At 43.3% G+C, this 40,907-nt stretch carries 28 protein-coding genes and 1 pseudogene (1 of these 29 cut by a window edge); 7 read left to right on the forward strand and 22 right to left on the reverse strand.

Translation table 11 applies throughout. The features are described 5' to 3' along the window. Positions 1-1,469 carry the 5' end (the start) of a hypothetical protein gene (locus B9N89_RS16675; RefSeq protein WP_132320577.1) on the reverse strand. 2,506 nt of this gene lie to the left of the window's left edge, so 1,469 of the gene's 3,975 nt are visible here — the first part of the coding sequence; its start codon is at positions 1,467-1,469; the stop codon falls past the left edge of the window. 456 nt (positions 1,470-1,925) lie between these two features. Between B9N89_RS16675 and B9N89_RS16680 the strand changes: the two genes are divergently transcribed. After that, a complete protein-coding gene (locus tag B9N89_RS16680; protein ID WP_132320579.1) occupies positions 1,926-5,870 on the forward strand; it encodes an ATP-binding protein in 3,945 nt (1,314 codons plus the stop codon). Between the two features lie 23 nt (positions 5,871-5,893). Here the strand turns inward: B9N89_RS16680 and B9N89_RS16685 are convergent, their stop codons facing one another. Together B9N89_RS16685 and B9N89_RS16690 are read right to left on the reverse strand one after the other, a co-directional pair. Then, on the reverse strand, positions 5,894-7,111 hold the full coding sequence (locus B9N89_RS16685) for a PAN domain-containing protein (protein ID WP_234996121.1): 1,218 nt from the start codon (positions 7,109-7,111) through the stop codon (positions 5,894-5,896). Between the two features lie 50 nt (positions 7,112-7,161). Beyond that, on the reverse strand, positions 7,162-9,279 hold the full coding sequence (locus tag B9N89_RS16690) for a hypothetical protein (protein ID WP_132320583.1): 2,118 nt from the start codon (positions 9,277-9,279) through the stop codon (positions 7,162-7,164). 438 nt (positions 9,280-9,717) lie between these two features. Between B9N89_RS16690 and B9N89_RS16695 the strand changes: the two genes are divergently transcribed. Next, positions 9,718-9,900 carry a hypothetical protein gene (locus B9N89_RS16695; protein WP_132320585.1) on the forward strand — a complete coding sequence of 61 codons (183 nt, stop codon included), beginning with the start codon at positions 9,718-9,720 and terminating at the stop codon, positions 9,898-9,900. 752 nt (positions 9,901-10,652) lie between these two features. Here the strand turns inward: B9N89_RS16695 and B9N89_RS16700 are convergent. The 17 genes from B9N89_RS16700 to B9N89_RS16780 form a co-directional block, all read right to left on the reverse strand. Further along, positions 10,653-11,096, reverse strand: a complete 444-nt coding sequence (locus B9N89_RS16700) for a hypothetical protein (RefSeq protein WP_132320587.1) — start codon at positions 11,094-11,096, stop codon at positions 10,653-10,655. A gap of 234 nt (positions 11,097-11,330) precedes the next feature. Then, positions 11,331-11,771 (reverse strand): hypothetical protein, encoded by a 441-nt coding sequence (locus tag B9N89_RS16705; RefSeq protein WP_132320589.1) that lies wholly within the window; start codon positions 11,769-11,771, stop codon positions 11,331-11,333. A 14-nt stretch (positions 11,772-11,785) separates the two neighbouring features. Continuing rightward, positions 11,786-12,100, reverse strand: coding sequence for a hypothetical protein (locus tag B9N89_RS31390; RefSeq protein WP_159455430.1), 315 nt, complete (start codon positions 12,098-12,100; stop codon positions 11,786-11,788). A gap of 17 nt (positions 12,101-12,117) precedes the next feature. Next, positions 12,118-12,672: a hypothetical protein gene (locus tag B9N89_RS16710; protein ID WP_132320591.1), complete on the reverse strand. Its 555-nt coding sequence runs from the start codon at positions 12,670-12,672 to the stop codon at positions 12,118-12,120. 323 nt (positions 12,673-12,995) lie between these two features. Beyond that, positions 12,996-13,391 (reverse strand): hypothetical protein, encoded by a 396-nt coding sequence (locus tag B9N89_RS16715; RefSeq protein WP_132320593.1) that lies wholly within the window; start codon positions 13,389-13,391, stop codon positions 12,996-12,998. Positions 13,392-13,692: 301 nt separating this feature from the next. After that, complete coding sequence (locus B9N89_RS16720; RefSeq protein WP_143478206.1) at positions 13,693-14,103, reverse strand: DUF6896 domain-containing protein; 411 nt, start codon at positions 14,101-14,103, stop codon at positions 13,693-13,695. A gap of 1 nt (position 14,104) precedes the next feature. After that, on the reverse strand, positions 14,105-14,329 hold the full coding sequence (locus B9N89_RS16725; RefSeq protein WP_132320597.1) for a ParB N-terminal domain-containing protein: 225 nt from the start codon (positions 14,327-14,329) through the stop codon (positions 14,105-14,107). Positions 14,330-15,035: 706 nt separating this feature from the next. Next, a complete protein-coding gene (locus B9N89_RS16730) occupies positions 15,036-15,422 on the reverse strand; it encodes a hypothetical protein (RefSeq protein ID WP_132320599.1) in 387 nt (128 codons plus the stop codon). A gap of 25 nt (positions 15,423-15,447) precedes the next feature. After that, on the reverse strand, positions 15,448-21,708 hold the full coding sequence (locus B9N89_RS16735; protein WP_159455432.1) for a toxin TcdB middle/N-terminal domain-containing protein: 6,261 nt from the start codon (positions 21,706-21,708) through the stop codon (positions 15,448-15,450). A 21-nt stretch (positions 21,709-21,729) separates the two neighbouring features. Then, positions 21,730-22,923 (reverse strand): hypothetical protein, encoded by a 1,194-nt coding sequence (locus B9N89_RS16740; protein ID WP_132320603.1) that lies wholly within the window; start codon positions 22,921-22,923, stop codon positions 21,730-21,732. Then, on the reverse strand, positions 22,920-23,258 hold the full coding sequence (locus tag B9N89_RS16745; protein WP_132320605.1) for a hypothetical protein: 339 nt from the start codon (positions 23,256-23,258) through the stop codon (positions 22,920-22,922). Before B9N89_RS16745 ends, B9N89_RS16740 begins: the two co-directional genes overlap by 4 nt. Further along, complete coding sequence (locus B9N89_RS16750) at positions 23,255-26,983, reverse strand: coiled-coil domain-containing protein (protein WP_132320607.1); 3,729 nt, start codon at positions 26,981-26,983, stop codon at positions 23,255-23,257. The genes B9N89_RS16745 and B9N89_RS16750 overlap by 4 nt, the downstream gene beginning before the upstream one ends. After that, positions 26,983-28,089 carry a hypothetical protein gene (locus B9N89_RS16755; RefSeq protein ID WP_132320609.1) on the reverse strand — a complete coding sequence of 369 codons (1,107 nt, stop codon included), beginning with the start codon at positions 28,087-28,089 and terminating at the stop codon, positions 26,983-26,985. Before B9N89_RS16755 ends, B9N89_RS16750 begins: the two co-directional genes overlap by 1 nt. Then, positions 28,082-29,161, reverse strand: coding sequence for a hypothetical protein (locus B9N89_RS16760; protein WP_132320611.1), 1,080 nt, complete (start codon positions 29,159-29,161; stop codon positions 28,082-28,084). The genes B9N89_RS16755 and B9N89_RS16760 overlap by 8 nt, the downstream gene beginning before the upstream one ends. Further along, complete coding sequence (locus B9N89_RS16765; protein WP_132320613.1) at positions 29,161-31,284, reverse strand: EB domain-containing protein; 2,124 nt, start codon at positions 31,282-31,284, stop codon at positions 29,161-29,163. Before B9N89_RS16765 ends, B9N89_RS16760 begins: the two co-directional genes overlap by 1 nt. A 688-nt stretch (positions 31,285-31,972) precedes the next feature. Next, positions 31,973-34,231 (reverse strand): leucine-rich repeat domain-containing protein, encoded by a 2,259-nt coding sequence (locus B9N89_RS16775; protein WP_132320617.1) that lies wholly within the window; start codon positions 34,229-34,231, stop codon positions 31,973-31,975. A 2-nt stretch (positions 34,232-34,233) separates the two neighbouring features. Further along, positions 34,234-34,983 (reverse strand): hypothetical protein, encoded by a 750-nt coding sequence (locus tag B9N89_RS16780; RefSeq protein WP_132320619.1) that lies wholly within the window; start codon positions 34,981-34,983, stop codon positions 34,234-34,236. Positions 34,984-35,250: 267 nt separating this feature from the next. On the opposite strand from B9N89_RS16780, the gene B9N89_RS16785 reads away from it, so the two are divergent. Then, positions 35,251-35,598 carry a hypothetical protein gene (locus B9N89_RS16785; RefSeq protein ID WP_132320621.1) on the forward strand — a complete coding sequence of 116 codons (348 nt, stop codon included), beginning with the start codon at positions 35,251-35,253 and terminating at the stop codon, positions 35,596-35,598. A gap of 241 nt (positions 35,599-35,839) precedes the next feature. Here B9N89_RS16785 and B9N89_RS16790 read toward each other — a convergent pair whose 3' ends face one another. After that, a complete protein-coding gene (locus B9N89_RS16790) occupies positions 35,840-36,763 on the reverse strand; it encodes a hypothetical protein (protein ID WP_132320623.1) in 924 nt (307 codons plus the stop codon). 450 nt (positions 36,764-37,213) lie between these two features. On the opposite strand from B9N89_RS16790, the gene B9N89_RS16795 reads away from it, so the two are divergent. The 3 genes from B9N89_RS16795 to B9N89_RS16805 all read left to right on the forward strand — a co-directional run bounded on the left by B9N89_RS16795 (position 37,214) and on the right by B9N89_RS16805 (position 39,719). Beyond that, positions 37,214-38,014: a hypothetical protein gene (locus B9N89_RS16795; RefSeq protein WP_132320625.1), complete on the forward strand. Its 801-nt coding sequence runs from the start codon at positions 37,214-37,216 to the stop codon at positions 38,012-38,014. A gap of 723 nt (positions 38,015-38,737) precedes the next feature. Next, positions 38,738-39,241 (forward strand): helix-turn-helix domain-containing protein, encoded by a 504-nt coding sequence (locus B9N89_RS16800; protein ID WP_132320627.1) that lies wholly within the window; start codon positions 38,738-38,740, stop codon positions 39,239-39,241. Beyond that, the gene (locus tag B9N89_RS16805; RefSeq protein ID WP_132320629.1) at positions 39,177-39,719 is read left to right on the forward strand and encodes a hypothetical protein; all 543 of its coding nucleotides are present in this window, start codon (positions 39,177-39,179) and stop codon (positions 39,717-39,719) included. The genes B9N89_RS16800 and B9N89_RS16805 overlap by 65 nt, the downstream gene beginning before the upstream one ends. Before the next feature lie 453 nt (positions 39,720-40,172). Here B9N89_RS16805 and B9N89_RS16810 read toward each other — a convergent pair whose 3' ends face one another. Beyond that, positions 40,173-40,724: a DUF2569 family protein gene (locus B9N89_RS16810; protein ID WP_159455433.1), complete on the reverse strand. Its 552-nt coding sequence runs from the start codon at positions 40,722-40,724 to the stop codon at positions 40,173-40,175. Here B9N89_RS16810 and B9N89_RS31395 point away from each other — a divergent pair. Continuing rightward, positions 40,710-40,907, forward strand: a pseudogene (locus B9N89_RS31395) (hypothetical protein); the annotation flags it as partial. The gene B9N89_RS16810 and the pseudogene B9N89_RS31395 overlap by 15 nt on opposite strands.

Raw genomic sequence — 40,907 nt, forward strand, 5'->3', positions numbered from 1 at the left:
GGCTCTTGTTGGTTGACATCGGGCCTTGCTCTGAACTCACAGATGGCTTCAGTTCCCATCGCAAACTCGTTTGCCAGAGCATGGTCAAATCCTTTGGGGCTAAAGCTAGAGGGCTTTGCTATGGGGTTCTGATTGGGCCAAGGATTATTTGAATCATAAATCGCGTTGCTTACGAAGGGAATCGCCTCCGTCGCTTTAACCTCGAGTAGGGTCTTGGTAGTTTTGGGTAGGTTGCTGAGGTGCACCGATCCCTGAGGAAGATCGGACTCGTCATTGTATTGCGTAAAAAAAGTCGCTTCATTGGTTCGTGGGGTGATTCTGACCCGGCGGCTCTCGACGAGCTGCTTAGGATTCATATTCCCGAAAATTTGCCTCATATCAGGGATCAGTTTGCGGGTTCTAGTGTCTTCCATTTGCTGAACGATCTTTTTTTGCTGGCAAAGAAGGAATCGTTTTTCCTGAAATAGAAGCCCTTGATCGCCTTCAGGCACGGCGTCTTCGTCACAGATATTGCTATCATCAAGACCATCAGCATCTATCCTGACGTCCGCTTCGAGCTGAGCTTTTTCTTGCCGCAGGCGATTGCGCTCTTGATCTAATCGGGCCCGATCCATTTCGGTGTTAAGTTTGTTTCTAATCTGTTCAGTACGGGCAAGAGTCAAACTTTCAACAGATTCTTTGTAGCGGCTAAGGTACTTCTCGACTTGGGTGAAGAGTTGGTCTGGTTCCGCGACAATAGAAACATATGGCACGTCGACAATATCAGACTCGGGACCGAGGCCAAGCATGATGCTTTGCATCCTGTTGTAGGCCTTTTTGCGGTAGGAGAAGATTTTATTGATCAGCTGCTCGCCGACCACATAGAGCTTGTGGCCCTGCATGTAGCCATTATAAAACTCGTCGTCATCGATGATATTGCCTTGGGCATCGAGCCCTTGCTTCATCTTCGAACGGGCAATTTCCATGATTTCGTGGGCTCGATTGACTTCATTACATAAGCCTGTGACCACCCGAGGAACTCGCGATGCCCGGCAGTCTTGGTCCCTGACTAGTTTGCTAATATCATCGATCTGATTGAGGTCTTGGGTGGCCTCACCCGTGTAAAGGTCGAGGATGCTACCATAGCGCAAAAGAGCATCACGGTACTTGTCTGCCGCTGCTTGTGGAATATTGCCTGCATAGTTGCATTCCTCACGATTGTTTAAACAGCGCTCGCGGGTGGTAAATCGCTCCCGGTAGTCCCTATTTTTGACACGGTTAGTGTTCTCACGTTCCATGATTTCTATGGCTTCTTGGCGCGATTTATCAGCTCGGGCCAAAGTCTCGTCGAGGTTCACAAAGATGTTGCCATTGGTCTCGTCGAGCAGAAGGATTTGCAGGATCTCATCAACCTCCATTTCAGGGCTGACAAGCGCGTTGGTAACACCACTGGGCAGTGGCTCGCGGCCTGTGCTGAGCCCTTCACCCATGAAGAGCTCGTTGCTACTCCTTTCGGAGGAAGAGGATGAGGTTTGGCTATGACAGCTGGCCAGGGACAGCAGTCCAAGCAGGACCAGTCCTTTGCGGGTTTTGTGTATCACTAGGTTTCTCCTAAGTATGTCTATATGACATTTGTTTGACTTACCATGGTCCGGGCCTAGGCCTTTCTCGAGGACGGGGCCAAGCTAGCGCTAGACTGAGAAAAGGGGGTAGCCTGCCTGGGCGAAAAATAATCTGCTGGTGCACAAAGAGCTAAGATTCTAAGATAAATAGAAAATTGCCTTCAATAAAACGATCTTTGCCCGTGAGCTGATGGGGCTGCTTGAGCTGGAGCTCGATAGTACAAACTGATTTGGTTTTAAGAATTGTCTAGATTTTGATGATTGGATATGTCATCCAAACAGTCCAATTTTCTGCTGGGTTGAATGACTTAGGATGGACCCACTGTGTTGCAATGCACGTTAAGAATCCGTATTCTGCTACTAGTTGCACTGTTTATTTCCAAGAGCGGCTTTGCTGTTAATAAGCCTATATGGCTTGGTGACCCCGAGCTCGTGTTCTTTGAGGAACCCCGGTACGAACCACACAACAGCTGGTCGGTGTCATTTTGGAATGGTCATATTCTGATTGGTTGCGGCCAAGGCATTGCCACATTTGATGGCCAAAGCTGGGGCTTGATCCCATCTCCGAACAATAGCAAGATCTTCAATACTTTAGTCCACAATGATCGCATCTATGCCGGGATGTTCGGCGACTTTGGTTATTTCGAACGCGATCAAAAGCAGGGTTGGAGGTTTATTTCTCTAGCCCCAAAAGACCTTGATATCGCCAGTATCTACTTTGTCACCAAGATTGGGCCCCGCATCTATTTTAATAGCAATAGAGCTCTTTACCAGATCGACGAGCGCGGTTCAGTTCGGTGGCTCGAAGCCCCACGGGCTCGTCGAATGATGAGCCATAAGAATGGCCTATTTCTTCACATCTCATCCCAAGGACTCAAAAAGTTAGATACTGAAACCTTCAAGTTAGAACTGATCACAGGGCCTCAAAAATTCAATGGACCGGCGGTTGAAGGTATGGTCAGTCTAGCCGATCAGGACCTTATCGTGACTCGCCTTGCGATTTGGCAGTCAGTACGAGGCAGGGCTTATAGCACCCTAGACTGGTGGGTCCCATCGGTCCCTGCTCCTGAAAACATCCAGGTCGCAAAGACTCTAGTCGGACAAGTTTGGGCCTTGGGAGCTGAAAATGGGATCTACGTGTTCGAGGGCACGGATTTAAAAAGATACATCGGCAAGGGACAACTCCCCAGTCCTCTGACTCGTGATCTCGGCTTGAGTCCCGAAGGTTTTCTATGGGCTGTCACCGATGCTGGTATCGCCAGAGTTGACCTCAAGCAAGACCTTGGCTTCTTTCCACCCAAACAGATCAAGCAAAGTATACTCGGTGCTATCGAGTTCCGTGGTGAGGTCTTGGTAGGTACGACCAAGGGTTTATTTGTCATTGATCACAAGCGACCGGAGCGCTACTACAAGCGCATTGCTCCCTCCTTAAGCTTCGTAAATAGTTTCTACCCCACAGCAGCAGGACTCCTGGTTCTCCATAGTCGCGGTGTCAGCCTAATCCGGGAGCTTGGACCCAAACTTAAAATGGATGATATCATCGATTCTGAGGTTTTCTACGAGCGAATCATCAAAGACCCCGGCAATGAGCGCTACTATATAACCAGCAATCTGGGGATGGAAAGGATATCGTACGATCCAGACGGTGCTAGTTTTAAGAACGATGGTATTGCTTCCGCGCTGAAAACCCGCTTCAAAACCATAGCCTTTGACTCAAAAGAGGAGATATGGGCCGAGAATCGCAAAGGTCATATCTTCCGGATCGGCCAACTGGATCTGTGGCCTAGGCCACAGATCACAAAGCTCGCGGTCCCGTCACGTGATTTAAGCCAAAGAATGGCACTTCATAAGATGGGAGATGAGCTTATCTTTACTACCAATAAAGGGGTCTATCGCTTTCGGCCCGAACTGAATGATCCCTGGCAAAGGCATCCAGATTTTAGTCCTAGCCTCAGTCAAAGCAAATTTCCTTTGGAAAACTTTACACCTTACAAAGATAAGTTTCTAGCTAGCTTGGGACCGCAATTAGGCTTTTTTGAAAAGAGAGATGGTAAGTATCAGTGGAACGAAGAAAGCTTCCATCACTTCAAAAATCAGACCGAAGTGGAAGCTATCTTTGTCGGTGGTAACGGCGACATCTTTGTCAGTTCATCGGAAGGACTGATACGGGTTCGGCCGCGCCCCAAGAATCGATTAGCCCCTCTTACCAAGCCTCGCCTGCATAAAATCTCCCGACTCGACCAGGAAGAGAGTTTCTTTGAAACAGGTAGAAAGGAAGCCTGGTTCTTTCCGGCGGAGGTGAACTCCCTTAGGTTCGAGATTCATCATCCTCTTCTCGAACGTGATGGCGTCATGTTTCGTTTTCGAATTTCTAGGCAATGGTCCAAGTGGCAGTCGGTTCGCAGTTTCGAAATTAATAACCATGAGCATGGCAAGTACACCTTACAGGTTCAGGCCAGGGATCGCTATGGCCGTCTATCAGATATAGGTGAGACTCGTTTCTCCATTGCAGCTCCTTGGTACCAGACATCACTTGCATACTTTAGCTACTTGCTGGCTATTGTTGTTTTACTCTCCTTTTTTATGGCTCAGTATTTAAAGCTTCGCACCCTTAAGCTTGAACAAGAAAAACAAAAGCTTGAAACGATCGTCGCGGAGCGTACCGCTACGGTGTCCGCTCAGGCTAAGAAAATCGAGGCCATCCACAAGGCCAAAAATGATCTATTTACCAATATATCCCACGAAATAAAGACGCCTCTTAGTCTGATTCAAGCGCCCTTGGAAGAGCTTCGCTCTCAGCCTATGGACAAAGATGATTCTGGCCACCTCTATCTAGAAACTGCGATCCGAAATGCCAGGCGACTCAGTAACCTTATCAGTCAAATACTAGAGATTCAAAAGCTTGACGACGGTCATCTGCCCTATCAGCCAGAACCATACGACCTGATTGTCCTGGCACGGGATGTGGTTGAGGCGTTTTCTGGGATGGCGTTTCAAAAGGATATCAAGCTTAGCTTTGAGGCTGAGATCGATAGACTGGCATTAAAGCTGGATGGCCGCAAAATTGAGTGGATTCTCTATAATCTCGTCTCTAATGCGATGAAGTTCACCCCTCAAAAGGGGAGGATAGATGTCCGTGTCGAAGTGATGGAAAATAGAGTTCGGCTCACCGTGCAAGACACTGGAAAGGGCATCGACTCTGATCAACAGGATTTGATCTTTGAGCGCTACTACCAAGTGCAACAGAACCAGGACTCGAAGTATGGCGGCACAGGGCTGGGTGTGGGGCTTGCGGTGGTTCGCGAGTTTGTCGAAATGCATCAAGGATCCATCAAGGTCGAGAGTCAGCTAGGTCAAGGCACTCGCTTTTTAATTGATTTGCCATTGATTCCAGCTAGTGAGCATGAAACTCTCAAAAAGCTAGAATGGACTCAATCTCAACATGCCATGACTAGACAAGAAGAAGCGCCCCAAAATACAGATGATGCGGATGTGGACCGTAGAAAGCTCTTAATCATCGATGATAATAGCGAGCTCAGGGCTTTTCTTAAGTTGCAGTTTTCAAGGCAATTCAAAATCCTTGAAGCACAAGACGGACAGGAGGGATTAACTATTGCTCGTGAAGAGATTCCTGACCTCATTCTAAGTGATGTGATGATGCCTGTGATGGATGGCTTTGAGTTTTCTAAACGACTGAGGGCAGATCCTGAAACGGAGTTTATCCCGCTTATTTTGCTGACCGCCAACGATAGCCCTGAAGGCCAAATGGAAGGACTGGGACACGGAGCGGATCATTTTATGACCAAGCCCTTCGCCATGGAAGAGCTTAGGCTCAGGATTCGAAACTTGCTTACCGGTCGCAAACGTTGGCATGACTACTTTCAGAAACATTTTGCCGTTAGCTCTGAAGAGCATGAGCCCCCCGAAGCTGAAAAGCCCTTAAGTGCCATCGCTCAAAAAATCCAGACCGCCATTCTTGAAAACCTGGGTGAGCCGGCTCCAGTCTCAGTGGTGACACTAGCAGAACTTCTAGAGTTGGATCGCACCAAGCTATATCGTCATTGCAAGACCGAATTTGATATGTCGCCAGGGGATCTTATTAAATCGATTCGGTTGGAAAAGTCAAAAGCCCTTTTGAAAGAAACGAGTCTGCCGGTCAACGATGTCTGCTACACGGTCGGCTTTAAAAGCGTGTCGCATTTTATTCGCTTGTTTAAGGCAAGTTATGAGATCACGCCCCTTAAGTTTCGGCAGATTGGGGAAGGGTAGCGCGTGACGCGCTACCATGAGGCTTATCGTGCTCGCAAGCAGATTATTGACATTCCAGCGCAATCTTCCTTGCGGCCATCACGATCTACACACGCGATACGCCAGGTTCTTTTACTAGTCGGTCGACTCTCACGAAGAGAAAACTGCCAGCTTCCTGATGAACCGTATCCACCACCTGATAGGACGGTCTCGTTAGTGTCACAGGAGCAGTCGTAGTGGCTCTTATATCCACTTATCTTACAGTCCTTCCAATAGGTTGATAGGTGTTGTGACTTAACCGTGCCGTCCGAGATCTTGCTGGTCCCGATGGCGTTGGGAGCGATTTGACTCCACCCTACGGCACTGTTAGCGATCTTGCTTGATGTTACCGCGTCATCGGCTATTTTTGACGAGGTAACCGCTCCCGTAGCAATCTCACTTGATCCAACTGCATTGCTTGCGATTTCTGAAGCACGCACAGCATTGGCGGCGATTTCGTTGAATCCCACAGCATTCGTTGCGATCTCCAATGTACCAACCGCTCCAGTGGCAATTTCAGAGGCTCCTACAGCATTTGCGGCAATCTCAGATGAACCGACAGCATTGTCAGCTATTTCGCTCGACCCAACAGCGTTACTTGCTATCTCACTTGATCCAACAGCGTTGCTGGCAATTTCAGAAGAGCCTACAGCATTCACCTGGATTTCATTAGATCCTACAGCGTCATTTGCAATCTCTAGCGCACCTACGGCGCCGGTAGCAATTTCGGAAGCACCTACCGCATTGTCTTTGATCTGAGTCGAACCGATACTGTTGGGAAGGTTTTTCGTATCCTCTAGATTCTTGACCTGCAATTCGAGTTTAGAGAGTTCACTGTCAACGAGAACACCACTCACCACACCCGATTGAGCTCTCTTGCTTCCACGAGAGTTCTGAAGTTCGCATTTTGCTTCGCTCTCAGTGTAGACAAAAATCTGGCAGTTAGTGGCTGCAATACAAATCTTGGCACATTGCTGATAGTTTGCAACGCCGTTTGTTGTGGAGCTGACCATTCCCAAGTACCTATTATTAGGCTCTATCCGGAAGCGGCTCGCCGATAGGCTCGTGTTTTCCTGGTCCTTGATACGGTTTTCAAGAATCTGCACGCGGGCTCTGGTAGTCGCGACTACTGAGTTTGAAGCATCAGTCTGAGCATAGATTCCACTGGTAAATGCAAGGGTTGATCCCAGAAAAATGGGGGCTAATTTAAACATGTTTTTCATTTTGATTTTCATAGTTTTGGGTCCTATATTTTGTGTTAGTTTGTCTGTGTTTAATTTTTCTTATCATTGTAAATCTGACTATCTATGGCTGATTGGATACTGAAGAGTTCGCTCTCTTCACCGGGTGCGGACAGATCAAAATGAACCTGTTGCACCTCGTTTGTCAGGTCATATAACTTATCAGAGACTAAGGTATCCCCGCGGCGAACCAGTCTTGATGCGGTATCATCAAGGGAGCAATCCATGAATCCATTTTCTGCTTGATTCAGTTCAAATGCCCTCTGAAAGCGAGCGTGGACGTCTTCTTCAGCAGCATCAGATGCAAAGCTATCAGCTACAAACAGGCGACTGAAATAGTAGGAACCAAGAGATAAAGTATCCAAACTCGGGGTGTATTCAAGGTCGCCCGAAGAGCCTGTAAACTCCGAATTTAGATAGAAGCAGAGAAGGTTTTGTGGGATAGAGTCCTTAGCACTGATGAAAATATTGTTTTCAAAGTCGTCATATTCTTGGGCCACACCATCAAGCATACCGTTGCTGAAACCGGTAGGGTCAAAGTCTTGGGAATAGTCTTGAGCGCTGACAAAGCGGGCAAGAACTTCCTTAAGCTCGATCCCTTCAATTGTTTGACTGCTAACTAGGTCAAGAGTCGCGCGATCATGAATCACACCCGCGAGACCTTTGTAGGGGCAGAACTCTCCTCCCTGGGACTGACCCTGGATGCAGCTCGATAACTCTGTGCTCGCAGTTTCATCAGCTTGAAGCAACTGGTCGTTTAAAACCTTGAAGCTGCCCATCACAAGGGGTGCTAGTAGCTCTGAAGCTTGTGGACAAGACTGCCACCTGCTCGAGCAGCCATCAAGAAAATCGACCAGAGCTGGGTCACCTTCTTCGGATGGAAGGTAAAACAAGTCACTGAGATCTTGAAAGTTGCGAACTACATTTACCGAGTTTGGATTCCTTTGCGTCCTTTCAAAGGGTCTTGAAGGACCCCCATCATGGTATGTGGGGTGGGAGCTAAGCATAACAGCAAGTTTTAGGCGTTCCTTGGGCGCGTCGGCCACCCAACGCCAAAATCTCAGCCACCGATTGGTAAAGGTTCTAAGAGACTCTCCTCGGTAGGATCCATTTTGCCCCTTGAGCTGATTCAGGTTGGAAACCTGCCACTGATCATAATCGATTTGAAGGTACGCCGCGGCGTTGCATTGCTGGTCATCACAGTCCCACAATCCACCCAAATCCATGGCCATGGCCATGGCATAGAAATCATCTTGACCAATCTGCTCTGAAAGCCACTGTTTTTCTGCATCGGCACCCTCTGACAATAGCGCTAAGACTCTCCATAGCTCCCGGTAGTGACCCTTGAACATGGTGAATATCTCGCTGTCTAGCTGGTCCCCCTCGAGGATTTCGCTGATGAGGTAGTTATGAATCACCCCTAACTCCGCGGTGTTCAAAAGACCTTCCTGAGATGGTGAGAGGGTTCTATTGTTTAGCACGGAGCTCAGTAGCTCGCGGTCGATTTGACCTTGGTCATCCCATAAGAGCTCGGTGTCTCCTACTAAAACCTTGCTAAAGATAATCTCACGATCAAGATCTGTGGCACCTTCTTGCAGAGGAGTGGTCATGGCCGTTTGATAAGAAGCAAACAAGGCTGGCAAGAGCAGCTCGAGGCGATCAAGCTGATCTTGGGTAAGACGTAAAGCTTGGCGTGAGATCACAGCATTAAGGAGCAGCTGGCGCCCTATTGTCTCATCAATGGAAAGCTTAGACCAAGAAAGGGATTGTTGGGCCTGAGGCCAATACTGGGGATAGGTCTCAAAGTATGCCAGGAGTGAAGCGATAAGCTCTTGCCTGGGAGAGCTCTTTTCTAGCTCGTCGCTAAGGCTAGTAATAATCGTATTATAGTCGGTCGTCGGGTCAAGATTGATCGCCCACTGCGCACAGACAAGCTGGTGCTGGCTTTGCTCACAAAAAGGAGTTTCATTCGAATCATTTGATTCTTCTGGTGACTCGATCTCTGTATCTGGGGGTGGCACAAAAATCTCTGGATCGACGAACACGGGTGGCTTGAATCCGCCAAAAACCTGTGCTCTTGATATGCTGCTATAGCATACTAAGCCCAGCCATAGCAGAACCCCTATAGCTCTGCCGTTTACAAATTTCATATCGGTCCCTCTTTCTTTGAAATTGAACATGTGGGCTTCACTGCGGGGGTGTAGTCCCGAGAAAAGCTCCCCGTGTGGGTTGGCAGGAATCTAGTCCAATGTGAGAAAAACGAGGTAGTCTGCGCGTGCGGAAAATATCCTCCTGGCGCATTCTTTAGTAAATATCTAATAGTATTAACTATTATAGTTTAAGATGTGTGAATGAAATGAGCATTGTTGGGGTAAAGCTCGGTTATTTTAGAGACAGAGAATGCTGTAGAGATGGTGTTCCTCCAGTGATAGACCGCCAGGTTGTTTGCTTGGAAATTGGGAAGTAATATTGATGTTAGTATTATTTGTTTTGACGCATTAAGGCCCTACTTCAATGCATGCCGACATTCGGCAGGCTTGTAGCTGGAAGGGAGACACTGTTCTACAATACAAACGTGGAGTATGACAATGTTCCTCTATACTGATGGTAGTGAAACAACAGCTGCAAATCGTCCCCACCTTAGCTCCCCTAGAAATAGAGGGCAAAGCCCCAAGTCTGCCCTGACCTCTGGAATCCATCTTGATTTTCAGAATGCCAGCGCTACATTTTTTTGGGTACTTAATCGCAAGGACTATAGAGCTTTTCTTTGAAGGTGAAGTGGCTTGATGTGGACCACGTGCAATATTGCAGTCTGAATAGTAGCCGACAGAATGAGAGTCTTCGAATTAAAAAGATGCCATCTTTTGGATCGTATGAATTACTCGATACAGAGGAAGGGTCTCCAACTCTTTCTTAAGCAATCGTTATAAATAACTGATATTATTGACTTTTGGTGCCCGGGGCCGGACTTGAACCTTACTGAAGGTATAGGTTATGCCAAGGGTTTGGTCCAGTGGAAAGCTGGGACAGAATTCCCAAGTGTCGTTATCTCAAGACTTGATCCATGTTTTCTGCAATAATTTCAGTGTTGTAAATAAAGGATTTAGCCGTAAGGTGTATTTTACAAAGCACTTAATCGGCTGAAGCTTCAAGTAATAGCTATTGATTCTAGTTGATTAGTGGTTGGTGTCGCTGTAGTTCTACGAATTTCAATGGCGAGAACGGAGAACTCCTAGAAATCTGCGCTGATTTTGATTTCTAATCGCGTTCTAAAACCTAACCTTCTCAAGAAAACCCGGAATAAATCTGAGGTGGCTTCTTGACGAAGCCTAGTTGGGTCAAAGAAGTTGGCTTTGGCTTTAACTGAGAGAGCATGGAGAAAAGTATGACTCTATCTTCGATCATTAGGGATGAGATTTGGACTAATCTTCCCTGACTCTCTGAAATATTCTAGAGCAAGTTTCATCTTGTTTACAATCAACCTGGAACATTGCCCATACTGTCGGAGCAAGCTAGCATTCACTCAAATAGAAACCTTAGAGCAACTTCCGTCTACAATATTGCCCATCAATTCAACACACACGAATTTGTACACTATTTCCGAATACCATAAATCAAAGCTCCAATACTTAAATTCACATTGATTGAAACTGAGTCGCTCTGATGAGACAAATAGATAATTCGCATAGATTCCTTCACCTGCTTCTATAGAACTTGGTATATGAAAAGCCTGTACACCGTTGTTTATCCAGACTCCATTTTTATTCTGACACTTTGGAGTTACTCTAATAGTATCACCAATGAACAAAACAGGTAACTCTTCAACAGTCATTGTACTGTTAAAACGGAAAGAGTTAGGCGATAGAACTGTTAGCGAAAAATCATCTATTTTTAAACCTTCTTCTTGAATAGAAGTGCAAGACATAGCGTTCCAAGCAAGTAGAGCAGTTATAAGGGGTCTTTTCATTAGTCTGTATACCTATTAATGGGTGATATATGTATGCCAAGGAGTGCTTTGCACATCCCCTAGGCTACTTTCGGCGGAAAGCTAGCCTTTAAGCGTGAGAGTTTTCATATCTAAGTGAGCTTAACCTCAAAGGCCTATATGCCCTGTTTTGTTGACTGTTTTGAAATCAACGCTGTTCTTATTTATTTGCCAAGCTAAATCGTCGGCCATTTGCTTCGGTGTCTTTGCGCCAAGTTACTTAATGCCATTTTTTCTAAAATCTGCGATGGTGATAGAGTTAACCTTATCAAATCGCAATTTCCCGAATCTTATTGGTTTTATAGATTCAGCAATATCTCCAGCTAATTTGTCAAGTTTGATAGGCTTATCAGGAACTCCGATCAACCGATAAGGGCCTCCATCTTCATCTGAATCAAAAGAATAGATCCCTCTTTCTGCTAACTCCTTCCAGATATTTGGTAAGCCATCTGATAGCTTAGGTGCAAAAGCAGCTGAACTAGTCACACTTTGAGATTTCAATCTATCAATCATCTCATCATACTTGTCCGTATCCTCAAGAAATGCAGCAGGTGCGAATCCCCCTCCTGCTGTGCTAAAAAGTGCAATATTTCCAATTTCATCACATGCTAGCCAATCATACTCAAAGCCTAGTATTTCATCTGGAGTTTTCTTCATCTAATAATCCTTGTTTATGGGCCACTCTTATATTTGGTCTTTGGATCTGGGAAGGCACCTCGCCCATACGTGGACTCGCAATTATTACAAACCTTTACAGGCTTGCCTGTGCGAGGTCTTACTGCTGTTGTAAATTGAATATCCTTCGGATTTCCCAATGCTGCGGCACAAACTTCTTCTGCACACCCGCGTCCACCTCCACGGTTGGCAGCAGCTGTCACGGTACCTTTCGATGGGGAATACGCCCCTACAACAGTCGCTGGAGGATGTCTAGATTTGGCTAAATCAGCCGATAATGCGTCCCTTGCAGCCTCCGCTTTTCGGTGCAAACCACTATTTGCGCCAACTAATCAACTGAAATCTCTGAAAGTGCTTCAGTCAATTCTCTTTTAAAATCTCTGGATGCTTCTCTGGCAATCGCCTCCTGTAGCTCTGGCACAATTGTTCTAAACTTTTCCTTCAGTGACACCACCAATTCAAGTGCTTTAGAACGACAGTTTGAACTTGTATCGAGAATTTCCTTCATATAAGTCTCTATACCAGCAACTACCCTATCCCTAGTGCCTTGCTTGATATATATTTTGCACCCGTCATAGACACAAATCTCATCTTCTGGAGCATATCCATTGGCTATTTCAAACAGCAAATCATAGACATATTCTCTGCCATCTATGATTTTGGAATCTAGTATTTCAATCAGGAATGGCACAACAAAATATGCCGACTCGTAAAGGTCAGATTGAAGCACCACATGGTTGTCAAGTTGCCAGTATGCTCGCTCTCTAGTTTTAGAGTCAACTGATGTTAGATCCCTGATTGCACGGGGTACTTCTGAAGCAGTTCCTGAAGCAGTCTTTAGATTACTCCAGTCAATTTTTTCTATATTTTTTAGCATAACCATACCTATTGTTCCGGTCCATACTTAGATGTGCACCTATCACACCTAGGAATTCTTTGCTGTGTTCTTGGTCGAATTACCTTCGTAAACTCAATATTCTTTGGATTTCCAAGCGCTTCTGAAGCTAGATCTTCCGCGCATTTGCCAGCATTACATCGACCACTAACTTTAGCCCCTACTGCGACCCTGCCTGTAGCTGGATCATGGGCACCCACTACAGTCGTATATTTAGATTGCTGGGTTTTTGACAGTTTAGAAATCTCATCAAGTTTTGCATCTCGAAGTGCTTCAGCTCTATTGAGTCCGCTATTTGCGCCAACTTAGCATCAATAGTTGACTATTGATTGAATAAAGTGCTCAACCTGTTCTTCCTGAATTTCAAAAGGTGAAAAAAGATCTCGTACGAACTGTATTTTTTCACCTTTATTCAAAGACTTAAACTGGCGATCTTTCTGAGCATACTTTTCCGCGATTGCCCACTCTCTTCTTTTAGGTGAAATCATAAGCCAATTGATCCATCTTTCTCGTGCAGATTCACCTTTCATTTGGGTATCGTACTCTACTAGTGCTTCTACAACTCGCTTTGTTATTTTCGACGCTAGTGGGCTTGCACTTATGTCCAAATCATTAGGATCTTCATTGAACTTAGCTTCCATAAGCATTCGATGAAGTGACAAAAGCTCGTAGTAATTTTCTATTTCGAACAAGGGTTTAGAAGTCATTTTCAAAAATCTCCATTTTACCATGCCTACCGTTTCTTAAAGCTCCTTGATGGATTAGCTCATTTGGTTGGGTACCTGGGATTAAGTTGATATCGTCTTTAAGATCAAACTCGATTCGATGAGTACCTTTCGTACCCCCACGCCCCATAAAAAGCTCGAAGTTTGCATCTTTTGCAGGGATTTGATCAGTTGTTACAAAAACTCTACCTTTTGAGTCAGATTTGATAACACCTGATTTGGCGATAGCATCTGCACTTTTCTTGTCTGTATAGTGGAATACTTTGTTATTTGCGCCATCTTTTTAGTCGCAAACGCGATAAAGCTCGTCAGTCCAGCAATCTTGGTCCCTTTTTATGTATCCAGCCACTTTTAACTGGGTTAACAGTAAACTTATTTCTTCTTGGTTATTTAGTTCAGAAAACTCTTCATAGTTTCGCGCGAAGCAGATAAGCCTCCAGGCGTCAAAGTAGCCAAAGGCCCCTTCGTTTCCAAACTCAATGTCCGCGTCAAAATCGCCTTCCTCAAGACTAACTCCCATACCATGGAAGGCGTACTCGAAGTTCCCAATTTTTCCAGTTTGAGGGAGCTTTTTTTGCCGCCAGTCTAGCAGTGGGTTTGTCGAGTCTGTTTTCATTTTGAACAACGCTTGAATCATAGCCATAAATTCGAGGTAGCGCGATATAAGCAATTTTAGTTTATCTATTTTACACATACTATAACCTCAGCCTATTTGGTCCAGCCTCCGACGCGGCTTGAATCACATCGTCGATTGATTTGTATCCGAAACTTGATAAACCAGATTCAGGAACCTTGTTGTAAGGAACGTTGACACCAGCTCTTCGTGCTGCTGCAGCCCTATGGTGTCCATCAAGAATGTACTTAGCCCCTTTATGTTCGATAACGCTTATTGGACTGCCTTGCCATCCGTTGGCTTTCATCGACTGAATTAGGTTTTTGACATTCTTGCTAGACTTATTCCCACTAATCGAGTGTGTTTTAATTAAATCAGCTGGCTTCGATACAAGGTTCTTTGCGCCTTCTAACCGCTATGTTTCCCAAACTTTTCGCCCACTAGCCTACTAGCATGATACAGAATAGCCCATCCGATTCCTGGAACACACCCCCAATCGACAAGCAGTGGCACCCACCACAAGCTAGCAACGGTATCCACGGGTGCAACTATTGCTGCGATTGATATGCATCCGCCACCTAGCAATGGGATCCAGGATCCAACCTTGTACCCCCTAATCATTTGAACAACACAGAAACTATTTAAAGCGACTACATAACCACCAAGTAGCGATAGAAAAATCGTCAAGATCCAGTAAACCACCTCCATTAATTCCCTCCAGACTGAGGATAGTAACGGCGCTGGCCAAAAATCCCCTTGATTCTACCATCTGGGCCCCATCCCTTTGGCCACTGTACAGAGGATTTAGGCACCAAAAACGTCTCTGCTTTTCTATAAGGCGTGAACTGATTGCCAGTTTTGAGGAGCTTACCTGATGGATCCCACTTGAAGGATCGAAGATAGTTGAAGGGTGTTTTACCTCCTTTGACTACCCAATCGCCTGATTCAAGACCTGGCCTTCCCCACCTAGTAACTTTGATTAACTGACTTGAGTTCTTTGCGCCAACTAATCCTTAATCGTCCGAATAAGGAGCTAAGGCTTTCATAGCAAAAGACTTCAATCCTTGAGAGTCATAGTCTTCGAATTGTCCAACTTCAGGCTCGAAATAATACAGGTCGTTTAAAATAGCTTCTGCACAAGTTTTACGGGCCAGATTTTCACCATCATTAGCTATGCTTACGATTATCTCTAGTGCGGCAAGGATCGCTGGATAATAGGTGCCTCGATGATTATTCCCTATTGCATTAATAACTTTATCACCTACTTCATTTGCATGTTCTGGTCTCGTAAGCATAATTAAAGATTTAAGTGCTTCAGGTACTTTATCTGATTGATAGCACTTTGGTCCTGAAAACTTTGACCAATCTGTTTTTTCTACTTGTTCCACTAAACGGCTCATTTTCCTGATACTCCTCCCATGATTATTAGTTACTCCAAGCACCACCAGAGTCAAACTTTACGTCTTTTGGAAATTGGCCTCTGCTATATTTTGATTGGCAATTGACACATACGGGAATCTCTCTCAATTCTAACTCCCTTGTTGTCTTGTTTCTCCGCCAACCGACTGCTTTCGTCATATTTGCATCGGAACCAAGTTGCCGGGCAATACTATCTTCTGCACAACCAGTCGGATTACTGGAGCAACCAGAAACTACTTTTCCGTCTTTGTAGCCACCTGAATATGTCGCATGCTTGCGCTTAAGTTGATGAGCAGTAGCATCGCGGGCTTGTTCTGCAGCCTTTGCGCCAGCTATAGCATCTAGGGTACCTGTAGATTGGCTATTTCGACCAACTCTCCTTAATAGGTCCTTCCCTGCTCTGACTGTTGCTTGACCAGCGTCGACGACCTCATCGCTGTACCTCATGACATTTATAAATGTTGAAGCACCCCCTGGCAAGCCTGGTACTAAGGTTGAAACTCCATCGTAAAGCATCCCGGCAGCATCAACTGTTGCCCAGCCATAGTTACCAATGGCCAAGTTTCGACTCAGGGACACAGCGCCTAAACCAAAATTGTACCCGTCCCAGGGAGTTTCCGCCACTAGTCCTGTGCTATCCTTAAAGCTCATAGGGTTATTCTTACCATAAGAGTAAAGATTGCATTCTATAGGGCTCTTTAAACATTGCTCCGGGTTCTCTAAAAACAAAGGATCAGGAGAGATAAAGCGTCCAATTGACTGATCGTAATACCTTTCGCCAGCATAGTATATGTTTGACTCTTCGTCTTTATAATGACCCGTGAATCGATATGATGTTTTCCTAGGCTTAGCTTCGAAAGCTAAAGAATCAAGGAATGTCTTCCACCTACCCGAAGGCTCTAGCTCCGTTCCATAGGGGCTATAGACAATTTGTTCGCGCATCTCACCAAGATCTGAAAGGACGATATTTGATCCTTGCAAATGATCTCTAAGAGACCAGAACGTTTTGCTTCCCGAAGGCCTATGCTCAACTTTAACGACCCTATCTTTTTCGAAAAACACACTGGAATAGCCTACAATTTCATCTTCTCTATGTTCTTCATGGTAATTTTCAGATGGGAAATAAGTTTCTGTTCTTTGCCCTAAGTTATCGGTGGTTGATTTCCAAACCCTTCGTCCCGTGTGATCATAGGCGAATTCTGAGTCTCCACCACCAGCAGTAGTAATTCTAGTCAGTTTATTATCATAACCCCAAGTCGCAGCAGAAATAGATGGCGACTTCTGCAATCGTCCAAACTCATCAAATAGATAGGGTTTGTCCAAGGTTCCACTAGGCTGATAAGGAGCTTTCCCGCTGAGCATAGGATTTCTTGAGAATAGTGGGTTCGACTTAAAATTACCCACCTCATCATAGACAAACGTCTCCACAATATCGCTATGAGATGCCTGCCATGTAACTAACTGACCGGCATCATCATAAGTGTATCGGGCTCCCGAGTTTTGATGTAATGAATTCTTAACCTCATCAACGACTCCCACAATATGACTCAAGCCGTCAAGCTGGTAGCTCAGTTTTTGGAGAATCCCGCCCTTATCTGTTGCTGACGTAATGTTAGTCAAAGAAAGAGTTTCGGGGTCATACTGATAGTCAATGGTTAAGCCTATAGTGTCTTGCCTAACAGAATCCAATTGACCCTTTTCATTGTAAAAGATCTCATCGGCATATCCTGGGATGCCCCTAAGATACTGATCGTCTTGATAATCATATTCTCTTACAAAACCAATTGAGTCGACTATTTTGATTGGCCTATCAAGCATATCGTAGGTGTGCGACTCTACAAAAGTCCGCTCACTAATTTCATTGATATCACAGCGGAGGTTTCCAGATTGATCCCAAGCATAGAACCTCTTAATGGGAACTTGATAGCCAAATACCTCGACTTCCGAAAGTTTACCAATAGGGTACTGCGCAACTCCATGAAGGCATTCCTTCACGTTATCACTTACCTCAATTTTTCGATCGTATTGATAAGAGAATGCCAGCTTCTCATTGACAAACCTCTGCTTGACTCTATTAAGTTTATCGAAAGTAAAACGATTATGTTCCAGCACTTGGCTGCCCTGGTGGTTAGTAATAAGCTTTTGCTCAATTCGACCAAGATCATCGTATATATAATTAAGGATACCAACGGAAGGGGACACGATTTTCGCTTTCTCACTTAACCCATTCCAATCAATACTGATCTCATTATTTAATGGGTCCTTAACCGATATCAACCGTCCTAAGCCATCATAATCGTAGCTATAGGTATTCTTGTTACCGTTTGTAAAGGCTAAAACCTTTTGGGAAGGGCCTGACAAAACATACTCAAATTTCTCTTGCCATACCCCGTCAAAGCTAAAATATCCGGTTTTAAACTCTTTTTGATAACCTTCCCACTTGTATTCGTGAGTTTTACCATTAGGGTATACCTTCTTCAGCAGTCGTCCCAGGTGGTCGTAACTAAGAGAGATCATCTTCTCATTGGCAGGAAGGTCGAGATACCCTAGCTTGAATAGTTCACCTATATTTTCCTTTAAAAAAAACGGAAAAAACTGTGATTTTATCTTTCCCTTCGCATCTGGGATCAGAAACTCGTTTACCCTTGCCCCTTTAACTAGGGTTCCATCAGACTTAGCTTCAGCCTGAGCAAGCTTGGCTCTTACAATACCATATTGATCTGAGAAGTTCAGATACTGGAAGGTACCACTGTTTGAGGGCAAACTATGGCTCATTAAAACACGATCCCAGGACTGAAAATCTCCCCATTTGTATCTAAATTCGACCTTAAGTCCTGACAGGGCATTGAATTTCGATACGACCCGACCCAAGGAGTCATACTCAAAGTAGGTAGCAACTTTGTTGGCGTTGGTAAGCTTAAGGAGACGACCATTTCCTTCGCAGCTGAGACCAAAGAGCGTCATCTCCTCGGCTACCTGATCACAGTCATAAATCGCTTCTTGCGATTGCTTTAAGGGGTTGACAACCGTTTTTAGAAAAGTGCCATCCAACCAAGTATAAGTGTATTTGTTTGAACCGTGTGACTCTGTTAGAGGATTGCCATACTCATCGTAGGTGAAGCTTGTAGTCTTATAGGAAGCATCCCGAATCCATTGCTTTTCATTATCGAGTAAGCCGTTGGGGAAGTATTCATATTTCTTCTCCAAGACCTTTCTATCATCTAGGTAGCTTGCATCGTTCTCGATGAGAAGGTAGTTATGATCGTCATAGAAACTATCATCGTACTCTATTATCTGCTCAAGAGAGCGAGCATCTTGGGGCTTGCTATGTGTATCGAGAAATACTCTCTTGTATGAAGTTCTAGCACCATACTGGTCGCAGTCCAGAGTTTCTTGAATCCCTCCAAAAACAACTTGATCTCCCTTTAAGTAATCATCCCCTCTAAAGTGTCTAGTAACCTTCTTTTTAAGGCAAACGACGTGGCTTTGTTGATAGGACTTGAGGTTGAACTCGAAATCCGTCTGAACAGAGTCACCTGGTTTACCCGATACCAAAGATTGCTCACGGCTATGTTGAATTAGACTCACTTCGGGCAGAGTATGTATCTCTAGCTTTTTTGTAATCAGTTCTTTGAGGTAGGTATTCTCTTCTAAAGCCAGCTCAACAGTGCTCTTGGGTTGCCCAGAGAAAGCATAGCCGCCATCATTAGCACTGCCATCATAGTATGTTTTTTTAACTAAGTTGCTATCTTCAAGAGATCTTCCAATCGTCACAACGTCGACATTTTTAAACCCGATAAACTCTCGCCTAGAATAATCATAATGGCCGTCGTGATAGTAAAACTCAGACACCTTAGTCTTCGTATGAGGGACCTGAGTGACGACCCTCTTAACCAGACTGATGGCTCTAGGCAGCGCCCTAGTATTAGAATACTTCTGCTTAACGTCACGAAGGTACTCAGCAGTGGAGCTAGTATAGGCGATACTTGTTCGAAGACCATTATCGTGACTTACTCGCGTCAAAAGACCAGACTTTACTAGCTCCTTTCCTGAACTCTTTCGATTAAAATCGATCATATAGATTCTATCAGAGTATGAAAATAAGATCTCTTCCATACCATCGCCATCTATATCCAAAACCCTTGAAAACTCGGGCTCAGTTGGCAAAAGATTGGGCCTCGGAGCATCCTCTTTTTGAACCAAGATCAAATCAAACACGGATCTCATCCTGCCATTGCTACGGTTAAGAAGTATACGTAGCTCACCCCGGTTTCTGCTATTTACATTCACCAGGTCTTTAAGTCCATCGCCATTGGCATCGACAAACCAGCTATCTGATAGTTCTCTTAGAGAAATGTTTCTATCGAATGTAGTAAGATTTCCTCCCCCATATTCTGCTGGTTTTGTTCCAGCCAAAGCAGCAAATAGCGGCTTATCAGTTGCTTGAAAGAGGTTCCCTTGATTAAAATAGGTACGAAATCCCGACCTTTCTAAGAAGACTAGATCAACTAGACCATCAGCATTCATATCACGAAGCCTAAAATACTCCGATTCATCATCAAAGGTATTCGGACCTAGCTTTTCTGTTTGATGCGAAGGTATCTCTCTCTGAAACTCGCGAAACTCTTTCCCTTCATGATTAACTAGAACCTTAAAACTGTATCTTCGCCCAATCTTAACTATAGTGATAATGTCGGACAGCCCATCACCATCAATATCCACAAAGCGAGAATACTTCCCTTTAAAGTCAGAGGGACGCCAGCTTTTGGGTAACACCATTTTATTGCTAGTAGAAAAGAACTCTGAAGTCTTGCTTTTTTGTCCGCCGTACCAGGTAAGATAGTAATTCGAATCGGAGTCTTTTCTGAGGCTTATCTCAATGATATCAGAAACTCTATCGCCATCCATATCATTTAGGCGAAAAAACCAAGTATCTAACCTTCCAGTGGTGAGTATGTTAGACTTTTCTTCTAATAGCTCCTCTCTCTCCTGACTCCCATCCACCCCGTGACGCCCGCTGTTGATACTATAAAGTAGTTTTCTTCCAGACCTTAAAATATCTGGGAGGCTATCTTGATTGAGGTCGATAAGAATATTATCGCGATCGAATGCCGAGTTGAATCCATTTACCGGAAAAATAAGCTGTCTCTCACTCTCATCGCCATAACTCATCCAGCTACTGTAGGTAAAGTGCTTCTCTGGATGGCGCTCTTCAACTCGTATGTAGTCCTCTTCGGAGGCAAACTCATAGATATCTTTAAGGCGGACAGAAGTGTTGATATCCTTGTCTTCCACTCTATGGGCGCGAAGCAAAGACTCTCCCACAGTTGAACCGGTTGCTTTACAATCTGGAGCAACAAGAGTCCCTTGAAGATGAGGGCCGTCATAGTTAAAACAATACTTTTTCCAAATCTGCTCATCGTAATAGATGCTTACGCTACTAGCTAGAGCCGCTTTATAGGTTGGAAAACCTTGGGAGTATGCGATGAGCGTATCGGGACGAGCGTCCGTGAAGTAGTTAAATTGGACTTTTGACTTACCGTATAGGATCTGATCAACTACCAATTGACCATGAATCTTCTTATAACGGTATTCTATAGTATTTCCCTGCTTATCTAGGTAGAAACGAGGCAGCCAAGACGATACTTTATTGCTAACTATATCTTCATGACATGGTTTCATTCGATCTTCAATATCTTGAACTATCGCACAGGGATCTGTAGGGTAATACACCTTGACCCCATCAGCTTTCTTGACAAGCCATCCCTTCTCAAAGCTCCGACTATTAATACTAAAGCCGCGGCTGTGGTATTCTACTGAGATGAATTCAGAGCTTCTTTCAAGCCTAAATGTACTAATACCTTCATCTTCACTCTCAAAGACTAAACTTTCACCCAGTTTGAAGGGGATCTTCGCATCTTTTACATGTTTAAAGTCATAGTCCGGAATACCTAGCCCAGTATCCCTTCGTATACTAGACACACTAAAACTCCACCCAATCCCTAAGGTATCAATCCCATTTCTAGAATGATAGTTTAAGCCCAACTCAGGTGAAAAGTTTGCTGGCCCCGGAGGAAGGTCGAAGGACACCCTATAAGACATTGCTCCGGTAAACTCAGAAGGGCGGGGACTTTCACCGGAGGATTGAACCGTGCCACCGGAATTAGGGCGATTGAAATTTCCATAACGGCTTGGTGATTTATCTTCAGCCCAACCATTAGTTGAAAGGCTCAGTGTTAATGCGAGTATATATCGTAAATTGATCATTTTTCTCTCGATCATAGATGGCTAGATATTAATTTTCTGGCAACTTATTATTCTGTCTGCAGCAGCGGAATCAGAGGTCTTGGTTTTTGACCAATAGGAACTCAATTGAGGAAAGTCAGCTGCAATTGATTCACAAAATTGATCGACTGTTAGATCGGTTGTAATCTTGCCGGTACAAACTAAGTTTGAGCCGACTCCACCATAGTCATAGTCACAAATATCTTCAGTTGGAGCAATTTCCTCAAGAACTTGAAACAAGCCCCAGTTAGTACAATAGTAAGATCGGCAAAGACCAGCTGCTTTCTTTTTCACTTCACGGACATCTAATTGAGATTGTAAGTTCTGGATTGTTGTTTTTTTAGATTCTATGCTGCTGATCGTGGAATCGATAGAATCGCTTGACTTATTAATCAACTCTGTGGTTGCAGTATCAATACTAGAGCTAGCCAGCAATGTCATCGCATCAACCAGGAGCAACGCTTGTCTATTGAACTCAAGATAGCGATTAAACTCTTCGGTAACCTTTTTCTCGGCACTATTATATTGCTGTTGGATAGTATGAAGATCACTAGATAAACGTTTTTGCTCTACGCTAAGCTTTGAAATAATAGACTTAGCGTCGGAAAGGAAATTTTCGCTAATCTTCTGCTTTTCAAAAAAAGCAGAATAAAACGGGCTAGCACTGCTGTTGAAGTAGAACTTTAATCTTGTATCGATAGCATCAGAAACGACAGCGGACGGCTCTCGTTTATCTTCTAGATTGCAAAGACTATCATAATCTTTTCCAAGGAACACACCACACTGTTTGTATTGTTTTTTTATAGTAGCCAGATCTTCTTCAGCCTTAAACCGACTAAAGTCTACATTTGCATAGTCTGCAGAAAGTAGAAAATCATAGCTCTTTTTGCGATAGCTGCACAATTCAGCCTTAACACGACTTTCATTTCCCCCTACAAGGGCTAGACCTCTGCCACAGTTAATAAGACCCAATAAAAAACTACTGGTATCTTTAATCTGATTTCCAACCGCCTCTTCATTTTCAGTTCGAATTAGCTGATTTTCAGCAAGGTCATAGTCTTCCGCGATGAAGCATGAGATCCCTGTCTTCAACCTTGTTTCTATGCTTGTATTCTTCTCTGGATCACAACCTTCAGCGATTGAAGCTTCAGACTGTATCCCAAGAACAATTGCTATCAATGAGATAAGCCACTTCATTGATCACCTCTCGACTTGAGTTTGATATTCTCTTTACACACTTTTCCCTTTCCCGAAAGGACTTCAGTGCAATCTCTGCGACATTTATAGTCAACATTCACATCATCGCCTACTCTCCGCCTGATGTAGTTACCAACATTAAGGCAAGATTCTAGGGAGTCAAAGGAACCAATTTTAGCAGGTTTTTCGAGCAATTCCTTCAAGTTGGTATGAGTTATAAATACTCCATGCCATAACTTCTTATCTTGATAGTCATGATATCCTTGGCTCATAGCAGATCCTAGTAGTGCACCCAGCAATAGAGCTGCCAACTTGCTTTTCAATATCTTATTCATTGATTCTGTTCTCCTATAAACCAGATATGAACACCTAGTCCTTCAATTTGAGACTCCTCACCTTTACACGGTGTAGGAATTCTTCTAGGAGGCAAAGATCCTTCAGGGTCAACGTAGAACGGATAGTGGAGCTTCCATAAACCGTTGACGGCCCTACCGGCCAATGGAAACCTGACAGCGTCACTCCGTTCCCCTAAAGATCCTGGATTGGTCATATAAACCCCACCTATAGTTCTCGCGATGCGATCTATCTCTCTAACTTGATCAAAATCAGAGTCTAGACTTCTAGAAAAGAACATCGAATATGGCAGATCGTAGCTCTCGGTAAAAAAGTATTCATAGCGATATACTCCTGAGACGAAGCGATCGTTATGATTCATCCCCATGTGCGTAAGTGTAACTGGAATCTGTCCGATAAGATCACATCTCCTGTCGAATATGAATCTCACATCGATAATCCTCTTATGGTGGTATGAGTTGAATGAGGGTGAGTTGATCTGATAGGGATTGTTTTGAAGAATCACGTCACCAAAGCTAAAGTATGTTTCCCCATTGGCTGCTAGATCTTCGAAGACAGGTGAACCTGTTAGGTCAATATAAACATGTTGCGCAAAAGTCTCTGTTTTTTCTCCCCTAACAGCATCATCGATATTTTCCTTCATCTCGTGAAGAGCAGTTGATGATGTCAAGTAGGTTGCTTGAAGCACCTCTGGACGCGGCATTGATAGACTGACTTTCTTAGTATATTCGGCCAAAGCGATATTACTCTCATAAAGCAGCTGACGCCTTTCTTCAACCAAGTCGGCAAGATTCGGCAACATATCACGGACTATCTTTTGATTACGAGAAAACCTCTGGACTGGACTATCCTGCTGATCTTTTTCTAGACTACTCGTGAGGGAATCAACGATCTCCTTACTGGTTTTGTCAATCTGAAACTGAAGAGCATTGATACTCGAATTCAGATCATCGATTTGCTGCCACCTAGTGTCATTTGTCGAGGAGCTCAGCTTGCTTAAGCTCTTTAATCGATTAAAGTAGTCCTCTTTATTATCAAATAGACTCTTTAACTCATCAACATAGTTGGTGGTATTCGATCTTATTAGAATATAGTTCTTGCTGCGAAGACTAGAGATAGCTTTGCTAATCTTCTCACTTTCATCAGTTAAAAACTCAATGTCAGATTGTAAGTCTAAAAGATTTTCCTTCATCTTCGTAACAGAGATCAGAATGTTCTTTTCGTTTAAGAGAGTATTATTTAGCTTATCAAGCTCAATGTTAAGCCTTTCAATTTCGCTTTTCTTATTGGCTATAGACTCTTCCTTAACTTTGATCGCACTCAAAATTTTAGAGAGTTGATTTCTCTCATAGCTCTCATCTTGACTTCTCTGTAGGAGCCGATATTCCAAAGCATGAAGTTGTTCTTGAGCATTTGACAATGTAGATTCGAGATTAAGAATATCTCTTTCGCAGGTATAAGTTGCTAATTGGGATCTTCCTCGTTCTATTCCAAGTTTTCTAGACTGAGTATCTTCTAAGTCTCCAAGTTCGGCCAGCTTAACAGTTGTTCTGAGAGAGGCGATACTTTTTGCTAGATTCGCTGCTGTTAGACTGTTTTCTAGCCGTTCTAATGATGTCTCAAAGGCCTTGAGATTGTTGACATACTCCAATTGACGTTCACCGAATTGAAGGGCTGATTCAGCCATGTATGATAAGTGACCCCACATGACTTCCGACTCATCTGCGAAAACCTTGTTCTCTCTAATCGTACCAGTAATCGTCCCGCCATAGGCTCCCAAATCGATTAGATTGACTTCACTTATCATACCACCAGCTATAGCTTTCGATTTAGAGACTAGGGCTTCTATTCTTGATCTCAAAAGAGCCGCTTCGTAGGTATTCCTAATATCCTTCATATTGCTATTCTGTACTTTAAAATATGCAATCTGATTCTTTAGTTGGTCAACTTGACTCTTCGCATTGGAGGCATCAATTCGAGCAAGTTCCAATTCATTTTCGTACATCAATTTGAGAGTTTGGTTCTTTTCAATGATGTCTTCTAAAGTCTTATTGTTATCGTCGTCAATCAGAGCTTTAATCTCGTTTTGAAGACTACAGATATCATCTTGCTTGACTCCAATCTTCTCCAATATATCTATACGATTTTCGATTATGTCTTTTTGTTTTTCTATTTCCGTGAGAGCGGTTTCCATAGTAAAACTAATTCGATCACTATAGAACTTCCGATCTACTTCAAGTTGATTTTTTTCGGCTTCAAGAATTTTTAGTTCATTTTTCCTTTCTCCGAGTATACCTGTAGAATCAAGGTTATTAGGGTCACCTCTCATCTGTGCCAACTCTAATTCTAAGTTCCTAATAACCTGATTCTTTAGACGATCTTCTTCAGCTTGCAACCTAACAATCTCGTTTGTCAGGTGGTAGTCCGCTGAGGCTCTGTCTATTTTATAGCGAATGGATTGTCTTTCATCTAAGGCCGAAGAGAGCATCTCTGAGTTCAATTGAATGGACTCTTCACGCTTGATACGATCTTCTTGGATTTGGGTTTCAAGTTGTAAAGAGGTTAGCTGTAACTCGTAGTTAACCTGAGTTTCAGCATTACGATTTTTCCAATCAAAACCCTCTATCTGTGTCCTAATGGATGATGCTTGGCTAGACATCTGAGCGATTTTGGCATTCATTGCAGCTAAGGTCTGAGATTTGATCGCAATTTGTTCATCATCAACCCATCGCTTTTCATTTTGCTCCATGTTTGCAACCGAGATACCAGAGTTCTCTAGTTCCTTGACTCGGTTCGCTATTCTATCTTCTATATTTCGCGTTCTAGAAATCTTATCATTGAGTTCACTTTTCAACTCGAACAATGTTTTAGAAGACACGCTAAATGGGTTAATAGAGGGGAAGTAATAGCCCTTATTGATGGCCTCCATACGAGTTTCTACTTTCTCTAAGAGACTATTAGCCTTGCCTGCTAATTCAGGCATCTGATTTCCTGGAATATCTGTCATAGCATCTATGATGCTTTTCATCGCCATGGTATAGCGAATACCAGCGCTCCGAAACTTACTGTCAATCCCATCCGAGCTGGCCGTAGAAATCATATACTGGTTAAGAGGAGCCTTGACAGTTTGATGGAAATGGTCACCTTCGTAGATTAATATCTTCGCCCTCGCCAGCTTGAGTTTGACCAGTCGACTCATAAAGTCGAAAAAATTATTGTTGTCAAATTCACAAGGTAGAACACTAGTCACACACGAAGGAGTTGAAACCTCATCGGTGCGAGCCCTTGAAGACTCTCCATCACCGCCAGACTCTAATCCGTGCATCAGATTCTTGATACCCATGCTAGCTAATGTCTGACCTCGAACACTTAACTCTTCTATACCTTTGGAGGGACCTGGAGTCAGATCGTTAATGCTTAGCAAAAATCCATAGTAATCAACCAGACCAACATAGCAGCTACTATCACATGAGTTTGATATGTTTGTTAAGAAAGATTTCCAACGTTGACCTTCATCGGCCTGGTTATCGCTACATAAGTTATAGAGCTTGTCATGGTAGGAATTTAGAGACAAAAAATCAAAACGCGATGCTGCCAATTCCATACTAACAAGAATTTTGTCTACATTCTTCTTTAGACAGTACTTCTTCTCCCCAAAAAGGGGGAGAGAGGATAATATTAGTAAAGGTAGTAAAATTCTCTTCATCAGTTGCTTTCCTCATTTATCTTTTTAACATAGTCATTGAGGCCCTTCTGAAGTAAGTCCGTGCTATCTATAAATTCGCTCGAAGAGGTTCGCTGTTTTGAACTAATGCAACTTTCCAACGATCTCTTTAGGTTCGCTTGATGAGGAAGTTCACAGCCAAGCAATTTGAAAAGAGCCGCGACTGAATCCTTAGCCGCCGCTACCTTAGTTTCCAAGGAATCCAAATTTTCAGAGGTAGGACGTTCGCACTCGAGCGTTTTATCCGCAATCTTACATTTGGAGGCGATAAGATGTGCCTTAAGTTTTCCTACTTTGTCGTCGTTTCCTTCCGACCCTTCTTTTAGACTTTCAGCGGAGGAATCGAGCCCTAGACTATCATTTTCAACGGCCTTAAAGTTTATCGCAGTACTTTGGACTCTATCAACTAGGCCGAGAGATCCATTTTCACCATAAAGAGATGCCATTAGTGAAGTGAAATCAGCTGTCTTCATAGTTTCGTAGTAGTTACTGATCTCTTGCTTTGAGTTTCGGAGAATGGCAGCAGTCTTCGAAGATTGATCCAAGATCTTATCTTCAAGCTGAGAGTCGACAATAGATTCTATACTACCACTGCTATCAGCTGCCGATCGTTTTTCGGAGCATTTCTTTGCCCAAGCTGAAAGACTCTCTTCCAAATTCTCCGGCCATTTCACCTTTGTACCAGCTATTGTGATATCTTCTAAATCTAGAGTTAAATCTGACTGATACCTGGGCAGGATTAACTCGATCTTTTCAACCATCTTGCATCGTACGGATTCGTCTGTGACGTTTTTTGCCAAGGTGAATAAAGAGATAATAAGATGTTTACTTGCCAAACGCTTCTTCTTGATCTCTCGATTCAATTTACTTATATCTGAGTCATCTAGTACTTTCATCCGACTCTGAACATCATTAATATACAGGTTGAGTTCCAATATATTTTCCCAGAGCAACTGCTTACTTGTCTGAACATTGTAATCTGATGGAAGAGATGTAAGGAGTCCGGTCTCACTCTGCTCAGCCCAAACTACATTCGTGCTTGCAAATAAGCTGAGTATGAAAATAGTAGTATTGATTCTTCTATTCACCTTGGATCTCCTTGCAAAAGTACATGTCAGCATAGGCATCACAAATGTGATTCATCTCAGGGTATTGCCTGTAAGAACTATTTAGCTCCTCTGAAGATCGTTTTAACTCAATCTCCGCTCTACTAATAGAACTGGCTTCACTATTTAGGTCGGCCTGAAAGGATCTAAACGCAAATCCCTCAAAATAGGAAGAAAATTCAGCTATATCCTTCTCATCAGCTGAAGCTTTACGACCTCTAATTGCATTGTTCTCGCGAGCTTCTTTAAATGCCTTGGTTTGAGAAGAAAGGGCCCTAGCATCAGGAAATTCGTCAAAGAATTTCTCTCTAAGGTTATTTTTAGCACGTAGCTTGTTGAGTCGAATGGTTCCCTTTCGGCCAGCGAACTCCCAAACTAAGTCAGTCGTATTTCCAATTGGCTCAGAAGTTGATATCTCCCCATCCACCATACGACCTTCCACCTTTGCTTTTTCAAGCTTAGAAACGATATCACCAGTACTTTTCATTAGATCATTAATTTGGACGTAAACAGATCCAAAAGCCTTACGTCTCTTGCGATTATCAATCAGATAGAGCTTAATCTTTTCCTCTAAGACTTGGTTAACCTTGAAATCGACACTATTCTGATCAAAAACTTTGGAGTCGCAGCCACTTTTAGCAATAATCCCTTGAAAGATAGATGATCGAAACATCCACTCTGCTATTTGATCTTCGTCTGCCTTATCTTCAAGACTAGAGCTAGCCAACCTAAGGAACCGATTAATGGAAATCAAACCTTGCTCACCATAGGAGCAACGATGTTCCGGTTTGGAACGAATAAAGGTTCCAAACCAAGCAGCGCTCTTATAAAAAACTCTAGAAAGAACTGCTTCAGAAACTACTTCAGGGAGATTCCCTTCGTTAATAACAATGTTATCTAGAATTTCGTCATAACTACCTTTTTGCAACAACTGCTCACACTCTAGGTAAGCTCCTTTACTAGTCAGTCCCGCTGTCGTGCAACTCTTAATTTCAACGCTCAAAGCATGTGTTGAAAAGAGGCCCAAAAGGCCTCCAATGAGGATAGCTCTCATTAGAACCTCTCGCGATCGAAAGTTCTAATTTTAAAGTCGTTGACTGAACTGGGGTCTTGCCGTTTGAAGTCTTCTAAGTCGAAGTCTGAAGACCTCAGATCTCTGATTGTACGGATTTTTTCAAAATCAAGTTCTTCTTTTGGCTTAATCTTATTCCAGAGATTGGGCCTCCGCTCGAGTTCCTTTGGAAGTTGGCCAGGGTCAATGTGAACGTTCTCCATACATCTGGTACCGGTCCATAAGCCCCCTCTTATGGAACAGAGCCTCGCTTCGTCAGTTATTCGAACCGGATCTCTCGGAGCACAATGCGTGAAGGGTCCATCGACGCATCCTGTTTGTACACATCTATCACCAATAAGGCTAAAACCTGATGGACAATAGCATTTTCCGGCAAAAACTGTAGCATTAGCCGGACATTCTATGTCAACGCACCTATTTCCGACTAACTCCTGATTTGAATCGCACAGAATTCTTTCGCATCTTGAACCAATACGCTCAAAGCCAGTTGGACAACGTTCTGGAACACATCTACCAGCTGAGTTTCTATAGTACCCATCTCGACAGTCCAAAGGCACACACCTGTTAGATGTCGGGTCCAGAGTCTCGCCAAAGCCGCAGGTAGGGGCTTTCTTCACACATTTATCACCTTCTAGCTCATAGTCAGAATCACATATAGTCTCTTTTTCAATTTTTACTTCATTAGTGCATCTTGTAATAATTTCTCCACCAGTAATATCTTCCTTGGTTAATTTTCCTTTTCTAAGACCATTGGTGCAAAGAACAAGCTCACAAGCCCCTCCATTTCGCTCATATCGATTGTTACAGGCTATTTTTCCTGTTGTTTTAGCAACGGGTCGTAGTTGATTTGAAGTACCGTCCTCACACTTATACTCAACTCTTCCGTTAGCGATGGCATTGCTATCCCACCAAGTTGCGTTCAACTCATACGTATCCAAACACTTATACATATCTCCACACTTCTCTGCCAAAGCTTCTGAAATAGCGTCTCTCGGGCACTTCTTATAGTGTATTTCATCCCAGTCAGCTTTGACTGAAACTAGATCAAGGCCTTTTAAAGGTGTAAGGTCGGTAATTTCATTTCTTGAAATATCAAGGACCATAAGTAAATCAAGACCGTTGATTCCTTGGATTGTCTTTATCTTGTTGTCGCGAACATCTAATTTTTCTAGATACTCAAGCTGGAAAATCGAGTCTAGGCTTTCCACACGATTTGATGGCAATTCGAGACCTTCAGCAAACTCGAAAAACTTGAATGGAGCAAGATTTGACACATTTGACTTTTGTTTGATGACTACACTAGGGCAGTATTCTAGCTCATAACCGCCAGCTTCTTCAGTCTTGCAATGATGATCATCTTCGTAGGAGTCGCTTATTTCCTGGTAGCTTAGCCTTTCCCCTTCCTTTCCACGAATAGCGTTTCTAATTGCACGACAAGTTATTTTTAGTGAACGCTCAGTTGCACCGTTACAGACGGTTGCTAGAGTTTCCGGTCCTTCAACGATCTTCACTTTGTTGGCGCCATCTACTTCGCTTTTACAATCAAGTTCGACTGTCTTGACGAACGAGCCTAGACTAACACTTTCTGCTGAGTCAAAGTTATATCCTAAAGCATTAATAGGACCGAGGCAGGAGGGGACAAAGTAATTTCTGTCCTGAGCAATAACGTATGTTTCTGTGCTAGAGTCAGCGTATAGCTTCGAGCTTGCCTCTTTTTCGCATTTTAATACGCTGTAGTTGTTAGTGATAAATTCAACTCGTTGATCCTTGTCAGTTTCTTTTAGTTTTTCAACAAAATCCTTCGCAGTCTGAAAATTAGGATGTGCCTCAGCTTCAGCACTTGCTGACAGTTCCTTCGAGTCTATTTCAACCGCAATAGGTTCTAGCCCGAAGCCACTCACAAGAGTGTCTAGCTTATCTTCAGAAGCACAGTCGAAATAGATAATCTTATCTTTATTAACCATGAAGTTATAGGGAACTTTTTTAAGTCCACGCCCGTAAACTTTAGTATGGTAGTAGGTTGGACTGTCTTCAGTAGCAAAAGCATGTTGAGTGCTACTAGAAATCACAGCCATCGCGAAAAGCTTTGATATTAGGTTATTCATGTATTTAATTATCCTTATCTAAAACGACATAGCGTGGTCATGACTAAACACTTGAAAGTGTGATTTATTGCAGAAAAATTTTGTTCAGAATGTATTCATAGACTTAGAGAAAGAAGGGACCACTGAAATGGAGAATATGACCGATCTTTGCTGGGTCAGAAAATACACTATAAGCCTCAAAAAACAACAATAGTATATGTTGAAGCTAGGTCCTTTTAATATGCTTCGTTTGACCCTAGCTAGCGAGAGCCCAGGAAAGTCACGCCCCATTAGAGGTGTGTAGAAAAGCCGTTGCTGTTTTCACTTGCATACGATGCCTTCAAAACCGACCGAACAACTACCTGGTAAGAGGCTTCCAATCAAATCTCTGTTGGTTCTAAGAATGAGTTAGCCCGGTTCTACCCAGCTAGCGAATAAAGTCTTTACGATCGGAGACATCACCATTGAATTTTTTGATAGCCATCGATAGCTTGCTTACTATCGAGTCTTGCAATCATAAAAACTGCCCGATCGAAAATAATAGAGGCATAGGGAGAGTTAGGAATTATAAGACACTGAAGAGCTACAAGACGAGGGTTTTCAACATTGAGAATGTAGTTCTTCGCAGCTGAAAAACCACCCCTCGTTCTTAGGTAGAAGAAAAGACGCTCTTCTTGGTCCCGTAGTCTAACATGTCTGAATCTCGAAGCTATAGGAGACAATTGCCCTCATTTTTTGCCAACTTCAGAAAGGCTACTCCGCAAAGCTTCGGATTATCAATCAAGTCGTTTGGCCCATCGAGTGGTAGAGCATTAGCTATAGCATCAATACTCGTTAGCTCTGAGTTATTCGATATCGAGACCCTCTCGATATAACTAAGACTTTCTAGGCCTTCAAAAGATTTTAGAATGGGATTACTGGAAATATCGAGCAGCTTTACCTTAGTAAAATTGCTAACCTGAAAGTCTTCTAAAAGATTACTCGACGCAATCTTAAGATGACCGACCTCTGCTAGAGCATCTAAACCGCGCAGACTCGTCATCTTCCTGTTTCTAAGCAAGAAAAGTTGCTTGACTTTGCCGAGCGAGCTTAGTCCACGTAGATCTTCAAGTTCCAAGTTAGTATCAATTACAAGTTTTGATACCTCTTTAAGAGCCTCGAGACCCAAAAGTCTCGTAATCTTATAGTTATGTTTTAAAGAAAACTCCCCTACCCTCGCAAGTTTACTTAAGCCGAATAGCCCTTGCAGAACCTCGTTACCCGAAATTTCGAGGCCCTCTACGTCCAATAGTGAAGGGAAAGAGATTCCCTCTAAAGCCAGATTATAGGAGATAGATGCTTCACCTTTTACTCGATTTAACTTTTGAAGCCCATCCAACTCAACTAATCTATTGTTTTGAATAATCCTTAAACCTTCTAATACTTCAATACGGGCAAGGCTTGACAAATTATGGAGAGAAGGATTGTACTCTATGTTCACAGAGTCCACTCGTTCAATCTTCAAAAGGCCGTCAAGAGAAGTCATATTCTCATTGTTGAAGACTGAAAGTGAGCCAAGGCTTTGTAGAGACGTGAGGCCTTTCATTGAGGTAAGTTGAAGGTTATCCATCACAAAAAGGTCTTTTGATATGGTAACGATGTTATCGAGGCCGGTAAGGTCTCGTAGCTCTGGATTCCCGATGACAACAACCTCACCAAGGACTTGCCTTATTCGGTTCAAGGAAGATATATCAGCAAGCACTGGATTGGCAATGAGACTAATATCAAGATCGACCTTCTCGATATTATCGAGACCCTTTAGTGAAGTAAGGCCTAAGTTATCACTGATATCGATCGATCCAACGTGAAGGATACTCTCTAGAAATGTCAAATCTGAAATGGTTTCCGTTAAGTTTATCTTTAACGCACCGGATATTTCAAAGATAGTTGAAAACCTTAGTCGATCAATACTTGCAAGAAAGTCATCATCAATCCTCAAGTCTTCCACTATAGAAGTACAAATTCTTGAAGCAATCTCACTCTGAAGGCATTGATTTTTAATCAAGATCTCATCTGACTGCCAATCGCTCACATTTCCCGATAGGTCGTTCGATCTATAAGTTAATAGAAAGCTCCCTTCAGTGAGCTTGATTGATTCACTTTCAGCCCCGAAGACTTGCCTCTGGTCGCCCGAACAATCTCTACTTTCAATGCTATCGAAAAGACAAAATTCAATCGTCAAATCGTTTATTGGATCTGATGCCGAGACAAAACCTAACCGGTAACCGCTTGCAACTAAGTATGGCTCTTTTGAGCCAAATCGAATTCTCTCGTAATCCAATGTAAAGTCAGCTTGCACTTTTGGCTTGCTACTATCGACTTTAAAGGAGTAGTTGAGATCCATTTGGTTTCCTGCTCTATCTGTTCCGCTGACAAGAAGCTTATAATCTCCATCTTCCTTAGGACTACTGAGTGTGTATGGCCCTCGCTCTATAAGAGTGAGCGAGACATCCTCTGACGCAATGCAGCTCTGATCATCAGAGGCTTTCTGAAAGCAGTATTCGAGTAGCACAGCCTCGCTTGTCACAACGGAGATAAAATTCCCTGGTGCTAAAGCAGCAACTTGATTTCCAATTTCAAGAACCGGGACAGTCGAGTCCTTAACAGCTTGTCTACTCTCAGTGGTTATATACTCCTTCGACTTAGGGAGCATTATATACGCATAGTCGTCTGCCACCAAGCATCCTTTAGGGCTGCTAATTGCCGAAAGTCTCTTGCCACTACGACCAAAGACTATGAATTCTGAATGATTAAGATCTATAGGCTTGTTCATACTATCAAAGAGCCTGTGAGGAAGCTGATCTTGACCGGCGGTGTTTACACTCCCACACTCAGCGATCAGTTCATCATAGTCATTGCTCAGCTTTTGGCAGCCGATGAGTAAGATCGAGCTAGCCAAAAGAATGGCGCTGTAAAGCTCTGACTTCATTCCTACTCCTTGATTATTGGGTAGTCCAGGCTTTTAGTCGAAAAGCTTTTTTCGAAGTATGGCGATTCCTTAAAGAAGGTTTGATACTTTGCGTCGAGATCTTTCATCGACATTAAAGAAAGTGGAAAGTTGTCGAGAGCAACCTGATCCAGAAAATCTTGCTCCAATAAGTCTGAATATGAAGAATTTAGAGTTGCCAAGTAGACATCAAATAGCTCCCTATCTCCTTCTGAAAGATTCTCTCTTATCACTGAAACGGATGAATTGACTGAGTCGACGAATCGCTTGAGAGTTCTTTTCATATGCTCACTGTCAATCACAAACCTGCCTTTTGCAGGTGTAAGACAGTCTATCTTCCTCAGTACCGATAGACCTTGGATGTATGAGAAGATTGCATCACCATGCTCAACAAGTTCCCCTTTGGAGAAGGAGTCAATAAAGTCTTTGGTCCATCTCGGGTCCAGCGGCTCACCTGTACATGTTTTTTGCATCCAAACTAAATTCTTCTGGCTTTTAAGGTGAGCCATTTTCGAGAGAGCCAAGGCTTGGTAGACGTCTGAACCGCTCCATCCATACTGACGCTTTAGCTCCGGCGCCATAGAGAGCTTTATTGACTCCGACAAACCCATGGTCTTATCCACGATGCCAAGGTAGTGAGATCTTTTCGTTTTCTCATCATGTGTGCTTGAGTTTGTGACACAGGCTGTCATACTGAGCGTTAGAAAAAGGAAAAGCATCTTATATACAGTCACTTACCACCCCATATCCCTTAATACATCAAATTACTTATATGCCAACTAACCACAATATTGCAAGGCTACTAAAAAAATTTACACTTAACTCAAAGTCTGGCCTGATCATCGAATAGAAAATTAATAATTATAGATATTTAGCCATAATCACACCCGCTTCACTTTGCTTTCTGCAGCTTCAATGCCAGTCGGGTAAGCCATTCATTTACTTGTTCCGAGTGAGCTTAGCCAATACAATGACCATCCATTTAAGGATAGGAGTGGATTATGCTTTCTGGTCTTCTGATTATGAGCCTTGCAGCAGCTGGGCAACCCGAACTCATGGCTAACTCAAAGTCGAAAATTAGCGCTGTCTCGTTCGGTAGCGAAAAAAGCTCCGACGTATTTGGTACAATCGATCTTCCCCTCACACAGTTTGCTATCGAACAATGTGGGGCTTGCAACTGCTCACCTGACCAAGACAGCATTCGATTCGTACTACTATCAAGCAATTATAGCAAAGAGAGTGTCGCACGAGAGAGCTTAGAAGCATTTCTATCAGAAACCGAAGCTACGGTAGCTGCGGTCGGTTGTTTCGAGAATCAACCAATTATCAGGAGAGTCTTTAGTCGCTGAACTAGTAGTTCAATTAAGACCAAACACATCTGATAATGGATGCATATGAAAGATGCATATGAAAATATCCGTTCAAGCTATCCCACGTTTAAAAGCCTTAAGGTTCACGTGTTTCCATTAAATAGGTTAACTGATTCTCTTGAACCGGATTGGCCATGACGCATAGCTACGCTATGTCTTCAGCAGTCCAGCATGTGAGCCAAGGCCTATGTTTTGGATAAATTGTGAGGCCCAATAGGTCTTAGTATAAATGGCAGTTATCTATCACTACATTCGCTGAAACTGAAGTGTAATAGTCAGGCTTTACGCTTTTGTATTCACGTTGGCCTTCAACGACTCCAGCAAAATTTGCACGCAATAGAATTGAGTCAGTATTGCTATCGAGTTTGTATGGGTTGTAGGTCACCTCATATCTGACACGACAGTAAATATCATAGTATTTAATAAGGCTGTCTACAGTCAGGTCTTGGAAAGACGGGCCACATCGCATCTTGATCTCGTTGACTGTTTCTTCTGAAAGGTCGAATTCACTTCGTAACTTCACACCTATGTGGGTAGGTATTTCACTCATCTCAGAGGTTGCTGAAACATGTCGAGAGAGGTCACAAGTATCTAGAATTTTGGTTTCGATTTTAACCTGTGTTGTTACGGGCGTTTCGATGGTAGCTGTTGGACTGTTTTTTATCGGTTCGACGACAATACTTTGGGATTCATTATCAGAGCCGAAACCAAACTCCACTCCAGACCTTGTAAGGCTAAACTCTAGCGTGATTGCAACTTCACTCTTGCCCAATGTGTCTTCAGGGCGGATCGTTTCACGCGCCCTAAAGTAATCATGAACTTCTCCACTAAGAGAGACACTAAGCCTATATGTACATCCTTGCAAGATATCAAAATCTAAGTTCATTTCTTCGCCGTTGAAGGGGATGTATTTCCCTATACTTTTTGAATCCTTGCAGTAGGGTTGATCGCTCCCTCCTGGCGTAGGATCTATAAATACAGCCAGTTTTTCAATTAGTTCGACGGGACCAGGGATCAGATCTTTTTTTGGTGCCGTGAACGTAACTGACGAAAGATTTGAGCTAGTTTGCTTGTTTCCGCCTCTACTAGGTGAACAGGAAACTGTTGCGACGACTAAAAGCAGTGCTAGTATCTTGAAGTTCATGAAGGCACATCCTTATCTAGAAAGAAACTGTCACTATCTATAAGCAAGTTAGAATCCAATCGCTAAGCTACTGAAATAGGGCCTTCAATAGGAGGTCCTAATAATAGGAATATTTAGCTGAGTTACAAAGCGCTGAGCAATTGCCAAATGGTTATGCAGTGAAAACATTTAGGAGCGACAATGAAGCCCATACTTTCCGAACCAACACGATTGTATTTTGTTTGACGCATAGGGCTTTTCGGAAGCGACCTCACTTGGATCTCCTAGTCAAAAATGAATGATCTGTCTAAATTCGTGGCATCGCTGCAATATTACTTGATTTCCCGGCTCTTTGGTAAAACTTCGTGGAGTTTTAGCCCTTGCCAAAACAAGAACTAGGAGAAAGTTCGAAGCCTTATTTGATTGTTTTGAGTTGCCGAAAACAGCCATCTGTACCAGCGGAGATAAGAGATGATGAAGCTTAATATCGGGAAAGTTTTGTTTACGTTTACGTATCTGTTTAGCGCACCCTTCGCTCACACCAATGAAAAAAAGGAAAGCCCTCTTAAAGTTTGGATAAATGACGATACACAGTATGAAGAGTGGCGGAGGCTGCAAAAGTCAACAAATTGGAATGACCTTAAAGCTGCCTACGAAATGACGTTAAAGTACAAGAGTCAATATCCTAATAGCGATCACGCCAAGTACATTTCAGCGGTCATGGCAGGCGACTATTCGGAACTTTTGAGCAGGCAAGAGGAGCGGGAGATAAAGGAAAAGGCTAGCAAAGACCTGTTTGAAATCATGGAGAGATTAGGGCAATTGCCAATAAAATATCAAAATCTGCTGAGAAATGAATACTATTATCATTCGAATCAGTTTCTAAACCAGTACCTTTTGGGGCGTGAGCAAGAGTCTTCGAGGAGTAAATCAACAGGCAACTTCTCAATAGGAGTTGGTGGCTCTGAATACGCCTACGAATTAATCCTTTCAGGGAAAGTAGCCGAGGCTCAACGTTTTGCAAAGATGTCAGTTATAGGATGGGAGACTCATGCATCACTGACGCCGGACTGGGCGTATCCTTATCCCTATTTTTACATTCAGGCCCTTTACATAGCCGGTGAGTTCAATAAAGCTGACAGATTCTACGAAAAGTTGAAGCCTAACGAAGGCTATAAATTAAAAATTCCTATCTATAAAAAATATGACGCACGCTTAGAGAAGATAAAGGATATCTTATCCAGTCCTAAAGCGCCCATTAAATCAAGATGATGTCCGGCATACATAGACATCAAAGAAATGCAACGAGACTTGTCAGAACAAATCTCCGCACATGACCGGATAGATAAAAGTTTGGTCGAAGCAGCAATGTTTACCTAAATGTCTACGAGCGTACTTAAAACAGAATTTTGGGATATTTCGACTACTTCGGCGATGACTTTTCCGGTCATCCCTCTACCGGAGGTGCAAATTGAAAAACAAGGGTACTAAGATTTTTTAGACACTGTTTTAGTTGGGGCTTCAGCCTACTCTCTGGGCAAGCACACATCCAGCATAATATGCCAATACAACATGAAAATGAAGCCGGGCTTTCAAATACAATTGGCCCATTCTGGGTTATTGCGTCAGTGACAGATGGTGGCTATGGTATGCCTGCTAGAGTCGTCGGGTTTGCCGGAAGAAGGCACTTTCTACCTCTTGGAATCATAGGATACTCGGTAGGCTGCATTACTTTGAACATTGACGCTTATCTATTCAGTATTCGAAGCACTTCTAGGCGAAGCATTTTTAGAGAGCCGGACTTGTCGTTCCGTCAATTATCCAAGGTGAATGGTTCCAGGAAATCCTAAAGACTCTCTAAGATAAAGCTTTTAAGAATAGATATTTAGCACTAACGTAACCAGCAGTTGCCAAAACATCAAGCCTAATTGGTGTTATGCAACCGCTGATTTCCCTATACTCCACACGTCGAACAAGCAAAGGAGTACGAAGATCATGATACTGGCAGAAAAGGTCGTTTCGCTAAGGAAGAAGGCTGGCTGGTCGCAGGAGGACCTGGCCGAAAGACTCGATGTCTCGCGTCAATCAGTCTCAAAATGGGAGAGTTCGAACAGTACCCCTGACCCGAATAAGATTATCTTGCTGGCAGATATCTTCGAGGTTTCGACCGACTACCTATTAAGAGATAAGCAGGAGGTTTCGCATCCCTCCCAGTCCAGCAAGAAGAATGAGGCCACTCAGTTACACCTTGAACAAGCCTCGAACTACGTCAATTACAAGGTTAGTGCCTCATGGCTTGTATCTAAAGGAGTCTCTTTGTGCGTCGTCTCACCAATAGGACTTTTCTCATGTCTTGCTATGTATGAAATGGGCTACTTCGACTCCTCACGAAATACGGCTGTAATGGCTGGCCTTGTATTCTTGCTTCTTATGATTGCCGCAAGCATCAGTTTTTTTTATCAGAACGAACCAGTTCGAAGACGAAACCCTCCCTCTTGAAAAGGGAGAATTTGAACTAGCCAACGGTATAGTCAACGTTTATGAGCAAAAGCTACGAAGCTTTAGACGAAGCTACAATATCAAGCTGTCGATAAGTATCGCTCTCTTTATTTTAGCGGTCGTCCCGATCTTATCCGCATCCATGTTAATCGGCAGCTCAGCCCTCACCTTTGCCATGATCAATGTTACCTTGCTGATGGTTGCCGGGGGCATACTTATTATGGTCCCTACGACGGCACAGTATGAAGCCTATCGCATTCTTCTTCGAATCATCGATACTGACTCTGAAAAAGCAAGGTGGACGATTCTCGGTGAAAAGTTAGCGGGGTTCTATTGGCCGTTGATCACTATGTTCTATCTTGCCTGGAGTTTTTGGGCGACGAACTGGGATTCAAGCTGGATCGTGTGGCCTATTGCTGCCATTTTCTTTGTCGCACTTACTGGCCTGATAGAGTTAGTGGGGTCTAGAAGCAATTAGGCCGGAAGGCACCCTTTGGGTTCTTTCGGTAGGCTAATAGTCAATAAGGTGCTTACAAAATAGTTTGAAGTGTTGTTTACTTTTTCTTTTACTGAGCCTTACTTCCCATATTCGGACTCATGCCATTTCCTTCAAACCATGTAAAATTCCCCGCATCTTCATGATAGTTTTGAAATCCGAGTCACTCATAGGCAATTTATAATTTCCTGGGCCCAAAGTTTCTTTCGCCACCTGCGGAATAAGTATTGAACCTAATACGACTCCTTCATTGTGCACCCATCGCCATTTTACTCGAATGGCTCTCAGTTGCTAAGGAACATTATTTAGCTTTATGCCCTAGAGCAGGGTGACACTTTCTAGAAATTACTGGTTTCTGGCCCTGCTATGGTTTCGTAAGTCGACTGGCCACCTATCCTAGGTTCACCCACAGATGAATGTTGCTTTAACTCTCTTTTAGACCAGCATATATGAAATGCATAGCACGGCATAAATTGGAGACCAGAGCATCAGGGCAAAATCTTTGATTCCCAAGGCCTCACTGATGTCCTCGACCTGTGATGTGTAATAGATATCTCCACAGACTACTGCCAAGCTAAATATGCTCCAGCCTATGAAAAACTTTGGGAATATCGATCTCTTCTTAAAAAGAGCCACGCCACAACCAAGCTGGTAGCAAGTAGCAGGATGCTCGTAATTGTATCCCAGATAACGAGTTGAGAGATTACTAGATCGATTGTTTCTACTTGAGTTTGGCGCTCGTTTTGCTTGCCAAGGTGCGTACAACTCTTCTAACAACTTCAAAAAAAAGGGGTGAGCCTTGATCCAAATCTTCCTTTTCTGATCCATCTTATCAACACTGCCATGCTCCTCAGCCCAACGACTTGCTTCGGCGTGGTCAATAAAATGGGGGTGCGCTATGTGCCAGGGGAGTATGAGACAAATCTGCCGATAGATTAGTATAATGTTTGCGCGGTAGTGAAAGGTTTCAAAATGACAAAGAATCAAGAAAATCTTACCAAAAGTAGAGACACACATCAGGTAGAGGATAAGCCTAAAAGAAGGCAGTTCAGCCCTGAGTACAAGAAGAAGATTGTTACAGAACTGGAACAAACCCAAGGCAAAAGAGGTGCTGTAGGGGAGATCCTCCGTCGGGAGGGTCTTTATGCAACCCAAGTGGCTACATGGAAG

Origin of the sequence: Pseudobacteriovorax antillogorgiicola (assembly GCF_900177345.1) — a bacterium.
GTDB classification, from domain to species: domain Bacteria; phylum Bdellovibrionota_B; class Oligoflexia; order Oligoflexales; family Oligoflexaceae; genus Pseudobacteriovorax; species Pseudobacteriovorax antillogorgiicola.

Excerpts from the sequence above, each read along its gene's own strand:
- B9N89_RS16730 (WP_132320599.1), bottom strand. The coding sequence starts at position 15,422 with ATGAGCCGTTTAGTGGAACAAGTAGAAAAAACAGATTGGTCAAAGTTT.
- B9N89_RS16720 (WP_143478206.1), bottom strand. The coding sequence starts at position 14,103 with ATGTGTAAAATAGATAAACTAAAATTGCTTATATCGCGCTACCTCGAA.
- B9N89_RS16685 (WP_234996121.1), bottom strand. The coding sequence starts at position 7,111 with ATGAAAAACATGTTTAAATTAGCCCCCATTTTTCTGGGATCAACCCTT.
- B9N89_RS16775 (WP_132320617.1), bottom strand. The coding sequence starts at position 34,231 with ATGAAGTCAGAGCTTTACAGCGCCATTCTTTTGGCTAGCTCGATCTTA.
- B9N89_RS16760 (WP_132320611.1), bottom strand. The coding sequence starts at position 29,161 with ATGAGAGCTATCCTCATTGGAGGCCTTTTGGGCCTCTTTTCAACACAT.
- B9N89_RS16725 (WP_132320597.1), bottom strand. The coding sequence starts at position 14,329 with ATGAAAGCCAACGGATGGCAAGGCAGTCCAATAAGCGTTATCGAACAT.
- B9N89_RS16700 (WP_132320587.1), bottom strand. The coding sequence starts at position 11,096 with ATGAAAAGACCCCTTATAACTGCTCTACTTGCTTGGAACGCTATGTCT.
- B9N89_RS16785 (WP_132320621.1), top strand. The coding sequence starts at position 35,251 with ATGCTTTCTGGTCTTCTGATTATGAGCCTTGCAGCAGCTGGGCAACCC.
- B9N89_RS16710 (WP_132320591.1), bottom strand. The coding sequence starts at position 12,672 with ATGGTTATGCTAAAAAATATAGAAAAAATTGACTGGAGTAATCTAAAG.
- B9N89_RS16705 (WP_132320589.1), bottom strand. The coding sequence starts at position 11,771 with ATGAAGAAAACTCCAGATGAAATACTAGGCTTTGAGTATGATTGGCTA.
- B9N89_RS16790 (WP_132320623.1), bottom strand. The coding sequence starts at position 36,763 with ATGAACTTCAAGATACTAGCACTGCTTTTAGTCGTCGCAACAGTTTCC.
- B9N89_RS16745 (WP_132320605.1), bottom strand. The coding sequence starts at position 23,258 with ATGAATAAGATATTGAAAAGCAAGTTGGCAGCTCTATTGCTGGGTGCA.
- B9N89_RS16740 (WP_132320603.1), bottom strand. The coding sequence starts at position 22,923 with ATGAAGTGGCTTATCTCATTGATAGCAATTGTTCTTGGGATACAGTCT.
- B9N89_RS16695 (WP_132320585.1), top strand. The coding sequence starts at position 9,718 with ATGTTCCTCTATACTGATGGTAGTGAAACAACAGCTGCAAATCGTCCC.
- B9N89_RS16690 (WP_132320583.1), bottom strand. The coding sequence starts at position 9,279 with ATGAAATTTGTAAACGGCAGAGCTATAGGGGTTCTGCTATGGCTGGGC.
- B9N89_RS16735 (WP_159455432.1), bottom strand. The coding sequence starts at position 21,708 with ATGATCAATTTACGATATATACTCGCATTAACACTGAGCCTTTCAACT.
- B9N89_RS16715 (WP_132320593.1), bottom strand. The coding sequence starts at position 13,391 with ATGACTTCTAAACCCTTGTTCGAAATAGAAAATTACTACGAGCTTTTG.
- B9N89_RS16795 (WP_132320625.1), top strand. The coding sequence starts at position 37,214 with ATGATGAAGCTTAATATCGGGAAAGTTTTGTTTACGTTTACGTATCTG.
- B9N89_RS16750 (WP_132320607.1), bottom strand. The coding sequence starts at position 26,983 with ATGAAGAGAATTTTACTACCTTTACTAATATTATCCTCTCTCCCCCTT.
- B9N89_RS16800 (WP_132320627.1), top strand. The coding sequence starts at position 38,738 with ATGATACTGGCAGAAAAGGTCGTTTCGCTAAGGAAGAAGGCTGGCTGG.
- B9N89_RS16765 (WP_132320613.1), bottom strand. The coding sequence starts at position 31,284 with ATGAATAACCTAATATCAAAGCTTTTCGCGATGGCTGTGATTTCTAGT.